58 protein-coding genes (2 of these 58 running past the window's edge) are annotated in these 56232 nt (G+C 68.6%); 37 read left to right on the top strand and 21 right to left on the bottom strand.

All coding sequences use genetic code 11. From position 1 onward, the window contains the following. The 5 genes from E3T19_RS13560 to E3T19_RS13540 form a co-directional block, all read right to left on the bottom strand. Positions 1–883 carry the 5' portion of a 1,4-beta-xylanase gene (locus E3T19_RS13560; RefSeq protein ID WP_241980235.1) on the bottom strand. The gene continues 149 nt to the left of window position 1, outside the view, so the window shows 883 of its 1032 coding nt (coding positions 1–883); the start codon lies at positions 881–883; its stop codon lies beyond the left edge, outside the window. A gap of 53 nt (positions 884–936) precedes the next feature. Then, positions 937–3447, bottom strand: a complete 2511-nt coding sequence (locus E3T19_RS13555; protein ID WP_134409066.1) for a glycoside hydrolase family 2 protein — start codon at positions 3445–3447, stop codon at positions 937–939. 16 nt (positions 3448–3463) lie between these two features. Beyond that, complete coding sequence (locus tag E3T19_RS13550; protein ID WP_088455979.1) at positions 3464–4288, bottom strand: carbohydrate ABC transporter permease; 825 nt, start codon at positions 4286–4288, stop codon at positions 3464–3466. Further along, positions 4285–5184, bottom strand: a complete 900-nt coding sequence (locus E3T19_RS13545; RefSeq protein ID WP_240632488.1) for a carbohydrate ABC transporter permease — start codon at positions 5182–5184, stop codon at positions 4285–4287. The genes E3T19_RS13550 and E3T19_RS13545 overlap by 4 nt, the downstream gene beginning before the upstream one ends. Before the next feature lie 184 nt (positions 5185–5368). Continuing rightward, positions 5369–6661 carry an ABC transporter substrate-binding protein gene (locus E3T19_RS13540; RefSeq protein WP_088455980.1) on the bottom strand — a complete coding sequence of 431 codons (1293 nt, stop codon included), beginning with the start codon at positions 6659–6661 and terminating at the stop codon, positions 5369–5371. Between the two features lie 303 nt (positions 6662–6964). Between E3T19_RS13540 and E3T19_RS13535 the strand changes: the two genes are divergently transcribed. Then, entirely contained in the window at positions 6965–7972 is a 1008-nt protein-coding gene (locus tag E3T19_RS13535) for a LacI family DNA-binding transcriptional regulator (protein ID WP_088455981.1), read from the top strand. A gap of 34 nt (positions 7973–8006) precedes the next feature. Here E3T19_RS13535 and E3T19_RS13530 read toward each other — a convergent pair whose 3' ends face one another. From E3T19_RS13530 to E3T19_RS13500, 7 genes are all read right to left on the bottom strand, one after another. Further along, entirely contained in the window at positions 8007–8990 is a 984-nt protein-coding gene (locus E3T19_RS13530; protein ID WP_088455982.1) for an acetylxylan esterase, read from the bottom strand. A 43-nt stretch (positions 8991–9033) separates the two neighbouring features. Then, complete coding sequence (locus E3T19_RS13525; RefSeq protein WP_088455983.1) at positions 9034–10803, bottom strand: ABC transporter ATP-binding protein; 1770 nt, start codon at positions 10801–10803, stop codon at positions 9034–9036. 207 nt (positions 10804–11010) lie between these two features. Then, positions 11011–13305, bottom strand: coding sequence for an acyltransferase family protein (locus tag E3T19_RS19520; RefSeq protein WP_255578554.1), 2295 nt, complete (start codon positions 13303–13305; stop codon positions 11011–11013). 51 nt (positions 13306–13356) lie between these two features. Next, a complete protein-coding gene (locus E3T19_RS13515; protein ID WP_088455984.1) occupies positions 13357–13767 on the bottom strand; it encodes a flagellar assembly protein FliW in 411 nt (136 codons plus the stop codon). After that, the gene (locus E3T19_RS13510) at positions 13764–14639 is read right to left on the bottom strand and encodes a flagellin (protein ID WP_240632440.1); all 876 of its coding nucleotides are present in this window, start codon (positions 14637–14639) and stop codon (positions 13764–13766) included. Before E3T19_RS13510 ends, E3T19_RS13515 begins: the two co-directional genes overlap by 4 nt. 15 nt (positions 14640–14654) lie before the next feature. Beyond that, positions 14655–16106 (bottom strand): flagellar hook-associated protein FlgK, encoded by a 1452-nt coding sequence (gene flgK / locus E3T19_RS13505; protein ID WP_088455986.1) that lies wholly within the window; start codon positions 16104–16106, stop codon positions 14655–14657. 33 nt (positions 16107–16139) lie between these two features. After that, on the bottom strand, positions 16140–16625 hold the full coding sequence (locus E3T19_RS13500; RefSeq protein ID WP_088457965.1) for a flagellar protein FlgN: 486 nt from the start codon (positions 16623–16625) through the stop codon (positions 16140–16142). 399 nt (positions 16626–17024) lie between these two features. On the opposite strand from E3T19_RS13500, the gene E3T19_RS13495 reads away from it, so the two are divergent. From E3T19_RS13495 to E3T19_RS13415, 17 genes are all read left to right on the top strand, one after another. Then, on the top strand, positions 17025–17960 hold the full coding sequence (locus tag E3T19_RS13495; protein ID WP_088455987.1) for a sigma-70 family RNA polymerase sigma factor: 936 nt from the start codon (positions 17025–17027) through the stop codon (positions 17958–17960). A gap of 84 nt (positions 17961–18044) precedes the next feature. Beyond that, complete coding sequence (locus E3T19_RS13490; protein ID WP_088455988.1) at positions 18045–18887, top strand: flagellin; 843 nt, start codon at positions 18045–18047, stop codon at positions 18885–18887. Between the two features lie 149 nt (positions 18888–19036). Then, complete coding sequence (gene fliD / locus E3T19_RS13485) at positions 19037–20365, top strand: flagellar filament capping protein FliD (protein ID WP_103479124.1); 1329 nt, start codon at positions 19037–19039, stop codon at positions 20363–20365. Between the two features lie 35 nt (positions 20366–20400). Continuing rightward, positions 20401–20859 (top strand): flagellar export chaperone FliS, encoded by a 459-nt coding sequence (gene fliS / locus E3T19_RS13480; RefSeq protein ID WP_088457966.1) that lies wholly within the window; start codon positions 20401–20403, stop codon positions 20857–20859. Beyond that, entirely contained in the window at positions 20846–21238 is a 393-nt protein-coding gene (locus E3T19_RS13475) for a hypothetical protein (RefSeq protein ID WP_088455990.1), read from the top strand. The genes fliS and E3T19_RS13475 overlap by 14 nt, the downstream gene beginning before the upstream one ends. A gap of 152 nt (positions 21239–21390) precedes the next feature. Further along, positions 21391–21732, top strand: a complete 342-nt coding sequence (locus tag E3T19_RS13470; protein ID WP_088457967.1) for a flagellar basal body protein — start codon at positions 21391–21393, stop codon at positions 21730–21732. After that, a complete protein-coding gene (locus E3T19_RS13465; protein ID WP_088455991.1) occupies positions 21732–22124 on the top strand; it encodes a flagellar basal body rod protein FlgC in 393 nt (130 codons plus the stop codon). Before E3T19_RS13470 ends, E3T19_RS13465 begins: the two co-directional genes overlap by 1 nt. Further along, on the top strand, positions 22124–22435 hold the full coding sequence (gene fliE / locus E3T19_RS13460) for a flagellar hook-basal body complex protein FliE (RefSeq protein ID WP_103461893.1): 312 nt from the start codon (positions 22124–22126) through the stop codon (positions 22433–22435). Before E3T19_RS13465 ends, fliE begins: the two co-directional genes overlap by 1 nt. Beyond that, positions 22435–24051, top strand: a complete 1617-nt coding sequence (gene fliF / locus E3T19_RS13455) for a flagellar basal-body MS-ring/collar protein FliF (protein ID WP_134409065.1) — start codon at positions 22435–22437, stop codon at positions 24049–24051. The genes fliE and fliF overlap by 1 nt, the downstream gene beginning before the upstream one ends. Then, complete coding sequence (gene fliG, locus E3T19_RS13450) at positions 24048–25067, top strand: flagellar motor switch protein FliG (RefSeq protein WP_370028236.1); 1020 nt, start codon at positions 24048–24050, stop codon at positions 25065–25067. Before fliF ends, fliG begins: the two co-directional genes overlap by 4 nt. Next, positions 25060–25737, top strand: a complete 678-nt coding sequence (locus E3T19_RS13445; protein ID WP_121678481.1) for a FliH/SctL family protein — start codon at positions 25060–25062, stop codon at positions 25735–25737. Before fliG ends, E3T19_RS13445 begins: the two co-directional genes overlap by 8 nt. Then, positions 25734–27092, top strand: coding sequence for a FliI/YscN family ATPase (locus tag E3T19_RS13440; protein WP_088455996.1), 1359 nt, complete (start codon positions 25734–25736; stop codon positions 27090–27092). Before E3T19_RS13445 ends, E3T19_RS13440 begins: the two co-directional genes overlap by 4 nt. Beyond that, entirely contained in the window at positions 27089–27568 is a 480-nt protein-coding gene (locus E3T19_RS13435) for a hypothetical protein (protein WP_088455997.1), read from the top strand. The genes E3T19_RS13440 and E3T19_RS13435 overlap by 4 nt, the downstream gene beginning before the upstream one ends. Beyond that, positions 27565–28278 (top strand): C40 family peptidase, encoded by a 714-nt coding sequence (locus E3T19_RS13430; protein WP_088455998.1) that lies wholly within the window; start codon positions 27565–27567, stop codon positions 28276–28278. The genes E3T19_RS13435 and E3T19_RS13430 overlap by 4 nt, the downstream gene beginning before the upstream one ends. A 452-nt stretch (positions 28279–28730) precedes the next feature. Beyond that, the gene (locus E3T19_RS19190; protein ID WP_134409064.1) at positions 28731–30101 is read left to right on the top strand and encodes a flagellar hook-length control protein FliK; all 1371 of its coding nucleotides are present in this window, start codon (positions 28731–28733) and stop codon (positions 30099–30101) included. A gap of 78 nt (positions 30102–30179) precedes the next feature. Then, positions 30180–30626 carry a flagellar hook assembly protein FlgD gene (locus E3T19_RS13420; RefSeq protein WP_134409063.1) on the top strand — a complete coding sequence of 149 codons (447 nt, stop codon included), beginning with the start codon at positions 30180–30182 and terminating at the stop codon, positions 30624–30626. A 131-nt stretch (positions 30627–30757) separates the two neighbouring features. After that, entirely contained in the window at positions 30758–31948 is a 1191-nt protein-coding gene (locus tag E3T19_RS13415; protein ID WP_088456001.1) for a flagellar hook protein FlgE, read from the top strand. A gap of 22 nt (positions 31949–31970) precedes the next feature. Here E3T19_RS13415 and E3T19_RS13410 read toward each other — a convergent pair whose 3' ends face one another. Then, entirely contained in the window at positions 31971–33611 is a 1641-nt protein-coding gene (locus tag E3T19_RS13410; protein WP_134409062.1) for an HNH endonuclease signature motif containing protein, read from the bottom strand. Positions 33612–33748: 137 nt separating this feature from the next. Here E3T19_RS13410 and E3T19_RS13405 point away from each other — a divergent pair, with 137 nt between their 5' ends. The 5 genes from E3T19_RS13405 to E3T19_RS13385 all read left to right on the top strand — a co-directional run bounded on the left by E3T19_RS13405 (position 33749) and on the right by E3T19_RS13385 (position 37069). Next, a complete protein-coding gene (locus E3T19_RS13405) occupies positions 33749–34453 on the top strand; it encodes a hypothetical protein (RefSeq protein WP_088456003.1) in 705 nt (234 codons plus the stop codon). 105 nt (positions 34454–34558) lie between these two features. Continuing rightward, positions 34559–34825, top strand: a complete 267-nt coding sequence (locus E3T19_RS13400; protein ID WP_088456004.1) for a flagellar FlbD family protein — start codon at positions 34559–34561, stop codon at positions 34823–34825. Beyond that, positions 34826–35629, top strand: a complete 804-nt coding sequence (locus E3T19_RS13395; RefSeq protein WP_088456005.1) for a motility protein A — start codon at positions 34826–34828, stop codon at positions 35627–35629. Next, positions 35626–36534 carry a flagellar motor protein MotB gene (locus E3T19_RS13390; protein ID WP_103479132.1) on the top strand — a complete coding sequence of 303 codons (909 nt, stop codon included), beginning with the start codon at positions 35626–35628 and terminating at the stop codon, positions 36532–36534. The genes E3T19_RS13395 and E3T19_RS13390 overlap by 4 nt, the downstream gene beginning before the upstream one ends. A 94-nt stretch (positions 36535–36628) precedes the next feature. After that, positions 36629–37069 (top strand): hypothetical protein, encoded by a 441-nt coding sequence (locus E3T19_RS13385; RefSeq protein WP_088456007.1) that lies wholly within the window; start codon positions 36629–36631, stop codon positions 37067–37069. An 81-nt stretch (positions 37070–37150) separates the two neighbouring features. On the opposite strand, the gene E3T19_RS13380 is transcribed toward E3T19_RS13385, so the two are convergent. Next, positions 37151–37672 carry a GNAT family N-acetyltransferase gene (locus tag E3T19_RS13380; RefSeq protein WP_088456008.1) on the bottom strand — a complete coding sequence of 174 codons (522 nt, stop codon included), beginning with the start codon at positions 37670–37672 and terminating at the stop codon, positions 37151–37153. A gap of 69 nt (positions 37673–37741) precedes the next feature. On the opposite strand from E3T19_RS13380, the gene E3T19_RS13375 reads away from it, so the two are divergent. Both E3T19_RS13375 and E3T19_RS13370 read left to right on the top strand, forming a co-directional pair. Continuing rightward, a complete protein-coding gene (locus E3T19_RS13375) occupies positions 37742–38191 on the top strand; it encodes an SRPBCC family protein (RefSeq protein ID WP_088456009.1) in 450 nt (149 codons plus the stop codon). A 57-nt stretch (positions 38192–38248) separates the two neighbouring features. Next, entirely contained in the window at positions 38249–38815 is a 567-nt protein-coding gene (locus tag E3T19_RS13370; protein ID WP_166788876.1) for a GrpB family protein, read from the top strand. 49 nt (positions 38816–38864) lie between these two features. Here E3T19_RS13370 and E3T19_RS13365 read toward each other — a convergent pair whose 3' ends face one another. Continuing rightward, a complete protein-coding gene (locus E3T19_RS13365; RefSeq protein WP_088456011.1) occupies positions 38865–39344 on the bottom strand; it encodes a MarR family winged helix-turn-helix transcriptional regulator in 480 nt (159 codons plus the stop codon). A 55-nt stretch (positions 39345–39399) separates the two neighbouring features. Between E3T19_RS13365 and E3T19_RS13360 the strand changes: the two genes are divergently transcribed. From E3T19_RS13360 to csrA, 11 genes are all read left to right on the top strand, one after another. Beyond that, entirely contained in the window at positions 39400–40299 is a 900-nt protein-coding gene (locus E3T19_RS13360; RefSeq protein ID WP_103479136.1) for an EamA family transporter, read from the top strand. A gap of 32 nt (positions 40300–40331) precedes the next feature. Next, positions 40332–41240, top strand: coding sequence for a flagellar motor switch protein FliM (locus E3T19_RS13355; protein ID WP_241980221.1), 909 nt, complete (start codon positions 40332–40334; stop codon positions 41238–41240). Then, positions 41237–42010 carry a flagellar motor switch protein FliN gene (gene fliN, locus E3T19_RS13350; RefSeq protein WP_103460648.1) on the top strand — a complete coding sequence of 258 codons (774 nt, stop codon included), beginning with the start codon at positions 41237–41239 and terminating at the stop codon, positions 42008–42010. Before E3T19_RS13355 ends, fliN begins: the two co-directional genes overlap by 4 nt. Further along, positions 42011–42514: a flagellar biosynthetic protein FliO gene (gene fliO, locus E3T19_RS13345; RefSeq protein ID WP_088456014.1), complete on the top strand. Its 504-nt coding sequence runs from the start codon at positions 42011–42013 to the stop codon at positions 42512–42514. A 92-nt stretch (positions 42515–42606) separates the two neighbouring features. Next, positions 42607–43407 (top strand): flagellar type III secretion system pore protein FliP, encoded by an 801-nt coding sequence (gene fliP, locus E3T19_RS13340; RefSeq protein WP_088457969.1) that lies wholly within the window; start codon positions 42607–42609, stop codon positions 43405–43407. Beyond that, complete coding sequence (fliQ, locus tag E3T19_RS13335) at positions 43407–43682, top strand: flagellar biosynthesis protein FliQ (RefSeq protein ID WP_088456015.1); 276 nt, start codon at positions 43407–43409, stop codon at positions 43680–43682. Before fliP ends, fliQ begins: the two co-directional genes overlap by 1 nt. Further along, positions 43683–44441 carry a flagellar biosynthetic protein FliR gene (locus E3T19_RS13330; RefSeq protein ID WP_088456016.1) on the top strand — a complete coding sequence of 253 codons (759 nt, stop codon included), beginning with the start codon at positions 43683–43685 and terminating at the stop codon, positions 44439–44441. Further along, positions 44442–45560, top strand: coding sequence for a flagellar biosynthesis protein FlhB (locus E3T19_RS13325; protein WP_134409061.1), 1119 nt, complete (start codon positions 44442–44444; stop codon positions 45558–45560). It begins immediately after the preceding gene. Beyond that, positions 45561–47612, top strand: a complete 2052-nt coding sequence (locus E3T19_RS13320; protein ID WP_134409060.1) for a flagellar biosynthesis protein FlhA — start codon at positions 45561–45563, stop codon at positions 47610–47612. After that, positions 47587–48660, top strand: a complete 1074-nt coding sequence (locus E3T19_RS13315; RefSeq protein WP_134409059.1) for a hypothetical protein — start codon at positions 47587–47589, stop codon at positions 48658–48660. The genes E3T19_RS13320 and E3T19_RS13315 overlap by 26 nt, the downstream gene beginning before the upstream one ends. 4 nt (positions 48661–48664) lie before the next feature. Beyond that, positions 48665–48937: a carbon storage regulator CsrA gene (gene csrA, locus E3T19_RS13310; RefSeq protein ID WP_088456020.1), complete on the top strand. Its 273-nt coding sequence runs from the start codon at positions 48665–48667 to the stop codon at positions 48935–48937. A gap of 119 nt (positions 48938–49056) precedes the next feature. Here csrA and E3T19_RS13305 read toward each other — a convergent pair whose 3' ends face one another. From E3T19_RS13305 to E3T19_RS13285, 5 genes are all read right to left on the bottom strand, one after another. Then, a complete protein-coding gene (locus tag E3T19_RS13305; RefSeq protein ID WP_134409058.1) occupies positions 49057–50130 on the bottom strand; it encodes a glycosidase in 1074 nt (357 codons plus the stop codon). Positions 50131–50132: 2 nt separating this feature from the next. Then, positions 50133–50966 (bottom strand): carbohydrate ABC transporter permease, encoded by an 834-nt coding sequence (locus E3T19_RS13300; protein WP_198415035.1) that lies wholly within the window; start codon positions 50964–50966, stop codon positions 50133–50135. A 110-nt stretch (positions 50967–51076) separates the two neighbouring features. Further along, positions 51077–52048, bottom strand: a complete 972-nt coding sequence (locus tag E3T19_RS13295) for a carbohydrate ABC transporter permease (RefSeq protein WP_088456022.1) — start codon at positions 52046–52048, stop codon at positions 51077–51079. 5 nt (positions 52049–52053) lie between these two features. Then, complete coding sequence (locus tag E3T19_RS13290) at positions 52054–53376, bottom strand: extracellular solute-binding protein (protein ID WP_134409057.1); 1323 nt, start codon at positions 53374–53376, stop codon at positions 52054–52056. Between the two features lie 80 nt (positions 53377–53456). Beyond that, positions 53457–54506, bottom strand: a complete 1050-nt coding sequence (locus tag E3T19_RS13285; RefSeq protein WP_240632442.1) for a LacI family DNA-binding transcriptional regulator — start codon at positions 54504–54506, stop codon at positions 53457–53459. Positions 54507–54648: 142 nt separating this feature from the next. On the opposite strand from E3T19_RS13285, the gene E3T19_RS13280 reads away from it, so the two are divergent. Continuing rightward, a complete protein-coding gene (locus E3T19_RS13280; protein WP_134409055.1) occupies positions 54649–56121 on the top strand; it encodes a lipase maturation factor family protein in 1473 nt (490 codons plus the stop codon). Between the two features lie 27 nt (positions 56122–56148). On the opposite strand, the gene E3T19_RS13275 is transcribed toward E3T19_RS13280, so the two are convergent. Beyond that, on the bottom strand, positions 56149–56232 hold the end of the coding sequence (locus E3T19_RS13275; RefSeq protein ID WP_088456025.1) for an RNA-binding S4 domain-containing protein. The gene runs 285 nt beyond the window's last position; only the last 84 of its 369 coding nucleotides appear in the window; its start codon lies beyond the right edge, outside the window; the stop codon is at positions 56149–56151.

The raw sequence follows: 56232 nt of genomic DNA, 5'->3' as shown, positions 1-56232 counted from the left end.
GGAAGTCTGCGGCGGGTTTGCCGTAGACGCAGTAGTCGTCATTCTGCGCCGCATCGGCCGCCGCGTACAGGGTCGTCGGCCAGTCCCAGAGCATGAAGCCGCGCATCCATTCTCGCCGACCGGTGGCCGCGAACATGTCCTCGTAGTAGCGCAGCTGCTCGGCGCCGGAGGGAACCCCTGGCAGGGCCCAGTCGTTGGGCTTGTCGGGTGACCCGGTGCGGCTCGGGCAGCCGGCCTCCATGAAGAAGAACGGTTTGCCGGTGGCCGTCACGACCTGCTCGATGCGATCCAGCTGCTCGTCCCAGCTATCGATCGGGTAATAGCCGCTGGACGTGATCACGTCGACGGCGTCCCACCAGGAGACGTGGTCCTCCTGGAACTTGTCGCAGTTGTAAGTCACCAGGCCGCTGTATACCTCGCGCACCGCGGTGATCAGGGTGCGCCAGCGCGCATCCTGGCCGTCGGCGCGCACCATCTCGCAGCCTATGCAGAGCATCTCTGCGCCCTCCTCCTCGGCGAGCCGGGCGGCATGCAGGATGAACGCCGTGTACGACCGGAACCAGGCGGTCCAGCCGGGTTCGCCGGGCACCTCCCAGTCGAAGAAGCCGATGTAGGCGCGCCAAGTGCCGTCGGCGCAGTTGACCACGGGCTTGAGGCAGACCTTGAGCCCGTGCGCTTTGGCCTCGCGGATGGCCCAGCGCACCTCGTCGTCGGTTACCGTCGGCGCGTCGCCGAACGGGATCTCCTCCGATTGGGCGGTGTCCTGCAACGCCGCGTAGGCCAGGGCGGTCCAGTTCACGCCGAGGTCGGCCATGAGCCGCATCGAGTCGGCGGCCGCCGGGGTCGCCCAGGTTCCCCGAACGCCCGTCCAGCCCCAGGTCATGCCGCAGACCGGTTCGGTGAGAACGGATGCCGCATCGGGGCCGGTCTTGTTCCTCACCGCCGCACCAGTTGGTTGGTGCTGCGCAGCACACCCGGCGCCGTGAAAGCTGCCGGGTCGACCTCGAGCAGAGAGGTGACCGTGAAGACCACGCTTTCGCCGGGCAGCAGGGTGACCAGCATGTCGTCGACCAGGGCGTCCGGGTCGACCTTGTCGACCAACAAGACCAGGTCGCGGGTCAGCACCGGAACGGTGACCCGCACGCTGTAGCCGTCGGCGGTGCGCACGGCGCTCACCTTGGGGGTGCCCGGTGTCAGGGTGCTGTCTCGGGCTTCGGCGAAGAACCAGTGCCCACGCACCCCGGTCAGCTCGGCGCGGAGGAGCTCCGCTGCCGCATCCGTTGCCGCGGACACGGATGCGGGCAGCGGCACGGTCACGCTCGACCGCGCCGGCAGGGTGACCCGCTCGGCGTGCTCGGCCAGGACGGCTCCCGTGTCTGTGTACCGCCGCACCAGGAGCTCGCCGCTCCAGGTGTCGGCGGAGTCGTTGACCGCGATGACGGCCAGGCCGCTCTCGCGGGGCTGGATGGTGACCAGCCTGTCGGCGTAGGCGTGCTTGATCGCGTACAGCAGGGGCTTCGGCCGGCCGTAGCCGTCCACGGCGGCCCAGGAGGTGACCGGCCAGCAGTCGTTGAGCTGCCAGACGATACTGCCCATGCAGTGCGGGGACAGCGAGCGGAAGTGCTCGATCGCGGTGCTGATGGCGGTGGCCTGGTTCAGGGACATCGCCCAATGCCAGTCGCCGATCTCGTCGGGGAGCGGCAGGTGCGGCAGCAGTCCGTCGGTGAGCTTGACGTTGCCCTCCATGGCCTTCTGGTGCACGAGCATGCCCGGCGATTCCGGGGTCAGCGGCACATCGTGGATCGACTCCGTCAGGGTCGACCAGGTGGGCGGGCCCTGCCAGCCGAACTCGGCCACGAAGCGCGGCTGGTACTCACGGTATGCGGGGTAGTCGCGCTGGTTCCAGAGGTCCCAGATGTGCATGGTGCCGTGCTCGGGGTCGTTGGGGTGCAGGTCATTGGAGGCAGTGCCGGCAACCGGGGAGAACGGGCTGCCGGGCGTGTAGCCGATGTGCGGGGCCAGCTCGGCGACCAGGGCGGGAAACACGTCGTAGTAGAAGCCGCCGCCCCAGGTCTTGCCGTCCAGGCGCAGTTTCCAGTTCCATTCCTCGAAGCCCCAGAGGTTCTCGTTGTTGCCGTTCAGCACCACGAGCGACGGATGCGCGGCGAGCCTGGCGACGTTCTCCCTGGCCTCGGCCTCGATCTCGTGACCGAGCGGGGCCTCTTCGGCGTAGGCGGCGCAGGCGAGCAGGAAGTCCTGCCAGGTGAGGAGGCCGCGCTCGTCGCACAGGTCGTAGAAGTCGTCGCTCTCGAAGATGCCCCCGCCCCACACCCGGATCAGGTTGATGTTGGCGAACTCGGCCTGTGTGAGCCGGTCCAGGTAGCGTGCCTTGGTGACGCGGTGCGGGAAGGCGTCGTCGGGGATCCAGTTGGCGCCGCGCACGAACACCGGCTGGCCGTTGATGACCAGGGTGAACGGGGTGCCGTTCTCGTCGGGGGTGGTGTCGAATTCGACGGTGCGGAAGCCGATCCGGGTGCTCGACCGGTCCAGTTCCACCGCGGTGTCGGCCGCGCGCAGGGTGACCTCGAGCTCGTAGAGCGGGTGCTCACCGTAGCCGAGCGGCCACCACAGGTCCACATCGGGCACGCTCAGGCTCACGGTGGCGCCGGACGCTCCGGCCGGCAGTTCCACGGTGCGGCTGACGCCGGCGACGGATGCCGTGACGCTGACCGGGGTCTCCGTCGCGCGGTCCACCTCCACGTGCACGTCCACCAGCCCGGTGCTGGTCGGCCCTGTCGGGTCAGACACCGTGGCGATCGGGCGCACACTCGCCAGCCGGGCGGTCGACCAGCTGACCAGGGTCACCGGCTTCCACAGCCCGGAGGTGGACGTGTCGATGCCCCAGTCCCAGCCGAAGCTGCAGGCCATCTTGCGGATGGCGTTGTAGGGGTGGTGGTTCACGTGCGGACGGTAGCCGAGGTCCAGGCTCGCGGCATCCGCGGCCTTGATGGGGGAGCGGAACACCACCACGAGCTCGTTGAGGCCGGCTGTGAGGCGGGCGCTCACGTCGAAGCGGTAGCTGCGGTGCATATTGCGGGTAGTGCCCAGCGACACCCCGTTCAGTTCGATCTCGGCGATGGTGTCGAGCCCGGCGAAGACCAGCTCGGTCTTCTCGGCGCCGGCCGGGTTCCAGGCGAAGGTGGTGCTGTAGCGCCAGTCGGTCAGCCCGATCCAGGAGAGCAGCTGCTCGTTGCCGTCGAGGTACGGGTCGGGAATCAGCTCGGCGGCCAGCAGGTCGGTGTGCACGGAGCCGGGCACGGTGGCCGGCACGGTGAGGCGCCGGATGCTCGCCGGCACCGGTCCGTCCAGAGCGGTGACACTCCAGTCGGTGTCGAGCAACCGGGTGACGGGGGCAAGGGAGGACGAGGGGATGGTGTGTGCAGACATTACGGGTTTCCAGACATTACTTGGTGGCTCCGGACGTGACGCCGTTGTAGATGAATCGTTGCAGGAACAGGAAGATGATCAGGGTCGGCACGATGACGATCATGATGCCGGCCGCGATGATCTCCCACTGTGCGCCGTACGGTCCCTGGAACCTGAAGAGCGAGGTGCTGATCACGGCCAGGTCCTGAGCGGGCATATAGAGGTAGGGGATGTAGAACTCGTTGTAGATGGCGATGCCCTTGATGATGACGACCGTGGCGATGGCGGGGCCGAGCAGCGGCAGGATGATGCGCCAGTACACCCCGAACCGGCTCGCGCCGTCGAGCATGGCGGCTTCGTCGAGCGACCGGGGAATCGACTGCATGAACTGGATGAAGATGTAGATCGAGAGGATGTCGGTACCCATGAACAGGATGATCGCCGCCCCGTGGGTGTTCACCAGGTGGAAGAAGTTCACCACCTGATAGGTCGCCACCTGGGTGGTGACGGCCGGCACCAGGGTGGCCACGAGGAAGAGCCCGAAGACCACCTTCTTGAAGCGGAACTCGAACCTGTCGAGCACGTACGCGGCCATGGTGCCGATCAGGATGGTGCCGGTGACCGAGATCACCGCGATGATCGAGGTGTTCAGGAACCCGAGCATCATCCGTCCGTCGACGAAGGCCGTGGCGAAGTTGGCGAAGTTGAACCAGTTCGACGGCGGCACCAGGGGACCGGTGGTGGCGTACTCGGTGTTGCTCTTCAGCGACGCGAACAGGATCACGATGATGGGCACGAGCGCGACGAGCGAACCGAGAACGAGGGACAGGTACTTCCCGGTGGTGCCGAGATGTCTGATCATGAGGCCAACGTCACTTTCTCGTCGGGGACGACCTTGCGCTGCAGCCAGGTGACGAGCAGCACGATGATGAGCAGGATGACCGCCATCGCCGAGGCGAGTCCGACCTTGCGGTACACGAAGGCCGTTTGGATGGTCTGGATGACGAAGGTCATGCTGCCGTTGGTGCCGCCGGTGATGATGTACGGCAGTTCGAACGCGGAGAGGCTGCCGGCGATAGCCAGGATGAAGGACAGGCTGATGATGCGCTGGATGCCCGGGGCGATGATGTAGCGGAACTGCTGCCACTTGTTCGCGCCGTCCAGGTCGGCCGCCTCGTAGAGTTCGCCGGGGATCGACTGGATCGCGCCGAGGAAGAGCACGAAGTTGAGGCCGATGTAGCGCCAGATGGCGACGCCGGCGAGGGAGTAGTTGACCACATCCGGGTTGCCGAGCCACTGGGTGGAGAGCTCGCCGAGGCCGACGAAGCCGAGCACGGCGTCGAGGGTGCCGCCCGGGCGGAAGAAGAACAGGAAGATGAACGCGATGGCGACGGCGTTGATCAGGTAGGGAAAGAACAGGATGCCCTTGAACAGGTTGCGGAACCGGGTCTTGAAGCTGAGGATCGTGGCGAAGTAAAGCGCCAGGGCCATCTGCAGGAACGACGCCCCGAAGTAGTACAGGCTGACCACGAAGACCTGCCAGTACTTGGGATCGGTGAAGATCTTGACGAAGTTGTTCAGCCCGACGACGTCTTTGGTCTTGTCCAGGCCGTCCCAGGAGGTGAAGCTGTACCAGATCATGTTGCCCACCGGGATATAGGTGAACGTGATCAGCAGGGCCAGCGGGATGGCCAGGAACAGCCACGGCATGACGATGGAGTCTTTGCGTTTGCCGGTTGCGCTGATGGTGGTGCGGATGAAGCGGTTCGAGAACCGGCTGAACAGGTCCGGCGCTTTCGCTGGGGCCAGTTGTTGAGACACCGAGCGTCCTTTCTTTTGCCTGGGGCAGTGTCGGTCTGGGCAGAGCGCGGCCGGCCGTTGAATGCCCGGCCGGCCGGCTGTTACTGCGGACTTCCCCTGGTGGTGCGGGTGGGGACGGGGGCTAGCCCTCGACGGATGCCTTGGCCTTGGCCCAGGCAGCGTTCAGGTCGGCGAAGAGCGACGCCTTGTCGCCGTCGGCGGCACCGCGGGCGGTGTCGACGATCCTCTGGCGGTAGAGCGGGCCGGTCAGGTCGATCTCGGACTCGCTGGTGATGTCGTTCTCCAGGGTGGCCTGGTCGGCCGGCACCGGCGTGAGCTCGAGGAATTCGACCCCGCTGGCGGTGAAGTCGGCGAGGGCGTCAGGGGCGGGGCCGTCGACGACGGGGGAGAGCCCGCCCTGGTCTGTGGCGTAGCCGGACTCCTGGGCGAACCAGTCGATCCAGGCGCGGGCCGTGGCCTTGTTCTTCGAGTTGATGCTGATGGCGTTCTGGTAGTCGCCACCGATCGTGGAGTACGACTGTCCGTCGACGGCACTGGGGAAGGCCATGTAGCCGATGTCCTCGGCCGATCCGCCGGCGGTCACCGCGGCATCCTGCATCTGGGTGATGGCCCAGGAGCCCAGGACCATGGAGCCGATCTCGCCGCTGCCGAGCCCGCCCTTGGACGATTCCCAGTCCGTTGTGGTGGGGTCTTCTTCACTCAGGCCCTGCGCGACGATGTCGTAGAGCAGCCCGTCGGCGATCTCGTGGTACTCGCCGGTCGCCCACGGGGCGTCGGACTCGACGAGGGTGATGGACGCGTCCTTGTCGCCGGTCGCGGCCCGGTTGCCGTCCCACTGGCTCAGCGGCCAGCCGTCGCCGTAGTTCGTGTAGTACGGCACCGCGTCGGTGTTGTCCTTGATGAGCTGGAGGTCGGCGAGGAATTCATCGGGGGTGGTCGGCATCTCGGTGACGCCGGCGTCGGCCCAGACATTCTTGTTGTAGACGATGCCCTGAGCATTTCCGGTGATGGCGACGCCGTAGGCGAGGTCGTCGTAGGCCTTCTCGGCGACGAAACGGTAGGTCTCGCTCATCTCCTCCAGGGAACCCAGCGGCTCGAAGAACTGTGCCAGCTGTACCTTGGTGACGGTGCTGGGAATGAGGAGCACGTCACCGTAGCTGCCCGAGGACAACCGCGTGGAGATGTCGGTTTCGTAGTCCTTGATGGCCTCGAACTTGACGGAGGTGCCGGGGTAGGCCTTTTCGAACTGGGCGGCGTAGTCCTTGAACACGGTGTCGACGATGTCGGTGCGCTGGGTGATCACGGTGATCTCCCCGGTGATCTCGCCCTCGTCTGCCGGGGCCGACCCGGAGCATCCTGCTAGTAGTGCGGTGGCCGCCAGAGCGGCTACCCCCATGATGAGCTTCTTTGCCATCGGTTTTCTCCTAATCGGTATCACCATTGACCCGTTGAGACACGACCGCGACTTCCCGCCCGTGGATCTCTGGTGTTGCTGTTGGGCCTCATGCTAGGCCCGGTTTTGGCGGGCCGTCAAACAAAAATGTCAGCGCTGTCCGAAGTTGTCCTATTCGCACTTGGGTGCCGTTGATCGTTGAAATAGCGGGGAACTCACGGGTTCATCGATCAAAAAACTCTTGCCAATGTCTGCAAAATGTCTTACGTTGACATGGCGATGATCTGGCCGGTTTTGGACTGCTCGCGGATCGAAGGGGATCTCATGACAACACAATCGCGCGCGACACTGGCCGACGTGGCGATGCTCGCGGGAGTGAGCTCCAAGACGGTGTCGCGGGTCTTCGCCGGTGCCGGCAACGTCTCGTCGGACACGCGGGAGCGGGTTCTCAAGGCCGCCAAGCGGTTGCGCTTCCGGCCCAACAACCTGGCCCGCAACCTGCGCCGCGGGGGAGTCACCAACACCGTCGCGTTCGTGATCGGCGACCTGAAGAACCCGTTCTACTTCCACGTCGCGGCCGGTATCGAACGCGAACTGGCGCTCCGCGGTCTCACCATGGTGCTCGCCACGACGGATGACTCACCGGACAGCGAGGAACGCGTCGTGGACGCCCTGATCTCGCAACGGGTGCGGGCGCTGCTGCTGATCCCCATCGCCGACGACCAGTCCTACCTCGAGGGCGAACGCCAGCTGGGCACCCCGGTGGTGAGCGTCGACCGACCGGCCCGCAACCTCGTCGCCGACTCCGTGGTGCTGCAGAACCGCCAAGGTATGGCGGACGCGGTGCGCTCACTCACGGCCATCGGCCACCGTAGGATCGGTTTCATCTCCAACCCGTCCGCGATGTACACCCAGCGGGAACGCCTGGCCGGGTACCGCGAGGCGCTGCGCGAGGTGGGCGTCACCGAGACCGCGCAGTGGGAACGCCTCGACGATGACCCCGATATCTCGCCGGAGCTCGCCGTGCAGAGCCTGCTCGACCTGCCGGACCCGCCGACGGCGATCGTGGCCGGCAACAACCGCGGCAGCGCGGGCGCCGTGCGGGTGCTGCGCAATCTCGAGCCGCCGGTGGCGTTCATCGGCTTCGACGATTTCGAGTTGGCGGACGCCCTGGACATCTCCGTCGTGGCCTACGACCCGATGGAACTCGGCCGCACCGCCGCCCGGCTGGCGCTCGAGCACCTGGCGGACCCCGACTCGTTCACCAAGCAGGTCGAGATCCCCACCCGGCTGATCCACCGCGGCTCCGGCGAGATCCCGCCGCCGCGCTGAGCCGGCCGGCGGGCCAGTTGGCACCGGCGGGCGGCTACCCGGCCAGCTGGCGGGCCAGCCAGGCGGCCTGGCGCACGAAGTGGTGGCCCTGGCCGCCCTCGTGCTCGTTGAACGGGTACACCTCGATGTCGGCATCCGCTGCCCAGTGGTTGTGCGCGGCGAAAACCGTGGACGGCGGGCAGACGGGGTCGAGCAACCCCACCGAGAACAGCGCGGGAGCGGTGGCCCGCTTGGCGAAGTTGACCCCGTCGAAGTACGAGAGCGTCGCGAAGGTCTGCTCGACCTCGTCCCGGTGCACCGCGAGGTAGCGCACGACCTCCTGGTACGGGTCGTTGCCGGTCATTCCGACGGCGCGCTCGAAGTGGCAGAGGAAGGGCACCTCCGGCATAGCCGCAACCAGGCCGGTGGAGAGGGCCGCGGCCGCGATGGCGATGCCACCGCCCTGGCTGCCGCCGCACACCGACACCCGGTCCGGGTCGACCCTGTCGAGCGTGCGCACGGCGTCGATCGCGCGCACGGCATCGGTGAACACCCGCCGGTAGTAGTAGTCGTCGGGTGACTGGATGCCGCGGGTCATGAAGCCGGACCCGGCCGGTCCGCTGCCGTGCGGGTCGGCGGTGTCGCCACCGGAGCCCCAGCCGCTGCCCTGCCCGCGGGTGTCCATGAACAGGTAGGCGTAGCCGCTGGCCACCCAGCCGAGGTGCTCGTGCGGGAAGCCCCGGCCGCCGCCGTAACCGTTGTACTCGACCACCGCGGGCAACCGGGCCGGCAGCAACCCGGCCCTGTCGACGGGGAGCATGAACCACGCCTTGACGGGGTCACCGGCGAAGCCGTTGAAGGTGACGTCGTAGACCTCCACTTCGCTCAGCGGCGAGTCGACCCTGGTGAGCCGGGGCTCGGCCGGATGCAGCCGGGACTCGGCCAGGGTGCGCTGCCAGAACGCGTCGAAGTCGGCCGGTTCGGAGACCGCGGGGCGGTACTGCGTGAGCTCGGGCAGGGGCATGTCTAAGCGGGGCACTGGTTGCCTTTCTGGAGGGGCGAATGCGGGTGGCTGGGTTCTGTCAGGAGTTCTGGTGCAGGACGATGGCCGAGTACCGGCCGCCGAGCGCCATCAGTTCGTCGTGGCTGCCGAGTTCGACGATGCGGCCGGCCTCGATGTAGACGATCCGGTCGGCCTCACGGATGGTGGACAGCCGGTGCGCCGCGATGATCGTCGTGCGATCGCGGAAAAGGGTGCTGAGGGCATCCTTGACCTTCTCCTCGGACACGGAGTCGAGGGCGCTGGTGGGTTCGTCGAGCACGAGGATGCGCGGGTCACGTACCAGGGCCCTGGCGATAGCGAGGCGCTGGCGCTGGCCGCCGGAGAGCCGGGCGCCCCGGTCGCCGACCACGGAGTCCAGGCCGGCGCCCTGGCCGGCGAGGATGTCCAGCGCGTTGGCGCCGGCCAGGGCGGCCAGCACGGCTTCGTCGCTGACGCCGGTCAGTCCGTAGGCGACGTTGTCGCGGATGGTGCCCTCGAACAGCACCGATTCCTGCGGCACGACGGAGACGAAGAACCGGGCGCTGCGCAGGTCGAGGGTGGCGGCGTCGACGCCGTCCAGCAGCAGCCGCCCGGTGCTGGGCCGCACGAAGCCGAGGACCAGGTTGAGCAGGGTCGACTTGCCCGACCCGGACGGGCCGACCAGCGCGATGGTCTCGCCGGCCCGGATCGACAGGGAGATGTCCCGCAGGGCGGGCCGGTCATCCTCGTAGCTGAAGCCCACGCCCTCAAGGTCGATCCGGCCGGCAACCGCGGTCACGAGCTGCTTGCCCTCGTTCACCTCCACGTCGGGCTCCTCCATCACCTCGGCGATCGACCGAATGGAGTCGATGCCGCGGGTGAAGATCGGCGTCACATTGAGCAGGGCCACGATGCCGCCGGTGAGCACCGTGAAGTAGGTGCTGAGCAGCACAACCTCGCCCGGGCTGATGGCGATGACCCGGGTGATCGATGCCGCGGATGCGCCGATCAGGCAGATCACGCCGAGCGCCTGGTACGACAACCAGGAGAGCGCCCCGAACCGGCCGTTGAGGGTGTCCAGTGCCTGCCCGGCCGCGCGCACGTTCTCGGCCTGGCCGGCGACACGACGGGTGGCGACGCGTTCGAGGCCGTGCCCGCGGGTGATGGGGATCAGCGCCGCCATCTCGCCCACACCGGCCGAGAATCGTTCCACCTCGTGCCGGAAGTTCTCGTTGCGGTCGGCGGCCCGCGATCGGATGTAGCCGATGAGCAGCACGGCCAGGGGCACGGTGACGGCGAAGACTCCGACGAAGGCGGGCACGGTGAGGGCGGTCAGCACCACCGCGCCGGTAAGGGTGAACAGGGCGGAGAGGAAGGTGGGCAGGGCCTGCTGCATCATCATCTCGATGCTCTCGACATCCCGCACCACCTTGGTGTGCACGATCGAGGCGCTCTGCCGGTTGTGGAAGCCGATCGACAGCCGTTGGAGGCGCTCGGCCAGGGCGTTGCGCACATCCACGGCCATCGACCGGATCGCCCGGCTGGACAGCCGCACGAAGATCATGTGGAACGGGTAATTCAGGCTCAGCAGTGCCAGGGCGCAGGCCGCCCAGAACCACAGCTGCGGCAGGGGACCGCGGTCCACGACGATGTCGATGACCGCCGCGGTGATCGGCGGCAGCAGCCAGGCCGGGCTGTCCTTGATGAGAAATGCCACGGTGGCCAGGGAGAGTCGGCCGCGGTGGGGGATCAACAGGCGCAGCAGCGAGCGGACCGGGGAGGAGGCGACGAAGGACCGTTCGATCGATCGCAGTGCGGAATTGTCACCCATGGAAGACCTTTTGGAGCTCATCCGCGGCGCTTGATGGCGCGGCGGCAACCTCGACACTGGTCGAGGGGCTGGAGGTGCGTCCTCAGCCGGGAGCTGTCGGAGCCCACGGCTGTCGCGGGGTGAGGTCGCCGGCACCAACGCTGGTGCCAGGACCGACTATACCGGCGTTGAGAGCGCGGCCACACGACCGGATTGCGGCACGCCGGGTCAGATGACGCCCAGGGCGGTGAGGGCGTCGCGGATGGACGGGGCCACGTGTACCGCGTACGCGGGGGTCAGGTGCACGGTGTCGTACTTGGTCGGGAGGGTTCCGGCGAAAGCGGGGCAGATGCCCGCCGAGCAGCTGAAAGACAGCGAACTGACAAAGTGGTCACCGGTCGCAGACGGGGCCGACAGCGCTGCGGCGAACTGCTGCCAGACCGATCCGACCCCGACGTTGCAGTCCTGGGGACTGGATACCGCCGAGTAGCACCGGCCGAGCTCTGCCCCGAGCGGTGGGGGCGCGAGGTGGACGATCTTCCCGGCGGCGTTGTAGCCGGCCGTTTCGGCGAGGGTCGATGCGACCAGGCTCTCGACCGACAGCGGTGACCGGTTGGCGTCTTGCCCCTCGGCGAAGGCGTTGGCCACCACCACCAGCTGCGGGGCGTCCGCGACGATCCGTTCGCTGATGTCGAGTTTGCGTTGCGGGCAGGCGTCCATCACCCCGGCACCCTCGTTGGCGACCAGCACCTCGGTGAACCGGCAGCCGTAGAGCCCGATGGTGGTGATCTTCCACTGTCCGTCGCTGGCTTCGGCGATGGCCTTGAACGCGGGGGCGTAGGAGAGTGCTTCGGAGTCGCCGACGAGGTACATGTGGTTGGGGGCGCTGTCGGCACCCCAGGTGCAGCGGCCGAAGTCGGGGGTGTCGCCGATGTCGAAGCAGTCGCGTGCGGGGTTGTCGTTCGAGGTCCGTGCCATGGCGTCGTCGAGGGAGGGGGACAGGTTGCCCGGCCAGGCGGTCGCGGCCACGGCGGCGGCCAGCTCGGCCTGCAACGCCACGTCGGGGTTCACGGCGGAGTCGGCGCCTGCGACCGAGGGCGCCTCGGTCGTCGCCCGCCCGCCGGCGGGCTGGAATGACACAGCGACGACGATCACGATGACGAGGACGCCCATCGACGACAGGATGAACTGGCTGCCGAAGGCCTCTCGCCAGCTGTGCCAGGCGTCGCGGCGCTCACCGGCCGGGCGGCGGCTGCGAAGCCAGGGGGAGTGGTGGAACGGCTGTTCAACAAGGTAGTACGACGTAACCGAGACGGCGAGGATCGTGCCGAGGATGATCAGGGTCGTCTGCATACTCTGGGCGGGAAGCAGCATGCTGAGGAAGACGAAGATCGGGAAGTGCCAGAGGTACAGCGAGTAGGAGATGTTGCCGAGGTACACGCTGACCGGGTTGGTGAGCGGGAGCAGGGTGCGCTGCGGGCCGCCGATACCGGCTGCGAGCACGAGCGCCGTCGCCAGCACGGGGAGGGCGGCACCCGGGCCGGGGAAGGCGATGTCCCCCGTGACCACGATGAACGATGCGACGATGCCGGCCAGGCCGGCCCAGCCGAGTACGACTCGCCAGGCGACGGGCATCCGTGCGGCGAGCGGTGCGGCGACGGCCAGGATCGCGCCGATGCCGAGCTCCCAAGCCCTGGAGAACGTCGAGAAGTACGCGACTGTCGGATTCGTTGCGCTGTCCCAGACGGCGTAGGCGAAGGATGCCGCGACGACGACGGCCGCGAGGATGCCGACGGCGCGCCGGCCGCGACCTGGCGTGCGGGATCCCCGGGCAAATACGAGCAGCATCAAAACCATCAGCCACGGCCAGACGAGGTAGAACTGTTCCTCCACCGAGAGCGACCAGTAGTGCTGCACCGCCGAGGCCGGTGCGAGGGCACTGAAGTAGTCGGTGCCGAGGGCGGTGAACCGCCAGTTGGCGACGAAGAGGAACGACGCGCCGGCGTCCCACAGGGTGGACATCGCCCGGGTCTGGTTGAACAGGACGGAGCCGATCGCGCCGGTGGCGACGAGCACCACGGCCGCGGACGGGAGGAGGCGGCGGAGCCGACTGCCGTAGAAGGACCGGAGCGAGATACGCCCGGTGCGCTCATGTTCGCGCAGCAGGATGCCCGTGATGAGAAAACCCGAGATGACGAAGAAGATGTCGACGCCGACAAAACCGCCGGCGGGCCAGTGGAGCACGTGGTCGAAGATGACGGCGATGACCGCGAGGGCGCGGAGCCCCTGGATGTCCCGCCGGCGGGTGGACGGCGGCGCGGCCGGGTGCCTGGCCAGCGGCCGGGCCGGTGGCCTCGGGCGGGGTTGCGGGGCCTCGGCCGGCGCTGTCGTACGGATCGTGACGGTGCGGGTGGCATTGGGGCGGGAGGCGCCCGGGCGGGACGGCGTCTGTCGGGACGGCGTTCGTTGGGACGGCGGGGTCGCTGATGCGTCGGGCGATGTTGCCCCGATCCCAGTGTGCACGCGTCCCCCAGCTATTGAAACGTTGCCGAGCCTATCCCGACGGCGCTCGTTCTAGACGGCAGGGTCCTGCAGGTCCTGCGGCGCGGCGCGTGGGGTGAGTTCGGCGCGGAGCGGCCAATCCTGGCCGTCCAGGATGATCTGGGCGCACCGGCCGGTGTCGGCGTTCACCACGATGGGAGCCATCAGGTTCACGGTCGTGCCGGTCTCGCCCGGGTTGGTCACCACCAGGACCATCGCCTGCTCTGGCGCGGCGAGGTCGAGGGCCCTGGCGTGCTCGTCGGAGATCACGGGCGCGTAGTCCGGCAGGTACACCGACGCGTCGAGCACGAACAGCCGGGTGTGCTCGTCGATGGCTGACTGCAGGGCGAACAGTCCGGCGGCGCCGGTGATCTCGCGCAGCTGGAAGTCGGTCAGCGGGGCCAGTCCGGGCGGCGGGGAGAGGAAGCTCAGGGTGGCGGTCATGAAAGGAAGTCCATCAGGGTCGGTTGAATCACGCGGGCGGTGACGGCGAGGGCGGACTGGTAGGCGACCTCCTGCAGCTTGAGGTCGAGGATCACCGTCGCCAGGTCGGCATCCTCGAGCTGTACCCGCTGTGCCTCGAGGGTGCCCTTCTGGGTGGCCAGTGCGGCGGTGGCGCTTTCGATGCGGGTCTGCCGGGCGCCGACGTCGGAGTTGGCGGCGATAACCCTGTTCAGGGCGGTGTCGATGGCGCCCAGATGGCTCGACACCGTCGCCGGCGAGTTGCGCAAGGCATCCGAGACCGTCGCGAGCAGGGCGAAGATCGAGTCGGGGCCACTGCCGAAGACGGCGGCGCCGTCGGCATCCACCCGCACCGTGCTATCGGCGCCTACGCGCCGGTCGACCCCGGGGGTGGATCCGCCGCTGTGCACGCCAGCGTCGGTGAACGCCACGCCGGTGTCGGAATTGCCGGCGAAGACGGTGCGGCCGAGGTGCGTCGCGTTGGCCTGGCTGAGCAGGTCCTGTTTGAGGCCGTCAATCTGCAGGGCGATGGCTTCCCTGGCAGCCGGCGACATGGTGCCGGCGTTCGCGCCCTGAACGGTGAGGTCGCGCACCCGGTTCAGGATGGTGGTGCTCGCGCCGAGCGCGGTGTCCAGCGCGGTCAGCCAGCCGTTGCCGTTGTCGGCGTTGCGGGTGTACTGGGCGGTGGCACGCTGCTCGGCACGCACCGCGAGGGCGTTGGCGGCGCGGGCGGGGTCGTCGGAGGCCCGGCTGATGGTCTTCAGCGAAGAGGACTGCTCCTGCAGCTGGGCCAGGCGCTGGGCGCTGGCCTGCAGATTGGCCTGGGCAGCGCGCATCTGGGTCTGGCTGGTCACGCGGGGGATCATCGGCTACCTTCCCACCAGTCCGGTGCGGTTGATCAGGGTGTCGAGCATCTCGTCCACGGCCGTCATCACCCGGGCGGCGCCCTGGTAGGCGTGTTGGAAGGTCAGCAGGTTGACGTTCTCCTCGTCGATGTCGACCGAGGAGTTGGACAGCTGCAGGGTGACCGCGGCGGTGGCCGACAGGTTCGCCGACGATGCCTGGGCGAGTTCGATGCCGGTGGCGACGCCGAGCCTGGTGACGAATTCGGACCAGACCGAGTTGGGGGAGGAGACCGGGAGCCCATCCTTGTCCACCGCGTGCGTGGTACCGAGCTGGGCGATCTTGTCGGCGTTGGCGCCGTTGGCTGCCCCGGCACCGACGGCGCCAGCGGCGATCTCGTCGGCATTCGTGGGTACCACTCTCAGCGATGCGGCGGCATTGCCGTTGACGTACTCGAAGAACTTCCCGCCGGGTTCTCCGGTGCTGGTGACCCCGTCCAGGTGGATACCGTTGACGGTGTCGGCCAGATGCACTGCGAATCCGTTGTACGACGCCGCGGCCTGGGCAAGCGCGCCGCCGGTACCGGCCGAATCCGCGGGTCCCAGTAGAGAGAGTGCGCCAGCAAGTTCGCCGCCATCGATCCCGACGGTTTCGGGGCGGTGGGTCCAGACCACGCGCACCGCGTTGGTGGCATCGGATGCAGTGGGCATGGTCGTGGGACCGACGACCGCCAGGGTCTGCACGTCGGTACCGGATACCAGGGGGTTTCCGCCGATCAGGACGTCTACGGTGCCGTTGGCCTGGGGGCGCACGCTGGCCCCGGTGATGGCGGAGATCGTGGCGGTGAGCGCGTCACGCTTGTCGATGAGTTCGTTGGCCGACCCGCCGGAGGCGAGGGTCTGGCGGATGATGCCGTTGAGCTCGCCCACCTGCGCCGCGGCCCCGTTGACCTCGGTGACCAGCGCATCGGCGCTGCCGCGTACAACGGCCCATTCGTCGGTCACGGCGCGGTATCCGGCGGTGATCTGGCTGGTGAGCTGGCCGGCCTCGCCGAGCAGCAGCCCGGCGGATGCGGCGGGGTCGGCCCCGTTGGCCAGATCCTGCCAGGCCGCCCAGAATTCCTGCAGCTGGTGGGAAAGCCCGTTGACGCCGGGTTCCTTGAGCGAGTTCTCGACCGAGCCGAGGGCATTGGCGCGCACGGCGGTGTAGCCGGCGGTCGCGGCGGTCGCCCGAACCTTGGCATCCAGGGTGGCACTGCCCAGGCGCGCGATGCCGTCGACGGATACTCCCGTGCCGGGGGTCGCGCCCCAGGCGACGAGGCCGGCCCGCGCTGCAGCGTTGGTGGCGGAGGTCGTCACCCGCTGGCGGGTGTAGCCCTCGGTGTTGACGTTGGCGATGTTCTGCCCCACCACGTCGAGCCCGGCGCGAGCCGCGACGAGTCCGGAGTATGCGGTGTTCAACCCGCCGAATGTGCTCATAGGGTCCTCAGTGGTGGAGTCATCGCGGAAGTCTCACAGGCTCTGGTCGAAGAGTCGGGCACCGGCGCTCTGAGCCCCGGAGGCACCGCGGGAATCGTAGGTGGTGGCCTGCGCGTCGACGCCGGCCAGGGATTCCTGGGTGTAACGCGCGGCCGAACGCAGGAACTGCTCGTTCACGTCCCGCAGGCTGCGGATCTGCGCGATCAGCTCGGTCATGGCCGTCAAATGCGCGGTGAGGATGTCGCCCCACGGGCCGGCGGGCGCCTGCTGGACCAGTTCGCTCAGCGTGGCGTCCGGTGAGGTGCCCCACTCCTGGGCGACCGCGGCCACCTCGACCGATCGGCCCAGGCCGGCCTCGCGCACCAGCTCGAGTACCTGCTCCACCTCGCGGGTGGCGTGCTGAATCCAGCGCGTGCGGCCGGCGCTGAGCAACAGCTGTTCCTCGTCGAGCTTGAAAACGAGCAGTTCGAGCAGTTCACGTTCGCGCCACAGCAGGGCGGACAGTTCATTGGCACCCATGTCGTCACTGCCCTCCCGCTGTTGAAAACCCGATGGTCCATCGTACGAGCCCATGCTCGTTCGGGGGTACTATCGGCCGGTTCTCCCGGTTGGTTAGCGGCATTCTGGTCACACCGCGCACGCAGGACCCGATTTCCGGTGGCCGAGTCCTCTAAAGAGAGGACACCGTAAGCCCCGTTCTGGGGGCACGCCTACGCCAGAATCAACAAGCGCGGTTGTTACCGTAATAGCTAGGCGAAAACACACCGAAACGGGACCCGAACCCCTGTTCCGGCGGGCTGTTTACGCTCTTGATACGACGTCACCCCCCACGCGTGCTTACCCGGCAGTGAAACGCAGAACCAGTCTTGCGCTCACCGTCAGCGAGAACAACGCCGGCACCAACCAGGAGGGCAACCGTTGAACCGTTCGGAACGTAACCGGCTTGTCGTCGACAACCTGCCCCTCGTCGGCTATCTCGTCTCCGAAGTCTGGGCCAAGGCTCGCCACCTCTCCCGCGACGACCTGGCCTCGGCCGGCTCTCTGGCCCTGATCACCTCCGCGGACGCGTTCGACCCGGACCTGGGCGTGCCGTTCGGCGCCTTCGCCCGCCGCCGCATCATCGGCGCCTTCGCCGACGAGATGCGCTCCAACGACTGGGCCACCCGGATGGCCCGCCGCCGCATCAAGGACACCCGCCAGGTGCAGGAGACCCTCGCCTCCGCGCTCGGCCGCAGCGCCACCGTCGACGAGATCGCCTCCGCGCTCGGCGTGGACCGCGAGACCGCTCTGGCCGGCCTGGCCGACTCCGAGCGCACGCTGAGCACCCTCGACGACAGCACCGCCGAGTTTCTCGTCGCCGACACCGTGCTCCCCGAGGAGTCCCTGCTGTCTGCCGAGCGACTCGCCTACCTGCGAGCGGGCGTGTCTGCGCTGCCCGAGCGGATGCGGCTGATCATCGAGCAGGTCTACTTCGAGGACCGCTCGGTCAAGGAGATCGCAGCTAGCCTCGGCATCACCCACTCCGCCGTGTCCCAGCAACGCTCGGAGGCCATCCGGTTGTTGCGTGACGGCCTGGGCACCCACTACGCGGACGACGCGGAGGCCGACTTCGTACCGGAGTCCACCGTGGCGCCGGCTCGCCGCAGCGCCTACCTATCGCGGATGGCCGACCAGGCGATGCTCGGCATGGCCCACCTGGCGCACGACAGGATGCCGGCCGCAGTTCCCGTCCTCTCCGCGGCCCCCGCCGCTCCCATGGCTTACACGGTCGACGGGTTGGCCGGCGTCACCGATATCGCCCACGCGGAGGCGGTCACGCTCGACAGCCGCGAACTTTTCTCCAGCAACGGCTAACGCGCCGCGGGGTGGGGCCGATAGGTCTCAGTGTCAGCCCATGGATGGGCCGGCGCACACCACCCAATCACGGAGGAACACATCATGGGTATGCAGATCAACACCAACCTCGCGGCGAACAACACCTACCGCAACCTGGCTTCGACCCAGACCGACATGGCCAAGTCGCTCGAACGCCTCTCCAGCGGCCTCCGCATCAACCGCGCAGGCGATGACGCGGCCGGTCTGGCCATCTCCGAGGGACTGAAGTCGCAGGTCGGTGGCCTCACGGTCGCCAGCCGCAACGCCCAGGACGCCGTCTCGGTCATCCAGACCGCTGAAGGTTCTTTGAGCGAGGTGCAGACCATTCTGCAGCGCGTTCGTGACCTCGCCGTTCAGGCCGGTAACGGCTCGAACAACGCCAAGTCCCGCGACGCCATCGCCACCGAGGTCACGGCGCTGGGCCTGGAGCTGACCCGCATCAGCGAGTCGACCAACTTCAACGGCACCAAGCTGCTCAACACGGCGGCTGCGACCACCGACCTGACGTTCCAGATCGGCGCCGGTGGCACCGCCGCAGCCGACCAGATCGACGTCAAGCTCACCGACGTTTCCGCCATCGGAACCGCCGTCTCCGGACTCGCGACAGCCGGCTTCGCCGACTCCGCAGCGGCACTCGCGACGATCAACACGATCGACGGCCACATCACCGCTGTGTCCACCTCGCGCGCCTCGCTCGGTGCCGACCAGAACCGGTTCGAGAGCGTCATCCGCAACCTCGCCGTCTCCAAGGAGAACCTCACCGCAGCCGGTTCGCGTATCCGCGACACCGACATGGCCGAGGAAATGGTCAAGTACACCCGCTCCAGCATCCTGTCGCAGGCCGGTACCGCCATGCTCGCGCAGGCGAACCAGTCCAACCAGGGCGTTCTCTCGCTGCTGCGCTAAATCACGGACTGACCGACCGACCGGCCCAAAAGCCGCAGAGTCGACTGACCGGGAATCGGCCGGTGGCACGCACGATCTGACCTGGACCTCAGACCGAGCGGGCCGCCGGCCACTCGCACACCCGCAGACAACGGAACGGACACGGCGCCATGGGACTCTCCATCGATGGCCTGATCAGCGGCCAGGACACCACGACCCTGATCAACAACCTCATCGCGGTCGAGGCGATCCCGCAGACCCTGCTCAAGGGCAAGGTCTCCGCCGCCCAGAACTACACCACCGCCGTGCAGGGCCTGAACACCCAGGTCGCCGCTCTCAACGACGCCGCCACCAAGGCCGCCAAACCCGCCAGCTACGACCTCTACACCGCCACCAGCAGTTCCAGCCAGGTCACCGCGACCACGAGCACCGGCGCCGCCGCCGGCGTGCTCGACATCACCGTCGGCCGGCTCGCGCAGAACCAGGTCACCGTCACCGGGCCGCTCACCGCCTGGCCCGACGCCACCCTCACCCTCACCGACGCGGCCGGAAAAGCCACCGTGCTCACCCCGGCCTCCACATCGCTCGACGACGTCGTGACCGCCGTCAACGCGGCCGGGCTCGGCATCACCGCCACCAAGGTCGCCGTGGGCGCCGACGGCTTCCGCGTGCAGTTCAGCAGTGCCGCCCCCGGCGCCGCCGCGTCTTTCACTCTCACCGGCGGCACGGTCCCGACCACCCAGGTCAAGGCCGCCCAGGATGCCCAGGTCACGCTGTGGGCAGGCACCACGGCCGAACAGACGATCACCTCGGGCAGCAACACCTTCACCAACCTGCTGCCCGGCCTGGATGTGACCGTCCAAGCGGTCTCCACCACACCGGTCACGCTCACCGTGACACGGGACGACGCCGCCATCACCAAGATCGCCGGCGGCCTCGTCAGCGGCCTCAACGACATCTTCGCCGTCATCACCAACCGGTCGGCCGTGTCGACCACGACCGACTCCACAGGTAAGAGCGTCACCACCGCCGGGCTCTTCGCCGGCGACGGCACCATCCGCACGGTCAACCAGAACCTGCTCACCGCCGCGTCGATGCCCGTGGACGGGCGCTCCCCGTCGGAGATCGGCATCAGCATCACCAAGAGCGGCACCCTGGAATTCGACGCCGAGAAGTTCGCCGCTGCCCTGGCCAAGGACCCGGCCGGCGTGATGAAAACCGTGCAGGAGATCTCCGGCCGGGTCGCGTCGGCCGCGGCGACGGCATCGGACAAATACGACGGCACCCTCACCACCACCATCACCAGCCAGCAGTCCCAGGTGCGCACGATGGGCCTGGAGATCAGCGACTGGGACCTGAGGCTCACGGCCAAACGCACCTCGCTCGAACGGGTCTACACGGCCATGGAATCCAGGCTGGGTGAGCTGAAAACGCAGTCCTCCTGGCTCACCTCGCAGATCAATTCACTACCCGATACCTACACAGGGAGCTCCAGCTGATGACCACCGCACTGTTCCCACCCCACCAGCTTTCGATGCCACAGCAGTCAGCCCAGCCTTCGGCGGCCCAGCTGGCCGCCGCACAGGCCAAACGCGCCCAGCTCAACCGTGAGGCCGTGCTGTCGGCCACGCCGGTGCGCCTGCTCACCATGCTCTACGACAGGCTGATGCTCGACCTGGACCGCGCCGAGGCCGCCCAGGACGGCGAGAACTGGCCGATCGCCTCCGAGAACCTGCTGCACGCCCAGGCCATCGTCGACGAACTCACCACCTCGCTCAACGTCACCGCGTGGGACGGAGCCGACGGGCTGCTCGCCATCTACACCTACGTCTCGAACGCGCTGATCGGTGCGAACATCCACCGTGACGTTGCCCGCACCCGGGAGAGCATCGTTCTGCTCGAGCCGCTGCGTCAGGCCTGGCACGAAGCGGCCGCTGCGTTGCCGGCGACGCCGACCGCGGCGAGCGGAGAGGGCTACCGTGGAGTCGCCTGAGGTCCACTCCAGCAGCGCCCGGCCCCACAGCACCCGTTCGGGCCTCGCCGCGCCGGGGGAGCCGCGCACCAGCAACGCCGAATGGCTGCAGGTGCTCGACGAGCTGGAGACCAGCCTGGGCAGCGGTGCCCGGGACGCCGTGCTCTCCGCCCAGGGCGGCCAACTCGTGACCGGGGTGCAGTGGCGTGCCCCCGAACACATCGGCCAGCTCCCGCGCGAACTCGAGGAACGGGCGCGGGTGCTGCTCACCGGCCAGCTCGAACTGATCCGCGAGATCGAGGATGCACGCCGCTCCGCCGGCGCCCACCTGGCCGCCGTGCGCACCATCCTCTCCACCCACCTCTCCGACCAGCCGGTCTATCTGGATATCGCGGGCTGACCCGGCAGAATTTCTGACAGATTCCCTGACAAATATCCCGAAACGTCCTAACGAACGCTCGTCGACGGCCGATAGCTACGGATGAGCACGGATTGCTCATCACAGGCCACGGATCGGCCGTCCGGCACATTGACGACGAATCGGGCCCCTGCGTGATTGAATCCGTGACCACCGCGGCGCTGACCAGCGCCCTGGACGGACTGGCCCTGCGCCAGCGCACCATCGCGAACAACATCGCGAACGTGAACACCCCCGGCTACCAGGCCCAGCGGGTCTCGTTCGAGGACGCCCTCGCCCAGTCGGTGCGGGACGGCGACGGCCACACCGCGGCCAGCACCGCACGCTCGCTGGAGCCGACCAGACTCGACGGCAACAACGTGAACCTCGACACCGAAACGGTCTCGAACATCGACACCGTGCTGCGCTACCAGTTCGCCGCCCAGGCCGTGGCGGGCGCCGACTCGAGCATGCGCGCAGCGCTCCGGACCAGCTGATGGGCCTCGACGCTCTCGGCATCGCCGGCACCGGTCTCACCCTGCACCGCAAGTGGCTCGACGCTGTCGCCGACAACATCGCCAACGCCAACACCGCGACCGCCACCTCCGGGGATGCCTTCCAGGCCCGGTACATCGTCGCCCAGGAGGGTGAGGGCGTCTCGGGTGCCTACGTGGCCGGCGCCGCGCTGGGCGACGCCGAGGGCCTGCTCGTCTACGAACCCGACAACCCCATCGCGGATGCCGACGGCTACGTGCGCCGCCCCGACATCGACATGGCCGAACAGATGGGCGAGCTGATCATGGCCCAGCGCGGCTACCAGGCCAACGCCGCGGTCATCGACCGGGCCAAGACCTCCTATGAAGCCGCCCTGCAGATCGGACGCAACTGATGACCATCCCCGCCATCGGCTCCGTGCCCGCCGTCAGCGCCACGTCGTACCTGCCCGCCAGCACGGCCACGGGCGCCACCGAATCCTCTGACACCGGCTTCGCCAGCGCCCTGACCGGCGCGGTGAACAACCTCCAGCAGCTGCAGTCCACCTCCAACAGCTACGCCATCCAGGCCGTCACGGGCGACCTGGACGACATCCACACCGCCACCATCGCGTCTTCACGCGCCGCGGTCACCCTTGAGCTCGTCGCTGCCGTGCGCAACAAGGGCGTCGAAGCGTTCAACGACATCATGAGAATGCAGGCCTGATGCCCGCTCAGATCACCTCGGTGTTCCGTCGCCTGGGCAACGCCGTCCGCGAATTCACCGTCGCCCAGCGCACCATGGCCATCATCGGGGTCGCCGTGCTCGCCCTGGGCACCGCCGCGCTCACGATGTGGGCCACCCAACCGGCGTACACCCCGCTGTACTCGGGACTGAGCGGTTCCGACGCCAACACCATCGTGGAGCAGCTGCGCACCGACGGTGTCGCCTACGAGCTGAGCGACGGGGGAGCGACCATCCTGGTGCCGGAGGCCGACGTCTACGACCAGCGGCTCAAATCCGCCGCCGCCGGCCTGCCGACGTCGAGCACCGGAGGCTACTCGCTGCTGGACACCATGGGGGTCACCGCCTCCGAGTTCCAGCAGTCGGTCACCTACAAGCGGGCCCTCGAGGGCGAACTCGCCGCGACCATCGAGGCCATGAAGGGTGTGCAGACCGCTTCGGTGCGGCTGGCGATCCCCGAGGCCACGGTGTTCACCGAGAAGACCAATGATCCCACCGCATCCGTCTTCGTGGGCACCCGGAACGGCGTCACCCTGAACGCCGAGCAGGTGCAGGCCATCGTGCACCTCACCAGCGCCTCCATCGACGGCATGAAGCCCACGGATGTCGCGGTCATCGACGCGGCCGGCGTCGTGCTCTCCGCCGTGGGCGTCGGGGCCACGGGGTCGGCCGGCCAGCAGGCCGGCGACTACGAGGAACGGGTGCGCGGTTCGGTGCAGGCCATGCTCGACAAGGTCGTGGGCCCCGGCAACGCCACCGTCGTGGTCGCCGCAAATATGAGCAACCAGAGCGCCCAGGTCGTGGAGGAGACCTTCGCGGTTCCCGAGAACGCCCCGGCGCTCAACGAGGCCGTGACGACAGAGTCCTACTCCGGTGCCGGGGATGCCGCGGCCGGTGTGCTCGGACCCGACAACATCGCCGTGCCGGCCGAGACCACGGCGGACGGCACCTTCACCAGCGAGGACACCACCCGTAACAACGCCATCAACAAGGTCACCGAAACGCGCACGGTGCCCGCAGGGGAGATCAACCGGCAGACGGTGTCGGTGGCGGTGAACGCCGCGGTCGCCGAAGACCTCAACGTGGCCGACCTGACCAGCCTGGTGTCCTCCGCCGCCGGCATCGACGTAGCCAGGGGAGACGCCGTGACCGTGGAGGTCGTGAGCTTCAACGCCGCCGGCGCCGACGCCGCGGCTGCGGCGCTGGCCGAGGCCGCCGCGGCCGAAGAGGCCGCCCGCAATGCCGGCATCCTGCAGGTGGGGCTGATCGTGGCCGGCACCGTGGTCGCTTTTGTGCTCGGGCTGATCCTCTACGCCAGGCGCTCACGCCGGCAGAGCCGCAAGGCCATCGAGCTGAGTGACCTGGTGCAGGCGCGGTCTGCGCTGGATGCGCCGACGGTGCCGTTGTCGTTGCCGCCGCAGATGGCGCCACTGTTCATCGACTCCACGCCCACCGAGGTCTACCCGGTCGCCGGCGGCGGTGCCCTGCCCAGCGGCGGCGACCAGCGGGTGGCCGACATCGACGCCCTTGCCCTGCGTGACCCGCAGATGGCGGCCGAGATGCTGCGCGGTCTGATGGACGATCGGCAGCCCGCATGATGGACGCCAAGACCGGCCTGACCGGCACCCAGAAGGTGGCCGTGGTCCTGATGACCATGGACCAGCAACGCGCGTCAGAGGTGATGAAGCAGTTCTCCGAGGTCGAGGCGGCCGAGATCATCGCCGAAATCGTGCAGCTGCGCCGGGTCGACGCGTCGGTCATGGACAGCGCCGTAGCCGAGTTCCACGAACTCACCACCATCGGCGCCCGCAACCCGCGCGGCGGTCACGCCGTCGCGGTCGGACTGCTGGAGAAGTCTTTCGGCGCCGAGCGGGCGGCCGGCGTGATGAGCCGGGTGGCGACCTCCATGGCCGGCAAGGCATTCGAGTTCCTCGACACCGTCGACTCGATGCAGGTGCTCGCGCTTCTCGACGGCGAACTGCCGCAGACCATCGCCCTGGTGCTCGCCCACCTGCGTCCGGAACACGCCTCCGCGATCCTCTCCGGGCTGGACGGCCCGGTACGCACCGATGTCGCCCAGTGCATCGCCTCCACCGGACCGGCCACGCCGGAGGCCGTGCGGGTGGTCACCGACATCCTCAAGAAACGCATCGGAGCCGTCGCCGCGTCGCGGGACTCCGCCGAGGTCGTCGGCGGTGTGCAACCGCTGGTGGAGATCATCAACCGCGCCGACATCAACACCGAACGGGCCCTGCTCGAGGCGCTGGATGAACGCGACCCGGTGCTCGCCGAAGAGGTGCGCTCCCGCATGCTCACCTTCGCCGACATCATCAAGCTGGAGAACCGCGATGTGCAGCTGGTGCTGCGCGGCATCGACGCCGCCGTGCTGGCCGTGGCCATGAAGGGGTCCACCGAGCTGGTCGTCGACATCATCCAGCGCAACCTCTCCGAGCGGAACCGGGAGATCCTGAACGACGAGGTCATCGGCCTCGGACCGGTGCGGGTCTCGCAGGTGGAGGAGGCCCGCGCCACCATCGTGCGGTCCATCCGCGACCTGGCCGCTCAGGGCGCGATCACCGTGCAGCGCGCCGACGAGGATGACTTCGTTGTTTAGCGCGGCACGCACCGGCGCTGGGGTTCCGGATGCCGACTTCTCGGCGCTGGTCTTTCCCACCCTCGCCGACGCCGGGGGGAATATCGGACGCGATGACGACCGCGCCAGGGTCGAGCGCCAGTGGCAGGCCAGAGGCCACGCCGCCGGGTACGCCGAGGGACTGCGGGCGGCGGCGGCGGCCGTCGACGCGCGGGTGGCCACGCTCGAGGCCGAGCATGCCGAGCTGATGCAGGCCGCCGGCCGGCAGCGCGACCGCACGTTGGAGGTGCTCAACGCCGTGGTCCGCGCGCTCGAGACCCGTACCGTGCCGGTGCTCCACGACGTCGAAGACACCCTGCTCGGCGCCGCCATCGACCTGGCCGAGGCGATCATCGGCCACGCTCTCGCCGACGAGGCGACCGCGGTGCGCTCGGCGCTGGCTCGCACCCGGGCCGACGGGGCAGCGGGGTCTCTCGGTCACACTGTGCGGCTGAACCCGCACGACCTCGCTGCCCTCGACGGCTCCGCACTCGACGGCTCCGCGCTGGCCGGGTCTGGCGTCACCCTGGTGGCGGATGCGAGCCTGTCCCGCGGCGACGCCGTCAGCGAGTTTCCCGACGGCTACCTCGACGCCCGCATCGGCAGTGCCCTGCAGCGGGCAAGGGCGGCGTTGGCCGGAGGCGTGTCATGACCCTCACTAGGCCGGACAGCACCGACCGCCTGGCCAGAGCCCTGGCGGCGGCCCGCCCGGAGCGGGTGGGCGTGGTCGCGTCGATCGTGGGCCTGAGCGTGGACGTGCGCGGGCTGAACGGCGCCATCGGCGACCTCGTCGTGATCGGCGGACCCGGATCGCAGGCAGGCACCGGTGCCGGGGGCGTTGACGCCGAAGTCGTGGCCACCACCCCCGATGGCATGCGCTGCATGCCGTTGGCCAGGCTCACCGGCATCCGGGTCGGCGACCCCGTGCGTGCCGGTGGCGGCGGCACCGGCTTCCTCGTCCCGACCGGTTCCGGCCTGCTGGGCCGGGTGATCGACGGGCTCGGCCGTCCCATCGACGGCAAGGGACCACTCGTCGTGGAGCAGCGGGTGCCCCTTGATCACGCCAGCCCGTCCGCCATGGCGAGGTCGCGCATCCAGTCGCCCTTGCAGCTGGGGGTACGGGTGCTCGACACCCTCACCACCGTGGGCAAGGGCCAGCGGATGGGCCTGTTCGCCGGTTCCGGCGTGGGCAAGTCGTCGCTGCTGTCGATGATCGCCCGCGGCACCGATGCCGAAGTGTCGGTGATCGCCCTGGTGGGCGAGCGCGGGCGCGAGGTGCGCGAGTTTCTCGAGGACGACCTCGGCGCCGAGGGACTGGCCAGGTCGATCGTCGTCGTGTCGACCTCGGACGAGCCGGCCATGATGCGCCTGCGGGCCGCGTTCGTCGCCACCCGCATCGCCGAGTCGTTCCGCGACCGGGGTGCCGACGTGATGCTGATGATGGACTCGCTGACCCGGGTGGCGATGGCCCAGCGGGAGATCGGACTGTCGGTGGGCGAGCCGCCCGCCACTCGCGGCTACCCGCCGTCGACGTTCTCACTGCTCGCCCGCCTGCTCGAACGGGCCGGCACCGACCAGGCCGGCTCCATCACCGGCATCTACACTGTGCTCGTCGACGGCGACGACCACAACGAACCCATCGCCGACGCCGCCCGGTCCATCCTCGACGGCCACGTGGTGCTCGACCGCAAACTTGCCGTGCTCGGCCATTTTCCCTCTGTCGACGCCCTCGCCTCGATCTCCAGGGTGGCCTCACGGGTGACGACGCCTGAGCAGGCCGCCGTGGCCGGCACCCTGCGTGCGGTGCTCGCCGCCCGGCGCGCCGCACAGGACCTGCTCGACGTTGGCGCCTATCGCCGCGGCACCAACCCGTTGGTCGACGCCGCCGTGGAGCACGACGCCGCCATCACCGCGTTCCTGCAGCAGCGGATGGACGAGCACACCCCGGCCGCCGAGGCCTGGGACAGACTCGCCGCGCTGGCCCGGCTGCTGGGCGGTGCCCGATGACCCGCCAGTTCTCTCTCGCCGGCCTGCTGCGCCTGCGCCACCTGCAGCAGGACCAGGCCGCGGGCGACCTCGCCGTCGCCAATGCACGGCTACGGGCCGCCGCGACCCGCATCGACGAGACCCGTGCCGCGCTGGAGCACCTGCCGATCAGCGCCACCGGCGCCGACACCCTTTACGCGATCGCCGCCGCCCGGGCGTCATCCCGCAGCATGCTGGCTGAACTCGCGGCCCTCGACGCGGTCGCCCAGCAGGGCGTCGTCGACGCGCAACGCGAATTCGAGTCGAGGAAGTCCGCCGCCGTGAGCCTGGAGAAGCTCGAGGGGCGCCACGGCGACCTGGCCGCGGCCGAAGACCTGCACGCCGAACAGACCATCATCGACGAGATAGCGTCGACCGGCTGGCACCGACGGCTGGGCGACGAACGAGCCGGCACCGCTTCGTCGGGCACCGGGGCACCAACGGGGGAGAAGCGATGACGATGGTGGAAGCGCTCGGCCGGATGGGCGAGATTCAGGCCAGGCTGGTGCAGCTCAACGACCTTGTCGCCGGCGGTACCGGAGCGACGAGCGTCACGGCCGGCAGTGGGGCCGGGTCGTCAGTCTCCGCGACCAGCTTCGCCGATGCCCTCGCCGCGGCCACCGGCACGACAGCCCCGACCACCGGCGCAGCCGGCTCGGGAGCGACCGGTGCCGGCGTCGTCGCGGCGGCGGAGAAGTACCTGGGCGTGCCATACGTCTTCGGCGGCGAGGACAGCACCGGAATGGACTGCTCGGGTCTCGTGCAACGCGTCTACGCCGACCTCGGCATCGAGGTGCCCCGTCTGGTGTCCGGGCAGATGACCATCGGCACCGAGGTGGCGTCGCTGGCCGAGGCCAAGCCCGGTGACCTCATCGTCACCGGCGGCGGCGACCACATCCTGATCTACGCCGGCAACAACCAGGTGATCCACGCGCCATACGAGGGGCGCACGGTCAGCAAGGTGGATGCCTACATGGACGATTCCGAGATCACCACCATCCGCCGGGTGATCCCCGATCAGGCGGCCACCGCCAGCGTGGCATCGAGCTCCACCGACCTGCTCACGGCGGCATTCGCGTCGATGTTCAACGGCGCCGCGTCCAACGGCAGCGCGTCCACCGGCTCCTCGTCCGCTTCGGCACTGTCCCTGTCTGGATTGCTCTCGTGACCGCGCCCACGCAGTTCCCTCGTTCCCCGGGAGCGCCCGGGGTCGCCCCCGGTCGCGGGTCCCGCGGTTCCCAGCCGGATCCCGCCGTCGGCGCCGACGCGTTCGCGGGAGCGTTGCGCGGTGCCGCGTCCGGTCCGGAATCCGGCGCCGGATCGGTTGGGGCACGTCGCGTAGCTTCTGCAGGCCCCGGCGGTGCTGGGCCCGGGGGAGCTGTCCGTAGCGGTGTTCCTTCCAGCGGTGGCACCGCGCTCAGCAGGCCCGTGCCCACCCGGCCCTCACCCACCACAACCGCATCCGCGAGCCGCACCGAACCCAGCGACACTGAACCCGGCGACGACGCTGAACTCAACGACGAACCCTTCGCGTCTGCGCCTGCCGCGTCCCTTCCCACAGGGTCGCCGTCGGTATCTTCCGCAATCGTCGCGTCACCTCAGCCGGGATCAGGTTCGGCCGTGGCCGGAGCCCTGCCGGGCGGGATGAGCCAAGCGTCGGCTTCACCTGCCGATCCCGGCGCCACCCCGATCGGCCCCGGCATCGTCGCCCCGGTCGGAGCGGGGGATGCCGGTGTCGGATCCGGAGCCGGCCCCGCTGCGCCGATGGCACCGGCCTTGGGCCAGCCGGCGGGAACCGCCGCCACCGGGCACGCAGCACCCGCTACTACCGGGAGCACCGACACCAGCATCGCCCCGATCGGCACCGCGGCGAACGGCACTGCCGCGGACGAAACTGCCGCGAACGGAACTGCCGCGAACGGAACTGCCGCGAACGGCACCGCCGCGGACGGGGCCGCGTTGATCGCGACCGCAACGGCCGCCACTGCCGCGACCCCTAGTGCCGCGACCGCCGCTGCCGCGACCATCATTGCCGAGACCACCCCTGCCGCGAACGGGACCTCGTTGACCGCGGCCGCAGCGACCGACACTGCTCCGACCACCACTGACGCGACAGTCACCGACGCGACAACCACCGACGCGACCGCCCCTGCCGCGACCGCCTCTGCCGCGACCGCCTCTGCCGGCACCGCGGCTGCCGCGACCGGCACTGCAGCGACCGGCACCGCAACGACCGGCCCTGCCGCGACGGCGACTGCAGTCACCGGTGCTGGCACGACGGCGATTGCGGCGACCGATACTGCCGCCGGCGCCGCCGGTGCCGTGGGGTCGCCCCGGACGCCCGGTGCGGCTACAGACGAACCCGCTGGCGCTGAGGCACCAGCGGCCGGCCTCACTCTGGCGGCCGCCTCCGGGCCGGTGGCCGCGGTACCCGTCAACGGCTCAACCGCCGGTGCCCCGGCGCTGCCGCCCTCGACCGGTCCTGCCGTTCCGGCGCCGCTGGCGAGCCAGGTGGCCCGTCCGCTGTTCACCCTGGCGGCCGCCGGACCCGGCGAACACACCATGTCGATCAGCGTCACCCCCGATGAGCTCGGGCCGGTCCTGGTGCGGGCGCAGATCAGCGCCACTGGCATCCGTCTGGAGCTCTTCGCCCCCACCGACGTCGCGCGGGACGCCCTGCGGCTCATCCTGCCCGACCTGCGCCGCGACCTGGCCGGCGGCGCACTGTCGGCGAGCCTCGACGTCTCCACGCGCAGCCAGCCCGGCGATGCCGGCTCGTCGGGCCGGCAGGACCGCCCCGCCGCCGACCAGCCCGGCCAGGGCAACGCGGCGCTCGGCGGAGATCCGCGCGGAGCCCAGGACCGCCGCCGGGAATCCGGTGCACCCGACCAGTGGCTGCGGTCCCCGCCGATCGGCGCCGACGCCGCGGACCCGCTAGCGGACCCGACCCAACCCGACCAGACCAGGGGACGTATCGATGTTCTCGCCTGACCCGCCGCCCGGCACCCCTTTGCCCTGTACCTCACCACGCACCGCTCACCGCACGCAGCCTCCCAGAAACGAGAACCCATGACCGTCGACGCCGTCGGCTCCGTGTCCACCGCCGCAGCCGACTCCAGCGCCGGAGCCAGCCTCTACTCGACGACACCGGTGCGCACTCCCAAGCAGACTCTCGATTCCGAGACCTTCATGTCGCTTCTGGTGGCGCAGTTGCGCAACCAGGATCCGAGTTCGCCCATGGACACCAACCAGATGATCTCCCAGACCACCCAGCTGGCCATGATGGAGAAACTCACCGCGCTGTCCACCACCGCGGACGAGAACTTCTCGCTGCAGATGCGCACGGCCGCAGCCGCTCTCGTCGGACAGAACGTCACCTACACGGATGCCACCGGCGCGAGCGTCACCGGCATCGCGTCAGCGGTCTCCTACGCCGGCCCGGTGCCCCAGGTCACCGTCGGCACGGCCAGCGTGGCTCTCGACGCGATCTCGGGGGTGACCGCCCCCACCGGGTGATCCGGCTCCGCGCCCGCACCCAGCGAGCCCGCCACTCGCCAGCTCGATCTGCACCAACGCGACACACTCCCGCAAACCGGGCGGGGTCGCCGCATCCCTACTCCGTCATCACCTTCTGAAAGGCAGCACCCATGCTTCGCTCCCTGTACTCCGGCATCTCCGGCCTTCGCGCCCACCAGACCATGCTCGACGTCACCGGCAACAACATCGCCAACGTCAACACCACGGCGTTCAAGGGCTCGGCCACCCAGTTCCAGGACACCCTCTCGCAGCTCACCCAGGGCGCCGGCGGCCCGGGCGCCACGACCGGCGGCACCAACCCGGCACAGGTGGGCCTCGGTGTGCAGGTCGCCGGCATCGCCACCAACTTCGCGCAGGGGTCGTCGCAGGCTACCGGCAAGGCATCCGACATGCTCATCTCCGGCGACGGGTTCTTCCTCACCCAGCAGGGCGGCGAGACCATCTACACCAGGGCCGGCTCCTTCGACTTCGACTCCGCCGGTCGCCTCGTCACCCCGTCGGGTGCGATCGTGCAGGGCTGGGGCGCGGTGGATGGCGTGGTCAACGAGGGCGGCGCTGTCGGGGACCTGTCCCTGCCGCTGAACGCGGTCGTTCCGGGCAAGGCGACGAGTTCGGTCGCGATGAGCGGCACCTTGCCCTCTGATGCTGTCGGAGGCACGCAGCTGCTGCGAGACATCAAGGTCTACGACGCCTCGGGTGCTGCCCGAACGGTCTCCCTAACCTTCACCAAGGCTGCGACGGGCAGCGGTTGGGGTGTCTCGGGTACCGATGGCGGCACTGCGGCAACGACCACGCTGGGCTTCACCGGCAACGTCGTGACGTCCGGCGGCTCACTCGTCATCGGTGACCCCGCCGCCGGCGGAATCACCGTGGACCTCAGCGCGCTGAACGGCCTGGCCGGTATCAGCACTGTGGGGGTCAAGTCGCAGGACGGCAGCGCCCCCGGCTCGCTCGAGTCCTACACGTTCGGCAAGGACGGCACCCTAATCGGTCTGTTCAGCAACGGTGAGCAGAAGGCGCTGGGCCGGATCGCCCTCGCCACTTTCACCAACCCGGGCGGGCTCGAGAAGACCGGCTCGAACGGATACCGGGCCACCTTCAACTCCGGCACCGCCGAACTCGGCGCTCCCGGTTCCGCCGGCTTGGGCTCGCTCACCGGTGGAGCCCTGGAAATGTCCAACGTGGACCTGTCGCAGGAGTTCACCAACCTGATCGTCGCCCAGCGCGGCTTCCAGGCGAACGCCCGCATCATCACCACCTCCGACGAGGTACTGCAGGAACTCACCAACCTCAAGCGCTAACGCAGCGCACGTGCCGGCTTGATCAGGCCCTGGGCGGTGCTGTTGTTTCAGGCGGCCCGTCCCGGGTGCGGCCGGGCATCTCGATGAGTGTTTGGCCGGGGTCGATGGTTGTGGGTGGGCGGAGCCAGTAGCGGCCGGTGTTTTCGAAGATCTGCCAGTGCTGGTTGTGGAGCAGCAGGTGGTGGGCGGGGCAGAGCAGGATGCCCTGGTTGATGTCGGTTCTGCCGTGGTCTCTGAGCCAGTGTTCGATGTGGTGGGCTTCGGTGAACGCCGGTGGGCGGTCGCAGCCGGGCCACCGGCAGCCGCCGTCGCGGGCGGCGAGGGCCCGGCGTTGGGCCCGGTTGAACAGGCGTTGTTCGTGGCCCAGGTCCAGGGGCCGGTTGAACTCGTCGACGGTGATCTCAACACGTCCCGAGTCGCAGATGAGGCGTTCGATGGTTTCGGGGGAGACCGGGGCGTTGTTGCCCTCGATGTAGCCGTGCCCGGTTTGGCCGGGAAGGGAGATCAGGACGTTGTCGGCGGCGGGTTCGCCGGCGTTGGCCGGTTCTGCCGGTTCTGCCGGTCCTGCCGGTTTCGCGGGCGCTGCGGGCCGGGCCGTCGTGGCGGTGGTGGTGAGGATCTGCACGGCGGGGCGGCGGCCGCCGAGCATCTCGTTGGGGTTGATGGTGGTGCCGGCTTTGAGGAGGTCGAGGAAGCCGTCGCAGGTGATTTGGCTGGTGTTGCGGGGGTCGTTCTTGACGCGTTTGGCCCAGGCGGCGCGTTCGGTGTCGACGAAGCGCACGCCGCCGCGACGGGGGCTGGTGAGACTGTCGAAGGTGGCTTTGATGAACTCGCCCTGTTCCGCCGGGAAGAGCCCGTCGATGCGGACCTGGCCGGTGTTCAGGGTCCAGATGCGCAGGTAGCGGTCGTCCCAGGCTTTCTGTTCCCGTACCCTAATGCCGGCCTCGTCGAGGCTGTCGCGTACCTGCCGGGCCCGTTTGAGGAGCTGGTCCACGTCCATCGCCGCGGCGTCGGCGAGCAGCCCGGCGAGGGCGTCGGCGAGGACCGGGCCGGTGACGACGGTATCGATGTCGCCCAGGCCGGTGCGTAGGGCGTGCGCGGCATCGATCGAGAGGGTGCCGCCGGTCACGGCGTGCGAGATCGGTGCGTGCCACGGCATCGGCGCCGGCAGCGGAACGACCGGAGCGACCCCGTCGTGGCCGTCGACCCCGTCGAGCGCATCAGGGATGTCCGGGTCCAGCGCCCCCTCGAGTAGCCGGCGGGCCGCTTCGGCGTCGATCGCGGCGGCCTGCGCTTGGGCGTCTTCGACCTCGGCGAGCATCCGGCCCACCCCCACGAGCTTGCGGGACTCGACCTTGCTGGTGCCGGTCAGCTTCTGAATCAACCCCTCGGGATTGAGGAAGCCCTGCTGCGCAGCCAGACCGGACTGGCCCAGCTCCCATCGGGAACGCTGGGCCAGGGTCTTCGCCAGCCACGCCTTGCGGGTGTCCAGCTCGCGTTGGGCCCGGGCCAGGGTCTGCTGACCGGACAGGACGGCGGCATCCGTGAGCTTGTCGTAATCGACACTGCAAGAGCCCAGTCGGGCCACGTCGACCGCCGCATCCACCAGCCCATCGCCGCGGGAAGCGGCGAAGATGTCTGCGATACTCGACTGGTTTGTCATGCCCCGAATCTAGCCCGATTCCGAAACTTTGTGTGAGCAAAAGTCAACTTGTGGATAACCTCTTTTTTGGGCCATTCCTGGGCCCCGTGCGTTAGCTTGACCTCATGGACGCACGAGCGATCGGCTATGGGGGACACATGAGAACGGCAGCAGCCAGGGCCACGCGGGCCGGAGCCATCCTCGCCGCGGCTGCGCTCTGCCTGGGCGTTGCGCTGGCCCCGGCACCGGGCACCAGCGAGGCCAATGAAGCGGCGGCACCGTGGCGCGTCACCGAGCACGCCGGGGCCGGGCTCGCCACCGACCATGACGCCATCATGGCTCGGGAGATCTACCCCGGCCACACCCTTGCCGAGCTGAACTACTCGCCTCAAGAGCAGGAGTGGGCGCTCTACCAGAAGCCTCTGGGTGACGCCGCGAGTGTCATCGAGACCGAGTTCGCCGACGACTACGCCTACTGCTACTTCGGAGAGTCGCACACCTTCACGATGGGCTTCGCCGGCGATGCGCCGGCCGGGGCGATCGCGGTGCTCGATGCTACCGGTCTGCCCTACACCACCGTCGAAGGCCTCGGCTTCTCTGCGACCGAGTACCAGGCCGCCGCTGACGCCGTGACAAGCCAGGTCGTCGATGCACTCGACGAGGCGGGACTGAGATCGACTGCAGGATTCACGGTCGGGTCGGATCCCACCACTCAGCCCCGAGTCATCGTGGTGTCGATCATGGGTGACAACGCCGCAAGCCGCCAGGCGGGGATGGCCGCTGTCGGCGCACCCACGATCAGCGCGCCATTCTCGGTGACCGTCCTCGAAGGCGACGGGATGCCCACCGTGGTTGCGTTCTAGCCCGCACGGCTCCGGCTCACATCGCGGCCGCTAACGCAACGCAGTGAGCAGCCGACAGTGGTTGTCGACGGCTGCTGGAGTCGTCCGGGAACCAGGGACGGGTCCATGATCGTTGTAACCAGGCTGAACGACAGTCAGTTCGCGATCAATCCCGACCTCATCGAACGCATCCACGTCAATCCGGACACCACCCTCGTGATGGTGGATGGCGCCAAGTTCATCGTCACCGAGAGCCTGGCCGAGGTCATCGAGAAGATCGCGGCCTACCGGGCGCACGTGATCGGCCTGGCCTACAGCTCCGGAGATGGTTCCGTCGTCGACCCCGACACCCGGCCGGACGCCGTTGTCCCCCTGCGCCCCCGGAGGATATAAATGGATCCCGCAACCCTGATCGGCATCGTGCTCGCCTTCGGCGCGCTCTTCGCGATGATCACCATCGAGGGCTCGCACATCACCGCGATCCTGTTGCCCGCCCCGATCGTGCTGGTTTTCGGCGCCACTATCGCCGTCGGCGTCGCCGGCGGAACCCTGCGCGACACCGTCAAGGCCATCAAGGCGCTTCCCGGTGCCTTCCTGGGTAAGACCACCCCGCCCCAGAAGCTCATCGACCAGGTCGTCGGTCTGGCCGAGAAGGCGCGCAGCTCCGGGCTGCTCGCCCTCGAGCAGGAGGCCGACACGATCACCGACCCGTTCCTGCGCGGGGCACTGCAGAACATCGCCGACGGCACCGACGGTGATGAGCTGCGCATCCTGCTCGAAGACGAGATCGCCACCCGCACCAAGGAGAGCCGTAACGCGGCCAAATTCTTCACCACCCTCGGCGGCTATGCCCCCACGGTCGGCATCATCGGCACCGTGATCTCGCTCACCCACGTTCTCGAGAACCTCGACACCCCGTCCACCCTCGGCCCGATGATCGCCGCCGCGTTCGTTGCGACGCTCTGGGGGCTCCTGTCCGCGAACTTCCTCTGGCTGCCGATCGGCAGCCGGCTGAAGAGGCTTTCCGACATCGAGGCTGAGCGGATGATCCTCCTCATGGAGGGCGCGCTGGCCGTGCAGGCCGGCAGTCAGCCACGCCTGCTCGGCGAGCGGTTGCAGGCCATGGTTCCGATGGCATCCGCCAAGGGCGCCAAGGCCGGAAAGTCGTCGTCCAAGCCGCTCAAGAAGGCCGCGTGAGCGGACGCGGCCGGGGCCGTGGTCGCGGACTCGAGGAGGAACACGAGGAGCACGTCGACGAGCGCTGGATGGCCTCGTACATGGACATGGTCACCGTGCTGATGTGCATGTTCATCGTGCTTTTCGCCATGTCGACGGTGGACCAGGCCAAGTTCGTGCAGTTGAAGAACTCGTTGGCGACGGGCTTCGGAGCGGTGGACGTGGGCAAGGTGGACACCGCGGAGGGCATCGTGGTGCCGGCCGACCTTGTCGACACCCCGGCGGTGAACCAGGATGTCGGTCTCACCGACCTCGATCTCGCGATAGCCGAGGTCAACGACCTCACCGCGGTGCAAGCGGCCATGCAGGCGGCGCTCAGCGCGGTCGGCCTCGACGCCCTCGTGGAGTACACCATCGACGAACGCGGCCTCTCGGTGGGCCTGATCGGCTCCGAGACCTTCTTCGAACCCAACGTCGCCACCCTCAGCGGCCAGGCGGTCTCGGTGCTCGACACCATCGGCCCGGTGCTGGCCGGCAGTCAGCGCGGGGTGTCGGTGGAGGGGCACGCCGACCGGCACGGCGTGACCATCAACTACCCGACCGACTGGGAGCTCTCCAGCGCCAGGGCCACCCAGGTGCTGCGGCACCTGGTGGAGCGCACCGGGGTGGCCCAGGACCGGATCGGCGCGATCGGATACGGTTCGGCCCGGCCGGTGGACACCGGTGACGACCTGGCCGCGATGGCCCGCAACCGGAGGGTCGACGTGGTGCTGCTCTCCAATCAGCCAGACAGCGTGCGTGCCCTGATCCCGTCGGTGCTCGACGGCACGGCCGTGCCCGACGAGACGGCGCCGGCCAAGAGCGTCCCGGCCAAGAGCGGCCACAAGACGGGCAGTGACAAACCCGTGGTCAGCTCCGGCCACTGAGGTCCCGGAATCCGCCGCCGGCCGGGCAGCGTCCGCCCAGGAACAGGCTTGCCCGGATAACCTTCAATTCCAGGCTCCGTCAGGAAGGTCTTTCATGGCCAACGACAAGACCATTCTGAAGACCAGCGCTGGAGTTGAAGCGCTCCTCACGCTATTCCGGTCTGAAACCACGCTCTTCCCGTCCAACACGGCGATTGTGCTCGAAGCTACGGCTATTCCTTCCGCCGCGACAGGGCAATTTGATGCTGTCTACGGGCGGGCCCTCAAGCGCTATCTCGACGCAGCGGCCCGCACGGGGATTCGCTACGCCGGAGCGCCTCCCTTATCCGGTGCTCAGGTGATGCTGGCGGAGATTCGAGTGACACCGCCAAGAGCAATGCGGACGATCGGACGAGAGATCCAAGGCAAGGGGGGTACGGGTACGGAATGGGTGGCTCGATGGACATGGGACCTCGCCGGGATTGAGTCCATCGACGGAGAGCTGCTGATTCAGACAGCGGTCGATGCAATCACACTGCCCGTGCCCCGACGGTGAGGCTGGCAGCCGCAGCAGCACGATGGTCGAGACCCCTCGCGCGCAGCATATTCTCTCAGTGAGCACCGGTGAGACAGGTGCTCACAAGACGCGTCCATAGATGACGACGTCCAGCCTGTCGGCGCCGATCGGCAACGCCTGACGAAGAACTCCCTCTCGTTCGAACCCGAGCCGTTCGGCAACGGCAGCGCTACGTCTATTACCCACCGCCGTTCGAATCTCAATGCGGCGAACAGCAACGGATTCCGCGTGCTCGATCATCCGGGCACAAGCGCGAGTCACTACCCCGCGCCCCTCTGCTTCTTCGTCGATCCAGTAGCCAAGCTCGGCAGTGTGCAGACACGCATCGATTCTCAGAGATACCGATCCGATGGCCGTGTCGCCGCGCAGGATCATCCCAGGCACTGCGGACCCTGTGGCGAACTGCTCGAGCTGGAATTGTGTATACGCCGCGGTTCCCTCCAACGTCTGCTCGGTCTGAGCCCATGGCTCCCACTCGCGAAGTCGATCGAGGTTTTTGAGGGTGAGATCACGCATCTCCGTGACACTGTCCTCGGTGCGCAATACCAGCGCATATCCCTCACCCAAGTCACCGAATTTCATTCCTCCAGCCTCCCGCACCGAGATCGAATTCACCAGGCACGTCTTCACCGCGCTGATAGATTGTGCGCCATGTCGGTCTCGTTCGAATGCGCCACAGAGTCCGTGCTTGCTCCTGAACGCCTCTTCGATCTCGCACGGGACATCACCGCTCACACGGATTCCATGTCGGGTTTCCGGGAGACGGCGGTCGGTGGTGTCCACAGTGGGTTGATCGGCCTCAACGAGGACGTCACCTGGCGTGCGTGGCACTTTGGGCTACCGCTGCGAATGACAAGTCGGATCACCGCCATGAGCTCGCCGCGAAGTTTCACCGACGAACAGACGCGCGGGCCGTTTCGCTACTTCACCCACGAGCACGTATTTCGCCCGCACGGAGAAGGCACTCTCATGATTGATCGGGTGTCGTTTGCGGCGCCCCTGGGGCTCCTCGGTCGGGTAGTCGAACGCTTGGTGCTCGCCAACTACATGCGGAAACTGATCGAGCAGAGAAACGCGTTTCTGCAGAAGATCGTCCGTTAGGTGTCCCGTGACCGAAGTGCGTCACGACCCCTGAATTTCGAGGGCGAGAATGTCTCTATGAGCAGAATGCGCAAGCCGCGGCGTCCCGATGTCACGACCGTCGAGCTGGTCGGGGGAGCCGAGGCGCTCACACTCCAGCTCCACCCCTATGACGTGCGCTGGGCGGGCACCTATCTGGAACACCGGCGGCGGATCAGCGACGCTCCCACGGTAGGGGAGATCGGGATCCAGCACATCGGTTCCACCTCCGTCCCCGGACTGGCAGCGAAGCCGATCATCGACATCGTGGTCACGGTGGATGACATCACCGCTGAAGAGGACTACCTGGATGCGCTGTTGGACGCCGGATACGAACTGCGGGTCCGCGAACCGAGACATCGCCTCGTGCGCACGCCGGCACGCGACGTGAATGTGCACCTCTTCGAACACGACGATCCTGCCGTGGACGGCTACCTCCTCCTGCGTGATCATCTCCGCACCGATACGGAAGACCGCTCCCTCTACGAGAACACCAAGAGGGAACTGCTCAGCAAACGGTGGGACGACATGAACGATTACGCCGACGCCAAGACTGAGGTCGTCATGGCTATCAAAGCGCGAGCGAGGGCAGCGCGCGGACGCTGATGCCGGGTCAGCAGGTCCGGAACGGGCCGAGGGGTTCCCGCCGGAACAGTCACTCCGAGGGGGCGAGTCGAGCCAAGAGATCAGCGAGGGTCTCCCGCTCGGTTGATGTGAACAGGGAAAGAATCCGCTCCTCGGCCGCGAGGTGATCGGGGAGAACCCTGTTCAGCAGCTCATGTCCGGGCTCCGTGAGCTGCACGAGTTTTCCCCGACCGTCATCGGAGCTGGGTTTCCGGGTGATGAATCCCGCGGCCTCCAGGCGGTTCAAACGCTGCGCTACGGCGCTGCTGGAGATCATGCTGCTTGCGGCCAGCGCTGCAGGGCTGATCCGATACGGTGCACCCTGACGCGCCAGAGTCGCCAGGACGTCGAAAGTGGCGGAATCGATGCCGTGCCTTGCAAAGGTCGCCGAAAGCCGCGCGTCCACTATCGCGGCTGCACGACTCAGACGTCCGATCACGGCCATCGGTGACGGATCCAGATCGGGTCGTTCAATGCGCCACTGCTCGATGATGTGGTCAACATGATCCATGAACTCAGCTTATAGCTAAGGACTTAGCTAGTATTGCTAAGTGCTTAGCAAACGAATGTCTCTCCTCCTGGTCACCGCTGCCGCGCCCGTGATGTGGGGCACGACGTATTACACATCGACCACTTTTCTCATTGGGGGACACCCCCTCCTCACCGCCACTCTGCGCGCGCTTCCCGCGGGTGTCGTACTGCTCGGCGTCTCGCGCCAGCTGCCACACGGGGCGTGGTGGTGGAAATCGGCCGCACTGGGCATTCTCAATATCGGTGTCTTCTTTGCGCTGCTGTTCGTTGCGGCAGAACGGTTGCCCGGCGGTGTCGCTGCGGTCGTCGGCGGCATCCAGCCGCTGCTCATCGCGGTGCTCGCATCCGGCGTGCTCTCTGAGCGCGTGGGGAGCAGAGTGCTTGTCGCCGGTGCAGGAGGGTTCGCCGGGGTCGCGCTTATCGTGTTGCGCTCTCAGGCTGGCCTCGACCCCATCGGAGTGGCCGCTGCGATCGGGGGCGCGGTCTCGATGGCGATTGGAGTGGTGCTCACCAAGAAGTGGTCTGACGGTCAGTCGCCTTTGGTCACCACCGCGTGGCAACTGCTCGCCGGCGGGCTCTTCCTTGCACTGTTGACCACCGTCCTTGAGCCCCTCCCGGCGCTCGCCCCTTCGCTGAGCAACATCGCCGGCTACACGTATCTCTCGCTCGTCGGTACTGCGCTTGCCTACCTGCTCTGGTTTCGCGGCATCAAACTGCTGCCCACCCACATCCCGGCATTCCTCGGCCTGCTCAGCCCCATCGTCGCACTGACCATCGGGCTTGCCGCCGCCAACGAGACCCTGACCTGGATCCAGGGCGCAGGCGTCGCGCTCGTTTTCGCTTCCGTCACAACGGTCGTCAGTCCTTCCCGTTGCAGCCCGACGAAGCTACGAAAGAAACGGCTTTGGCATCGGCAATTTTGCCGACGCCGCTAACATCCGTTTCCGACCGGCCGATAGTGCCAGTCGTGACGGTCCAGGAACACATCAGCACCGGCGTGCCCGGAAAACCCGCGCGGGCGGTGGAAGTCTACGACTTCAGCCGGCCGACGACGCTGGCCCGTGACCACGCCAGGGTGCTGGAGCTGGCCTTCGAGACCTTCGCCCGCCAGTGGGGCACCCAGCTGACCGCCCAGGTGCGGGTGATCTCGCAGGTCACCTGCGAGCAGGTCGTGATGAGCGGCTACGACGAGTACGCGGCCTCACTGCCGGCCACGACCACCATGGTGCTCTGCACCGTCGAGGGCCTCGAAGCGCAGGCCGTCCTCCAGTTCCCATCCGCGGCGGCGCTGTTCTGGGTCGCCCACATGCTCGGCGGTACCGGGCTGCCCGCACCGCCGGAGCGCCCCTTCACCCAAATCGAACAGGCCCTCGTTCGCCGGCTGATGGACGACGCCCTCGAGGACCTGCGTTACTCGCTCGGCGGCCTGCTCACCCTGCCCATCGCGGTCGGCGGCATCCAGTACAACTCCCAGTTCGCCCAGGCCGCGGCCACCTCCGATCTGATGATCGTGGCATCCTTCATCATCAGGGTCGGCGACAAGACCACGGCGGCGACCCTGGCCCTGCCGGCCGAGGCGCTGCTTCCCCAGCTCGGCGAGCCCGGTCCGCCGGTGTCGGCCACCCCGCCGGTGGACCTGCTGCGCGCCCAGCTCGGCTGGGTGCCCGTCGATGTCTCGCTGCGCCTGGCCCACGCGCGGGTGCTGCCGAGCGCCATCCTGGCCCTCGCCGTCGGCGACGTCCTGCCGATCCCGCATCCCACCCACCGGCCGCTCGACCTGGTGGTGGATGGCCGCACTCTCGCCCGGGCTGCCGTCGGCTCCACCGGCTCCCGCCTGGCCTGCATCATCATCGACACCGAGGAAAAGACTCCATGACGATTCATAGCCCCGCCTCCGCCCAGTCACCGTCAGCCGCCCGCGGCACCGGGGTTCTCGGCTCCGGGCTCTCCGACGGCGTCGCGGGTGCGGCTGTCGACGCCCTGCTGACGGTGCTGCCCACGCCCACCGTCCTCACCGCGGCGGCCGGTTCCGGCACCGTCGTCCTCGGCCGCGCCGGGGGAGCGGTGCACGGCGCCGTCGTCGCCTCGTTCGTGGGCGCCACCTCCGCCGACCTCGCCGTGGTGCTGGCCGATCCGGGCTCCCTCGACGCGGCGGCCGGCGCCGACGGCGGACTCGTCTCACGGGAGGACATCATCCGCCCGGCCCTCGAGCGCGCCGCGGTCGTCCTCGGCCTGGGCGTACTGGGCGACGCGCGGATCGACGATGCCACGACGCTGTTCCTCGACCCGGAGACCGTGGTCTTCGATCTCACCGGCGCCGGCGTCACCTTCGGCTGGTTCGCGATCCGCCTGCGCCAGAACGGTACGGCCGTCGCGGCCGGCGACCGCACCGTGGTCGGCAACCTCGGCCGCATCAACAGCGTCGAGATGGCGCTCACCGTTGAGATCGGCCGCACCCGGATGACGGTACGCGACGTGCTCGCCCTCGAACCCGGCGCCGTCGTCGAACTGGACCGGTCCGTCGGATCGCCCGCCGACATCCTCCTCAACGGCCGGCTGATCGCCCACGGCGAGATCGTGGTCGTCGACCAGGACTACGCGGTTCGGATCACCAAGATCCTCGACGTCGCCGAGAGCCTGACCTAGGTGGACACCGTCGTCGTCGCCCTGCGAGTGATCCTGTCCCTGGCCGTCGTGCTCGGGCTGCTCTGGGTGCTGCAACGACGCCTGAGCCGGGGCGCCGGAGCGCGCGCGAACAACGTCGTCACCGTCGTGGGCCGGCAGGGCGTCGGCCAGAAGGCATCCGTGGTGGTGGTGGATGTCGACGGCCGCCGCTTCGTGCTCGGCGTCACCGAGCAGTCGATCAACGTGCTGCACGACGCCGAGACCGACCACGGCGCCGCCCGGGCGAGCCGCCCCGTGCGGGCCGGCTCCGGCAACGATCGGTCGGCGGTGGCGTTCGCCAGGTCGCTGCACGCCGCATCCGGTGGCCCGACCCTCGTGCCGCCGGAAACCGAGATGCCGGCCGACGAGCCGCCCCTCACCTTCCGTCCGCGCAAGGACCGCAGCGCCGGCGCCCGGCTCGGCGGCTCCATCCTCTCGCCGTCGACCTGGCAACAGACCGCCGCCCTGCTCCGGCCCGGCCGGTGACCACCACGAACCACCCTCCCGGCCGGTCAGAGATCGCGGCTCACGCCGCCGCCGTGCGGGAGCGGCGCCGGCGGCTGGCCCGCGTCTTCGTCATGGTGGCGCTGGTGCTCGTCATCGTCGGTGCCCTGCAGCTCCTCGTCGCCTCGACCGGGCACGCGGCGCAGCTCACCGAGCCGATCGCGCCCACCGACCCGGCCACCCCCACACCGGCCGCCACCCCCGGCGCCGGCCTGACCGTGGAGATCAACGGTCCGAACGGGGCGCCGTCCTCGGCCATCGTGACCCTGATCGGCATCACGCTGCTGTCGGTGGCGCCGGCGCTGCTGCTGATGATGACGTCGTTCACCAAGATCTTCGTGGTGCTCGCCATGACCCGCAACGCCCTCGCGCTGCCGTCGATCCCGCCGAACCAGGTGCTCGCGGGGCTGGCCCTGTTCCTGTCGCTGTTCATCATGTCGCCCATCCTCACCGACATCAACACCGACGCTCTGCAGCCCTACCTGAACGGGTCCATGACCTTCGACGACGCCGTCACGACGGGGTCGGAGCCGCTGCGCACCTTCATGCTCGCGCACACCAGGCAGGAAGACCTCGCACTGATGGTGCGCGCGTCCGACCAGCCCAACCCGGCCAACCCCGCCGCGGTGTCGCTTCTCACCCTGATCCCCGCGTTCATGATCTCCGAGCTCCGCGCGGCATTCATCATCGGCTTCGTGATCTTCATCCCGTTCCTGGTCATCGACCTGGTGGTGTCGGCCGCGCTGATGTCGATGGGCATGATGATGCTGCCTCCGGTGATGATCTCGCTGCCGTTCAAGATCCTGCTCTTCATCCTCGTCGACGGCTGGGGCCTGGTCATCACCACCCTGGTCAACAGTTACCGGGGTGGCTGATGGACTCCAACGCCGTCCTGGACATCGGCCTGCAGGCCATAGTCGTGTCCGCCAAGCTCTCCGCGCCCATCCTGATCACCGCTCTGGTTGTCGGCTTCGCCATCTCCCTCGTGCAGTCGATCACCCAGATCCAGGAGGTGACGCTCTCATTCGTGCCCAAGGCCATCGCGGTCTGCTTCGCCATGCTCATCTGCGGGCACTGGATGATCTCCGAGATCGTCTCGTTCACCACCAACCTGTTCGACAAGATCCCAGGCCTGATCGGCGGAGGCTAGGTGAACATCACCCTGGACTTCGCCTGGCTGGAGGCGGTGATGCTGGCCGGGGTGCGCATGGTCGTGTTCCTCGTCATCGCGCCGCCGTTCTCGTTCAACGCGTTCCCGCTGCGCATCAAGGGCATGCTCTCGATCGGCCTGGCCCTGGCCGTGGCCCCCAGGGTGGTGCCCGGCTACGTCTCGCCGGACACCGGAGGGTTCATTCTCGCGTTGCTGCTGGAGATCGTCGTCGGCGGGGTGCTCGGCTTCCTGGTGCTCGTGGTGTTCTCCGCGATCCAGTCGGCCGGTAACCTCATCGACCAGTTCGGCGGCTTCCAGCTGGCGCAGGGCTTCGACCCGCAGTCGATGGTCAACGGCGCCCAATTCACCAGGCTCTACCAGATGACCGCGCTGGCGCTCCTGTTCGCTTCCGGCGGCTATCAGCTGATCTTGGGCGGCCTGGCCCGCTCGTTCGCCGCGCTGCCCGTCGGCGGCGGCATCGACCTCGCCGTGCCGATGCAGGCGATCACCGCCGCCGTCGGCCAGATGCTGCTCGCTTCGGTGCAGATCGCCGGCCCGCTCATCGTGGTGCTGTTCCTCGCCGACGCGGGCCTCGGCCTCCTCACCCGGGTGGCCCCGGCGCTCAACGCCTTCGCGCTCGGCTTCCCGCTCAAGATCCTGATCACCCTCACCCTCGGCGCCGCCGGGTTCATGGCCCTGCCCGGCATCGTCGCCTCCCTCACCGACGACGCCGTCGCCGGCATGTGGGGGGTGGGCTAGATGAGCGACTCCGGCGAACGCACCGAACAGGCCACCGAGAAGCGGATGCGGGAGGTGCGCTCCAAGGGCCAGCTGGCCCGCTCGCAGGACCTCACCGCCTGGGTCGGCATCGGCGCGGCCGCGGTGATGATGCCGATGACCATCGAGGCCGGCGCAGCGGCCGGTCGGGCGCAGCTGTTCGACATCCGCGCCGTGGCCGAGGACCCCGACCCCGAGCGGGCCCTGCAGCTGCTCGGCGAGGGGCTGGGCGCAATGGGCGGCATCCTCACGCCCATGCTCGCCGTGGTCTGCGTGGCGGTGCTGGCGGGATCTGTCGCGCAGGGCGGCATCCACGTGAAGAAGATCGCCGGAAAGTACGATCAGTTCAACCCGGTCACCGGGCTCGCCCGCACCTTCGGCACCCAGGCGCTCTGGCAGGGCGTGAAGGCCCTGCTCAAGACCATCGTCGTCGGCGTGGTGCTCCTGTCGGTGATCCAGGGCCTGACCCCTGTACTGATGACCGCGGGGGGCCTGCCGGTGAACGTGCTGATCGGCGCGGCTGGGGACGGCACCGCCGCGCTGGTGCAGTCGGCGGTGATCGCCGGGCTCGTGCTGGCCGCCGCCGACGTGTTGGTCGTGATGCGGCGGAACCGCAAGCGCACCCGGATGACCAAGAAGGAGGTCACCGACGAGCACAAGAGCTCGGAGGGTGACCCGATGATCCGCTCGCAGCGTCGTGCCCGCCAGCTGGCGATGAGCCGCAACCGCATGATCGCCGCCGTCGCCACCGCCGACGTCGTGCTGATCAACCCCACCCACTTCGCCGTCGCGCTCCGGTACGAGCCCGGCAAGTCCGCACCCCGGGTCGTCGCCAAGGGCGCCGGGGTGATCGCCGCCCGCATCCGCGAGCAGGCCGAGACCGACACGGTGCCCATCGTCAGGGACATCCCGCTCACCCGGGCGCTGCACGGTGCCTGCGAACTCGGCCAGGAGATCCCGGTCGAGCTGTACAACGCCGTGGCCCGGGTGCTCGCATTCGTCCTGGCCCTGAAGACCCGCGGCTCCCGGGCCGGCGTGCACACCATGACGCATCAGACCCAGACCCAGACCCGTCCCACCCGCCCCTCGGAGGCCACCTAAGTGAACAGCACGCTCGCAAAACTCGCCGTTCCCATCGGGGTGGTCGGCATCATCCTGCTGCTGGTGGTGCCCGTCCCCGCCGGGCTGCTCGACGTTCTCATCATCGTGAACATCCTGCTCGCCCTGGTGACGCTGCTCACCACCATGTTCGTCAAGAAGCCGTTGGACTTCTCGGTGTTCCCGTCGCTGCTGCTCGTGGCGACCCTGTTCAGGCTCGGCCTCAACGTCGCCTCCACCCGGCTGGTGCTGGGGGAGGGCTATGCCGGCCAGGTGATTGCCTCGTTCGGCCACGTCGCCGTCGGCGGGTCGATCATCATCGGCGCGGTGATCTTCCTGATCCTGGTGGTCATCCAGTTCGTCGTGGTCACCAAGGGCGCCGAACGTGTCGCGGAGGTGGGCGCCAGGTTCACCCTCGACGCCATGCCCGGCAAGCAGATGGCCATCGACGCCGACCTCAACGCCGGCCTGATCACCGATGTGCAGGCCAAGGACCGGCGCGCCGAGGTCTCCGCCGAGGCCGACTTCTACGGCGCCATGGACGGCGCCTCCAAGTTCGTCAAGGGTGACGCCATCGCCGGCCTCATCATCATCATCATCAACCTGATCGGCGGAATCGCGATCGGCATGCTGCAGCGCGGCATGGAGGTCGGCGACGCTCTGAACACCTACGCCCTGCTCACCATCGGCGACGGCCTGGTCACCCAGATCCCCGCCCTGCTGATGGCCGTGTCCACCGGCATGATCGTCACCCGCTCCAACGCCGAGTCCGACATCGGTGCCACGGCGTCGGCCCAGCTCACCCAGTCGCGCACCGCGTTGATGATCGCCGGCGCCGCCGCGATCCTGATGGCGCTCATCCCCGGCATGCCGATCATCCCGTTCATCATCGTCGGCGCCGGCCTGATCATCATCTCCCAGCGGATCAAGGGCAACGAGGCCAAGGCCAAGGCCGGCGCCGCGTCGGCGGCGGCCATGGAGAGCCTCGCGCCCCGGTCGGACACCGCCGAAGACCTCATCGAGCAGATGCGCGTGCACGCGCTGGAGATCCAGCTCGCCCCCGACCTCGTCGACCTGGTCTCCGGGGCCTCCGACGACCTGCTCGCCCGGGTGCGGGCGCTTCGCCGCAAGGTCGCGATCGACCTCGGCGTGGTCGTGCCGCCGGTGCGCACGAGGGACAACATCGACCTGCCGCCGTCCACCTACGCCATCCGCATCGCCGGGGTCGAGGCCGGCCGCGGCGTCGCCCCGGCCGGCAAGGTGCTCGCTCTCGGCGACAACCTCGAGTCCCTGCCGGGCACCGCGACCGTCGAGCCGGTGTTCGGCCTGGTCGGCAAGTGGGTGCCGGGCGAGATGCGGCCCCGCGCCGAAATGGCCGGCGCCACCGTCATCGACAGGGTCTCGGTGCTCGTGACCCACCTGTCCTCGATCATCACCGGCAACGCCGCCCGGCTGCTCACCCGCGAAGACGTGCGGGTGCTCACGGATGGCGTCCGCCAGGTCAGCCCGTCGGCCGTGGACGACCTCATTCCCGGCCTGCTGTCCCTCGCCGAGGTACAGCGGGTGCTGCAGGGGCTGCTCGCCGAGCAGATCCCGATCAACGACCTGCCCCGCATCTACGAGGCCCTGTCGGTACGGGCCAAGGTCTCCGCCGATCCTGAGGGACTCGTCGAGGCGGCCCGGCAGGCGCTCGGCCCCGCGCTCACGGCCCTGTACCTGGACGGCGCGGTGCTCCGGGTGATCATGATCGAACCCGGGCTGGAACAGTCCATGCTCGAGGGCATGCGCCCCAGCGACCAGGGCAGCCAGATTCTGCTCGACCCGGTGCGGATCGACGCGATCCTCGGCTCGCTCCGCACGGCCATGGCCACCGTCGAGGCGAGTGGCCTCACGGCAGTGCTGGTCTGCGCGCCGGCACTGCGACCGGCCATTCGCCGCCTGGTGTCCGCCCAGGCCGGCGGCCTGCCGGTGTTGTCCTACGAGGAGGTCACCTCCGCGCGGGTCGCCATCGAGACCGTGGGGGTGGTCCGTGGAACCGAGACGATTGCGGCTTGAGGGCGCCACCCTGCCCGAGCTGCAGGCCCGGGTGGTCGCCGAGCATGGCGACGGTGCCCGCATCATCGCGGCCGAGCAGGTCACCGTGGGCGGCATCCGCGGCTTCTTCGCCAAACGCCACATCGAGGTGACCGTTGAGGTGCCCGCAGACGACCCCGCAGACATCCTCGCGGCGGTCCCCTCGGGGCGCCGGCGCGCAGCACACAACCGCGACGAGCTCAGCACCCGCCTCGGCATCGCGGCACTGCTCGACGATGCGGATGATGCCGAGTCGTTGTTGCACGGCGACCGGGCACCCGGGCCGACCATCGGTGGCACCGGCAGTGGTGCCGCTTCGAACAGCCCCGCTTCGACCGGCGCCGGCCCGGCCCGGCGCCGCGCCCGCCAAGCCGCAGCGTCACCGGATGTCGTGTCGACGGATACGCCGGACTTCGCCCGGCTGATGGACGAGTTGACCTTCGCGACGTCCCCCGCCCGGGCCGCCCAGCCTGTGGCTGTGCCGACGCCGGTGCCCTGGGCTGCCGTGGCGCCGACCGACGCCGCGGCGGCCGCCGCACCCCAGGATTCGGTGAAACTCACCCCGGGGGCGCCGCGGATCCTGGCCGGCCCCGGCGACCTGGTACTGCTCATCGGGCTGCACGACGATGTCCTCGAGGCCGCCCGGCTGATCTCCAACGGACCCACGGCACCGATCTTCGACGGCACCGACCACGCCGTGACCGACCGGCGGTCGGCCCTCGCCGCGCGGGCCAGGGGAGTGGAACGAGGCCGCGGCATCCTCGTGGTCCAGGGCCTGCCCGCCGGTCCCGTGGCCGCGCTGGGGGCCGACCAGGTCTGGGCCGTGGTGCACGCCGGCCGCAAGCCCTCGGACACCGCCCGTTGGGTGCGGGATGCCGGAGCCGACGTCAGCATCGACGGCATCGCGGTGCTCGGCATCGAGACCACCGCCACCCCGGGAACCGTGCGGGAACTGGGCCTGCCGATCGGCTGGCTCGCCCCTGCGCCCGCGGCGTCCGCCGGGCCGTCTGACCCGTTCGCGATAGGCTGAGCGGATGCTGGTTCTCACGCGCAAACAGGGGGAAAAGATCCTCATCGGTGACGACATCGTCATCACCGTGCTCGACGTCCGCGGCGACAGCATCCGCCTGGGCGTAGACGCCCCGCGGGGCATCTCGATCCAGCGCGCCGAGATTCTCAAGGCCGTCACCGAGGCCAACCTCGAGGCCAACCTCGCCGCGGACCGGGACGACCAGGTCGCGGCCGACCAGCTCAAGTCGAGCCTGGGCCTGCTCCCCGCCGCCCCGCCGCCGCCAGCCCAGCCCTAGCCCTAGCCCGAGCACTCCGGCCCGAGCCGAACCGCCGCCAACTGTTGCTCAAACGGACAATTGCGCCCGGCGTACCGGGCGCAATTGTCCGAACGGGCAACAGTTGTTGCTCGCGGGGCCTACTCGGCGTCGCGGCGGTCGAGTCTGGCCACGCCGATTTTCGAATCGGCCATGCCGTAGAACACGAATAGCTGCCCGTCGATCTCCTCGATCGCGGTGGGGAACACCACGTTCGGCACGATGCCGCTCGTCTCGTCGGCGGTCTCGGCCTTCAGCAACGGTTCGCTCGTGCGGCTGAGCACGGTCGTCGGGTCATCGGCGTCCAGGATCATGCCCCCGGCGGCGTAGTTCACCTTCTGCTGCTGGTCGAACGCCTTCGCGAGGATGCCCGTGACGCCGTGGTGCAGCAGCAGCCAGCCCTCCGGCACCCGCAGTGGCGCGGGGCCGCCGCCGATCTTAAGCTCCTCGAAGGCGAACTCGGGTCCGGCCAGAAACCGGTGCCCGCGCCAGAAGGTCAGAGCCGAGACATCCGTCACCGCGTCGGCGACGGGCACGTAGCTGATCCAGATGCTCTGCCGCTGGTCGGTGACGCCGGCCGGCACCCGAATGCCCTCACCGGGCTTGGTCTCGTCCAGGTCCCACATCGGCCGGTGCAGCACCGCGAAGCTCTCCACGCCGTCCGGCGCGGTGACGGGCTCGGGGAAGAACACGGTGTCCTTGTTGTGGAACAGGTTCAGGTCCATGTCCAGGGCCTCGTCGTAGGCGAACAGGGCCGGGCCGAGCCTCCGCCAGTCGCGCAGGTCCTCCGACACGGCCACCGCGGTGCGCGGGCCCAGTGGGCCGTAGGCGACGTAGGTCATCACGTGGAGGCCAAGCCGTGGCACGAAGGTGACCCTGGGGTCCTCGACGCCGGCGGTGTTCGCCCCGCGCTCCCAGCCCCGGTCGGGGGCGAGGACCACGCCCTCCCGCTCGACGCCGGTGGGCACGCCGTTCTCGATGATGACCCGGGCCAGGCCCACCCTGGAGACGTTGCCGGCGGCCACGAGCCGGGGGAGCAGGTACAGGGTGCCGTCCGGAGTGTGCCCGCTGCCGGGGTTGAGAACACCTTCGGCCTCGAGTTCGTTGCCGTCCTCCGGCGTCATGATGACGCCCATCCGGGTAAGGGTGTACGGGAAGGGTGCTGGTGTGCTCATGACTAACCTTTCACGCCCGAGCCGATGTCGCTCGAGACGAAGTGCTTTTGGAAGATGATGAAGAGGAGGACCATGGGGGCCGCCAGCACGCAGGCGCCGGCGAGGACGGCGCCGATCGGGTTCGCCGCGGTGCCCGCGATGTTGGTGAGGTAGTTCGCCAGCGAGACCGCGAGTGGTTGCAGCGAGGCTTCCTTGGTGATCAGGAACGGCCAGAGGAATTCGTTCCACGGGCCGATGAAGGTCAGCAGCACCACGGTCAGCAGCGCCGGCCGCACGAGCGGGAGCGCGATACTCCACAGGATCTTCAGCTCGCCGGCGCCGTCGATCCGGGCGGCGTCGAAGAGGGCCTTCGGCACCTGCAAGAAATACTGCCGGAACACGAGTACCGCCGTCGAGTTGATCGCGAACGGAAGGATCATGCCCGCGTAGGTGTCGGCCAGGCCGTAGTCCCTGGCGATCATCACGTAGAGCGGGATCATCAGCAGCTGGAAGGGAATCACCTGCACGAGCAGCATCAGCCCGAAGGTGACGCCGCGTCCGCGCCACTCCAGCTGCGCCAGGGCGTAGCCGACCAGCACACCGAACACGACGGTGCACAGGATGACGCCCCCGGCGAAGATCCCGGAGTTGACCAGTCCCTGGAACAGATTGATGCGGCTGTTGATGTCGACGTAGTTCTGGCCGGTGATGTTCGCCGGGTTGGGGAATGCCCCGGCGATGGTCGGGTCGGGTGCTGTCTGCAGGGAGCCGATCACCATGTAATAGAACGGGAACAGGAACAGCAGGGCACCGATGGACAGGACCACGTACCGCAGGATGTTCTGCCCCCGGCTCATGCCGTCGACCTTGCGGACGCGGGGGCGTCCGGTTCCTGCACGCACGTTTTTCGCCTTAGCGTGGTCTGCTTTGGCGAGGTCTGCTGCGACCGCCGGATTCTGTGCGTTGCTCATGAGTCGTCTCCTCCGGCCAGCTTGCGTTGGGCGAATGCCAGGATGAGCACGCCGATCACGAGGATGACCCCGATTGCGGCGGCAATTCCCGGCTCGCCCTGTTCGATGCCACGCTGGTACATGATCAGTACGGGCGACGACGAGGCCCCGTTCGGGCCACCGCCGCCGGTGAGCAGGTACGGCTCCGTGAAGAGGTTCGCGCCGGTGACCGTGGCCAGGAGCAGGACCAGCACGGTCGCAGGCCGCACGCCCGGCACGGTGATCGAGAAGAACATGCGGATCTTGCCCGCACCGTCCGTGGCCGCTGCCTCGTACAGCTCGTCGGAGACGTTCTGCAGGGCGGCCAGGTAGAGCAGGATGAAGAAACCCATCTGCTTCCAGGTGACGAAGATGGCGATCGTTGGCATCGCCAGGAGCGGGTTGATCAGCCAGGTCGGTTCAGGCGCCAGCGGACCGAGGATCTGGTTGACGAGGCCATTGCTGTTGAACAGGAACAGCCAGACGACGACGACGGCGACGCTGGCCGTCACGTACGGCACGTAGAAAGACACCCGCAAGAACGTACGGGCATGCACGACCTTGTTCAGCGCCGTGGCGAGCACCAGTGACAGCACCACGGTGAGGGGCACGTTGATCAGCAGGAATATGGCGACGTTGCCGAACGAGCGGATGATGGCCGGGTCGGTCAACACCTCCTGGAAATTCGCCAGCCCGACGAACGGTCGGTCCACTACGGCGCCGGGAGCGGCGAAGAAATAGTCGTGGAACGACATGTAGAAGGCGAAGACCAGCGGGTAGGCGAAGACCAGGAGCACGAAGAGCAGGTAGGGGGCGCTGAGCAGGAGCCCGAGGGGATTCCTTCCCAGCGGCTGGCGCCGACGGCCCCGGCGGGGGCCCCCGCCGCCAGGCCGTGCGGGCCTGGCGGCGGGGTTCGGGGTGACGCTCCCGGAGGAGACGGTCGAGGACATCAGACTTACGGCTCCGCGATCAGTTCATTGACCTTGTCTGCCGCAGCGTCGAACGCCTCGGTGACGTCGCCCTCACCGCTGATGACCGTCTTCGTCCAGGCATCCCGGAAGGCCTGCCAGGCGGCGACGGAGTTCGGCACCTGCGGCACCTCGACCGTGCGTGACGCCTGGTCACCGAACTGCTCGTAGGCCGGGTTCGCCGCGAAGTAGTCCGGGTAGACCTCGGGGAGGTCCTGGCGCAACGGCATCTGGCCGGTCAGCTCGAGCAGCTGGCCGTCTTGCTCCTCGCTGGTGGCGAATTTCAGCACATCCCAGGCCGTGGCCTGGTTCTCGCAGGCCGTGAACATACCGACGTTCTTCGCGTCACTGAAGGTGTAGGCGTCCTCAGGGGCGACGCCGGAGCTGGTGGGGAAGGGAACGGCGCCCCAGTTCACGACATCCTTGTAGACGGACACCGCCCACGGTCCCGCGCTGGCCATGGCGGCCACGCCGTCCGCGAACGAGTCACCTGTGTACTTTTCCTTGCCGGCGAGGTTCTCGGCGTATACGGTCTTCCAGAATTCGCCGACCGCGACACCCTCGTCCGAGTTGAAGGTGGCTTCGCCGTCTTCGACGAACAAGGTGCCACCGGTCTCGTTCCCGTAGGCCGGGTAGAAGTCGAACCAGCTCTGGAAGAACTCGCTCGTTGCCGACGGGTTGATGGCGTACTGCGACACGCCGGCGGAGACCAGGGTGCGCGCGGTGGCCAGGAACTCGTCGTAGGTGGCCAGCTCGGGGTTCTCCGGGTCCAGCCCGGCCGCGGCGAAGAGGTCCTTGTTGTAGAACAACATCACCGGGTTGGATTTCCACGGCATCTGGTAGAACTTGCCGTCCTCGCTCGCGTACTGCTCGGCCAGGTCGCCGGTGCGTTCCTCGATGTAGGAGTCGCCGTCCTCGAAGCTGCTGAGGTCGACCAGACCGCCCTGCTTGACGAACTGCGGCACCGCGACCGGGGCGGTGTTGAAGATCAGGCAGGGGGCATTGCCGGCGGTGATGGCGGCGCCGATGACCTCCTCGCTGCTCTTGCCGGCCGGGATCTCCTGGGCCTTGACCTGCTCGTCGGGATTGTCGGCGTTCCAGGCGTCGACCATCGCCTTGCCCCATTTGACTTCGTTCTCGTTGTTCGAATACCAGATGGTGATGTCGCCGCGTTCCGTGGCCGAACCGGAGTCGCCGCCGCTGGAACAGGCGCCCAGGGTGACGATCATGGCCGCTGAGGTGGCGGCGGCGGCCAAGAGTCGGCGGGTTGCTCGCGCACTACGGTGCGGTCTTGTGGTGCTGCTGTGCATTTCCTTCTCCATTCATGAATCCGCAGCGGCTCTGCTGCGGCATGGTGTGTAGTTGACAAGGCTCTGTGCAGGTGGGACGACTAGCGGGGTGCAGGGACGGACGCCGAGTTTCGGATGATCAGCCGGGCGGCGGGGAGGTCGACGTCGTCGGCGCTTCCGGTGCGGATGAGCCCGAGGAGCGTGGCGGCGGCCGCGCGGCCCCAGACCAGGGGAGTGGCGCCGACGGTGGTGAGTGCCGGGTACACGTACCGTGCGAATTCGATGTCGTCGAACCCGGTGATCGACACATCCTCCGGCACCCTGATGCCGAGTTCCTGGGCCACCCCGATGCCGGCGATGGCCATCGGGTCGTTGGCGAAGACGATGGCGGTGGGCGGTTCGGACTGACTGAGCAGCCGCCGTGCGGCGTCGGCGCCGGCGGCGATCGAGAAGTCGGTCTCCATGATCTGGCCGTCCCCGAGACCGGCCGCGCGCATGGCGCTGGTGAAGGCCTCCTGCCGCCGGCTGCCGTGCAGCATGGCGGGGCTGCCGGCGACATGGGCGATGCGCCGGTGGCCGAGACCGGCCAGGTGGCGCACCGATTCCGCGATGCCGTGGGTGTCGTCGATCGACACGGCGGGGAACGGGCTGGGCTGGTCGGGCCGGCCGAGGGTGACCGTGGGCAGCCCGAGGTCGGCCAGGCACTGGATGCGCGCATCGTCGATGCGCAGGTCGCTGAGGAACACCCCGTCGACACGGCCGTCCGAGACCAGGGTGCGGTAGGTCTGCAGCTCGGTCTCCTCGTCGGGCACCACGCTGAGCACCAGCGCGAGTCCCTCCGGGGCGAGAACCGTTTCGACACCGGCGATGAAGGAGGTGAAGAACGGGTCAGACCCGAGCACCTCCGGGTCACGGGCGATAACCAGGCCGAGCGCGAAAGACCGCTTCGACGAGAGCGACCTGGCGCGCAGCGACGGTGTCCAGCCGAGGGCTTCGGCCACCTGGAGGATCCTGGCCCGCGTGTCGGCCGCGACGCCGGGCCGGTCATTGAGCGCGAACGAGACGAGGCCCTTGCTGACCCCGGCCTCCCTGGCCACATCGGCAATGGTCACCTTTGCGGAGCTCTTGACCGAATCCTGGGTGGACTGCACGGGGCCTCCTCGTTGATGGCGACCGGGCCGCATCCTCGGATGCCTGAACCGGTTTAGGGCCAACCTATACCGGTTTAGTCGGCGAAGTCAAGCACTTCTCACATTGAGGCGGCGGCCGCCCGAGCCTAGGGTGAACTGCACCATGGACTGGTTCGGAACCGGGGACTACGACATCGCACGTGAGGTGTTGCAACGGGGGATCGCCGCCATCTTCCTGGTCGCGTTCGCCTCGGCCTTGGCCCAGTTCCCGGCCCTCCTGGGTGACAACGGGCTGCTGCCGGTGCGCGATTTTGTCGCGCGGGTGCCGTTCGGCCGTAGCCCGAGCCTGTTCCACTGGCGCTACTCCGACCGGCTCTGTCGCCTGGTCGCCTGGTCGGGGATCGTCCTGGCCGCTGCCGTTGTGCTGGGTCTGCCGCAGCTCGGCCCGGCCTGGCTGGTGATGATCGTGTTCCTGCTGCTCTTCGCCGGCTACCTGTCGATCGTGAACGTGGGGCAGACCTTCTACGGGTTCGGCTGGGAGAGTCTCCTGGTCGAGGCCGGTTTCGTCGTGGCGTTCCTGGGCTCTGCCGACGTCGCCACGCCGCTGCCCGTCCTGTACTTCCTGCGCTGGCTGGTGTTCAGGCTGGAGTTCGGTGCCGGCATGATCAAACTACGTGGCGGGCGGGAATGGCGTGACCTCACGGCGCTGTTCTATCACCACGAGACTCAGCCGATGCCCAACCCGGTGAGCTGGTTCGTGCACCACCTGCCCCGGTGGTTCCATCGCGGCGAGGTGCTCGCCAACCACACCGTGCAGCTCATCGCCCCGTTCCTGCTGTTCGCTCCGCAGCCTGTGGCCTCGGTTGCGGCGGGCGTCATCGTGCTCAGCCAGCTGTGGTTGGTGCTCACCGGCAATTTCGCCTGGCTGAACTGGATCACCATCGTGCTGGCCGCCGCGGCGGTCGATGACGCTGCCTTCCGGTGGGTCGGCGGGCTGTTCGTTCCGGCCCTGCACGCGCCGGAGTCGGCGGCCGCGGCGGGGGAGCAGCCGGCTTGGTTCGTGGTTGTGGTGCTCGCCGTGACTCTCGGCCTGCTGGTGCTCAGCTACTGGCCGGCCCGCAACCTGCTGCGCCGCCGGCAGCTCATGAACGCGAGCTTCAACCCGTTCCACCTGGTGAACGCCTACGGTGCGTTCGGCACCGTCACGAAGGAGCGGTTCGAGGTGGTCGTCGAGGGCAGCGACTCCGCCGACCCGCGGGACCCCACGGCCTGGCGGGCCTATGAGTTCCGCGGCAAGCCCGGTGACGTGGCCCGGGTGCCAGGGCAGTTCGCGCCGTACCACCTGCGGCTGGACTGGCTGATGTGGTTCCTGGCCCTCGGGTCACGCGAGTCCCGGTGGTTCGAGGTATTCCTGGCCCGGCTGTTGCAGGGCGACCGCGCCACCCTGCGGATGCTCGCGCACAATCCGTTCGCCGCGGCGCCGCCGCGCTATGTGCGTGCCCGGGTGTTCCTGTACAGGTTCAGCACGCCGGCCGAACGCCGGGCCGAGCACGTCTGGTGGGTGCGTAGTGAGGTGGGCACCCTGGTGCCGCCCGTGCGGCTGCCGGCCGACACCGAGGACGGCAGCGCGTCGTGACACGGCCTGGCTGGGCGGCCCGGCCGCTCAGTGCCCGCGCAGCTCCTCGATCTCGCGGCGCTCACGCTTAGTGGGCCGGCCGGCGCCGCGGTCGCGCATCGGCACCAGGGC

The sequence above is a fragment of the Cryobacterium sp. TMT4-31 genome, assembly GCF_004403385.1.
Classification (GTDB): domain Bacteria; phylum Actinomycetota; class Actinomycetes; order Actinomycetales; family Microbacteriaceae; genus Cryobacterium; species Cryobacterium zongtaii.
Note: the sequence above shows the minus strand (reverse complement) of the source record. Positions and strands in the feature narration are given on the sequence as shown.

Excerpts from the sequence above, each read along its gene's own strand:
- E3T19_RS13375 (WP_088456009.1), top strand. The coding sequence starts at position 37,742 with ATGTCGGTCTCGTTCGAATGCGCCACAGAGTCCGTGCTTGCTCCTGAA.
- csrA (WP_088456020.1), top strand. The coding sequence starts at position 48,665 with ATGCTGGTTCTCACGCGCAAACAGGGGGAAAAGATCCTCATCGGTGAC.
- E3T19_RS13430 (WP_088455998.1), top strand. The coding sequence starts at position 27,565 with ATGACGATGGTGGAAGCGCTCGGCCGGATGGGCGAGATTCAGGCCAGG.
- E3T19_RS13395 (WP_088456005.1), top strand. The coding sequence starts at position 34,826 with ATGGATCCCGCAACCCTGATCGGCATCGTGCTCGCCTTCGGCGCGCTC.
- fliD (WP_103479124.1), top strand. The coding sequence starts at position 19,037 with ATGGGACTCTCCATCGATGGCCTGATCAGCGGCCAGGACACCACGACC.
- fliS (WP_088457966.1), top strand. The coding sequence starts at position 20,401 with ATGCCACAGCAGTCAGCCCAGCCTTCGGCGGCCCAGCTGGCCGCCGCA.
- fliP (WP_088457969.1), top strand. The coding sequence starts at position 42,607 with ATGGTGGCGCTGGTGCTCGTCATCGTCGGTGCCCTGCAGCTCCTCGTC.
- E3T19_RS13380 (WP_088456008.1), bottom strand. The coding sequence starts at position 37,672 with ATGAAATTCGGTGACTTGGGTGAGGGATATGCGCTGGTATTGCGCACC.
- E3T19_RS13555 (WP_134409066.1), bottom strand. The coding sequence starts at position 3,447 with ATGTCTGCACACACCATCCCCTCGTCCTCCCTTGCCCCCGTCACCCGG.
- E3T19_RS13370 (WP_166788876.1), top strand. The coding sequence starts at position 38,249 with ATGAGCAGAATGCGCAAGCCGCGGCGTCCCGATGTCACGACCGTCGAG.
- E3T19_RS13415 (WP_088456001.1), top strand. The coding sequence starts at position 30,758 with ATGCTTCGCTCCCTGTACTCCGGCATCTCCGGCCTTCGCGCCCACCAG.
- E3T19_RS13305 (WP_134409058.1), bottom strand. The coding sequence starts at position 50,130 with ATGAGCACACCAGCACCCTTCCCGTACACCCTTACCCGGATGGGCGTC.
- E3T19_RS13405 (WP_088456003.1), top strand. The coding sequence starts at position 33,749 with ATGAGAACGGCAGCAGCCAGGGCCACGCGGGCCGGAGCCATCCTCGCC.
- fliN (WP_103460648.1), top strand. The coding sequence starts at position 41,237 with ATGACGATTCATAGCCCCGCCTCCGCCCAGTCACCGTCAGCCGCCCGC.
- fliE (WP_103461893.1), top strand. The coding sequence starts at position 22,124 with ATGACCATCCCCGCCATCGGCTCCGTGCCCGCCGTCAGCGCCACGTCG.
- E3T19_RS13515 (WP_088455984.1), bottom strand. The coding sequence starts at position 13,767 with ATGACCGCCACCCTGAGCTTCCTCTCCCCGCCGCCCGGACTGGCCCCG.
- E3T19_RS13290 (WP_134409057.1), bottom strand. The coding sequence starts at position 53,376 with ATGCACAGCAGCACCACAAGACCGCACCGTAGTGCGCGAGCAACCCGC.
- E3T19_RS13325 (WP_134409061.1), top strand. The coding sequence starts at position 44,442 with ATGAGCGACTCCGGCGAACGCACCGAACAGGCCACCGAGAAGCGGATG.
- E3T19_RS13435 (WP_088455997.1), top strand. The coding sequence starts at position 27,089 with ATGACCCGCCAGTTCTCTCTCGCCGGCCTGCTGCGCCTGCGCCACCTG.
- E3T19_RS13360 (WP_103479136.1), top strand. The coding sequence starts at position 39,400 with ATGTCTCTCCTCCTGGTCACCGCTGCCGCGCCCGTGATGTGGGGCACG.
- E3T19_RS13420 (WP_134409063.1), top strand. The coding sequence starts at position 30,180 with ATGACCGTCGACGCCGTCGGCTCCGTGTCCACCGCCGCAGCCGACTCC.
- E3T19_RS13535 (WP_088455981.1), top strand. The coding sequence starts at position 6,965 with ATGACAACACAATCGCGCGCGACACTGGCCGACGTGGCGATGCTCGCG.
- E3T19_RS13490 (WP_088455988.1), top strand. The coding sequence starts at position 18,045 with ATGGGTATGCAGATCAACACCAACCTCGCGGCGAACAACACCTACCGC.
- E3T19_RS13540 (WP_088455980.1), bottom strand. The coding sequence starts at position 6,661 with ATGGCAAAGAAGCTCATCATGGGGGTAGCCGCTCTGGCGGCCACCGCA.
- E3T19_RS13500 (WP_088457965.1), bottom strand. The coding sequence starts at position 16,625 with ATGGGTGCCAATGAACTGTCCGCCCTGCTGTGGCGCGAACGTGAACTG.
- E3T19_RS13410 (WP_134409062.1), bottom strand. The coding sequence starts at position 33,611 with ATGACAAACCAGTCGAGTATCGCAGACATCTTCGCCGCTTCCCGCGGC.
- E3T19_RS13440 (WP_088455996.1), top strand. The coding sequence starts at position 25,734 with ATGACCCTCACTAGGCCGGACAGCACCGACCGCCTGGCCAGAGCCCTG.
- E3T19_RS13550 (WP_088455979.1), bottom strand. The coding sequence starts at position 4,288 with ATGATCAGACATCTCGGCACCACCGGGAAGTACCTGTCCCTCGTTCTC.
- flgK (WP_088455986.1), bottom strand. The coding sequence starts at position 16,106 with ATGAGCACATTCGGCGGGTTGAACACCGCATACTCCGGACTCGTCGCG.
- E3T19_RS13385 (WP_088456007.1), top strand. The coding sequence starts at position 36,629 with ATGGCCAACGACAAGACCATTCTGAAGACCAGCGCTGGAGTTGAAGCG.
- fliQ (WP_088456015.1), top strand. The coding sequence starts at position 43,407 with ATGGACTCCAACGCCGTCCTGGACATCGGCCTGCAGGCCATAGTCGTG.
- E3T19_RS13465 (WP_088455991.1), top strand. The coding sequence starts at position 21,732 with ATGGGCCTCGACGCTCTCGGCATCGCCGGCACCGGTCTCACCCTGCAC.
- E3T19_RS13365 (WP_088456011.1), bottom strand. The coding sequence starts at position 39,344 with ATGGATCATGTTGACCACATCATCGAGCAGTGGCGCATTGAACGACCC.
- E3T19_RS13400 (WP_088456004.1), top strand. The coding sequence starts at position 34,559 with ATGATCGTTGTAACCAGGCTGAACGACAGTCAGTTCGCGATCAATCCC.
- E3T19_RS13280 (WP_134409055.1), top strand. The coding sequence starts at position 54,649 with ATGGACTGGTTCGGAACCGGGGACTACGACATCGCACGTGAGGTGTTG.
- E3T19_RS13525 (WP_088455983.1), bottom strand. The coding sequence starts at position 10,803 with ATGGGTGACAATTCCGCACTGCGATCGATCGAACGGTCCTTCGTCGCC.
- E3T19_RS13300 (WP_198415035.1), bottom strand. The coding sequence starts at position 50,966 with ATGAGCCGGGGGCAGAACATCCTGCGGTACGTGGTCCTGTCCATCGGT.
- fliG (WP_370028236.1), top strand. The coding sequence starts at position 24,048 with ATGATGGACGCCAAGACCGGCCTGACCGGCACCCAGAAGGTGGCCGTG.
- fliF (WP_134409065.1), top strand. The coding sequence starts at position 22,435 with ATGCCCGCTCAGATCACCTCGGTGTTCCGTCGCCTGGGCAACGCCGTC.
- E3T19_RS13295 (WP_088456022.1), bottom strand. The coding sequence starts at position 52,048 with ATGTCCTCGACCGTCTCCTCCGGGAGCGTCACCCCGAACCCCGCCGCC.